Source organism: Candidatus Cryosericum terrychapinii, from assembly GCF_003570925.1.
Lineage (GTDB): Bacteria > Caldisericota > Caldisericia > Cryosericales > Cryosericaceae > Cryosericum > Cryosericum terrychapinii.
Genome location: NZ_QXIS01000020.1, coordinates 1 through 56,720 on the forward strand (window position 1 = coordinate 1; position 56,720 = coordinate 56,720).

Consider the following 56,720-nt stretch of genomic DNA (forward strand, 5'->3'; position numbering starts at 1 on the left):
CTATGGCAGATCACATAAACGGAGACGACTTGGACAATAGGAAGGTGAACCTTCGTTGGGCAACACACGAACAGAACATGCAAAACCGGCCAGGCTGGAACAAGTACAGCTCTTATCCGGGGATCTTTTTTAAGAAAGACACAGGGAAGTGGGACGTTTGCGTCCATCGGTCATTCGAATCCTTGGAGGAGGCAGAAGCATTTTCGGAGGCTGTCCACGATTCGGTGTTTGGGCAGTATGCTCGGAAACCAAAACACGTCGGTGTGGTTTCGAAATGAATACCTGGTTCTGGTTGGCCTGGATTTTCGAGACTATGGACTGATCAGAATCGTGGTATACAAATCAATCTTTGTGAACCAGGGATCCAACTGTGGATAACTTTGGGCCGATCTTCGAGAAGGGAAAGTCTAGGCAGATGGGTTTCGGCGGAGGACAATTCCGGGGACAAGACGCCGACCATTCAGGAGGTCGGCCGTCGACATGGGAGCCTTCCCCTGAAACTGGAGTTCCAAAAGTTCAAGCCATCCGTCGTCGCAGCGAACGGCGGCACGCTTGCGCAGAAATTGCGCAACCGTACCACAGAGGGCGTCTGCGGGGAGGTCGGTGTGTGCAGACAAAGGGATAGCCCTGAGGATCTTCACCCGGTCGGCTCCCTGGAAAGTGCACGCACATGGTTCAGGGGCAAGAGCTCGAACAAGATTGTATGCTTGCACGACCGAACCTGACCAGTCGATGAGCTCGTCGTCAGACTTGAGCTTGCGCGCGTAGGAACCCGCGCCGGTTTGTTGCAGCAGCGTTGTTGACCTGTGCAACAGTTGGTCGAGGACGTGCAGGGCAAGTGGTGCGCCTACCCGGACGATAGACGCCTCGACATCGGTGCGGTAATCCGAGTCGGCAATTGTGAACGGTTCCTGAGCCAGGAGGTCGCCTTGGTCCAGCAGGCCGTTCATGCGAATGATGCTCACCGCTGACTGTCTGCAGCCGTCCATGATCTGGCGTTCAATAGGAGCTGCTCCCCGGTACCAGGGCAACGGGGACGGGTGGAGGTTGATGGAGGCGAGACGCGGTGCATCCAGGAGAGCCTGCGGAAGGAGTCTTCCATACGAAAGCAGAAACAGAATGTCGACGGCATCGTCGACCAGTCGCTTTGTCAGTACCTCCCCAGGGGTTTCTGCGCCATTGAGCGCAGGGATGGAGTGGGACTGCGCCCACTCTTGTACGGGGTTGGCCAGGAGCTTGCCTCGGCGGACGCGCGGCTTCTCTGACACGACCGCAAGGACGACGTGGAACCGACATCTGATGGTCTCGAAAACCGGGACCGAAATCGATGACGAACCAAAGACAGCGATGCGGGGAGCGTCCAAGGCCATCGTCAGAGCTGCTGTCCCTTTCCCTCGACTGTTTGAGTGAGTGCGGCGGCAACAGGACTTCCTTCCTGCACGGAAATCGTGGACGGGTCAGTGATCCGATCGACGAACAGCATGCCCTGGAGGTGATCGAACTCGTGCTGGATCACGCGAGCCTCAAAATCGAGGAACTTGTGGACGCGTCTCTTGCCGGTATGGTCCAGGTATGACAGCGTGATTTCAGTAGCACGGTCGATTGGAGCATAAACACCCGGAACGCTGAGACAGCCTTCCTCAGCGCTTGCTGATCCCTTGCGCTCCAAGATCTGAGGGTTCGCCACGAGATGGAGTCCTTCTCCGACATTATAGATGAAGAACGCTTGGCTAAGGCCGATCTGAGGGGCAGCCAAGCCGACTCCTGTCGGTTTCATGACATCTTCCATCGATTTGGCCAGATGAACAAGCTCTCTCGTCATCTTCCGTATGGGTTGTGCCTTCTTGCGAAGGATGGGACTGCCAATCAGCACGATCTTCATGTGATCAGTATACCCGGATGGCAGCATTCTGAAAGTGTCTATTGCGAGCGAGTGCGGTGCCGACACGCAGTCCAAGGGCCGCCTGCAAGGAGTCGGCACGGAACTCGAGAGAGAGGACTCTTGCTCGAGCTGAGACTGTCAGCAGATCGGCGTGCAGTCCGCGGAAATCCACTCCTTCCGCAGCAAGGGCGGTCCCCAAGTCCCTGCTTATTGCGTCCACATCGGGGCTGGTGCCACGAGACGAGACTCGTACGACGAACTGGCGTGCGAAAGGTGGCATCAACAGCTCACGGCGCTGTTCCCTCTCGTTCTCAAGGAAGACTGCCATGGTCTCAGTACCGTCGAGAACGCTTCGCAGGCCTGTGGAGCGGCGGTCGAGCTGGATCAGAACAGTGCCTGGCGCGGTTTCTGCTACCGCGCCACGGACGACGACGGCCAGCTGCTCGATGTTGTCGAACACCGGGTGTCGGAGTCCGACGCTCACGTCGGGAAAGACAACGAGCGCAGGCTTCAGGACGGCGATGCGCTGGGCGTCGGCATATGTGCCTAGAAACAGCGACGGACCAGTGTTCTGTTGAATTACGGTGTCGTCGCTGGGTATCATCAGCTGGACGGCTGAGACCGGAAACGTACGCTGGAGCTCACGGGCGAGGCGGTCCAAGCCATACCCTCGTGACCGAAGTTGTGTCCCTTGGCAGTTGGGACAAAGATCGGGCGGAGCCTCCGAATGACCGCACTGTTTGCAGAAGAGCCTCTTCCTGTCCCCCCCCAGGGTCAGCGTCGCACCACAGTCAGGGCATGTTGCCGTATACCCACATTCCGCACACTCGATCAGCGTCGCGAAACCGCGGATGTTGAGGAGAAGCATGGAGTCCTTGCCCTGGTCGTAGGTTTGCCGGAGGAGGCGCATCGTGGGTGCGAGGAGAACCCCCGAAGGCCCAGTCTGTTTCTCCGAGGCAGCGTTCTGACTCCGAAGAACGAAGGTAGCAGACACGTGGGCAGGGTTCTCGACCTCTGACCCCAGTGCAGAGTCTGTCGGGACGCCACAGGCGTCAAGCACTGAGAGTGTGGGCGCACTCACGCCAGCCAGACACGGGATGCCGTGTACCTTGCTCATGTCAGCTGCAACACTGAGAAGACTTCTGAGCGAAAAGTGTTGCCAGAAAAAGGGCCACTCCCCGGGGATCCCTAGATCCACGGCAACAAGTGCGATTTCCGGGAGGATCAACGACGAGAACTGACGGGTGCTCAGCCAGACGGTCGAGTGGCGGTCGCCACGAAAGCGTCTGGCGCCGACTGAGGGCCAACGGACAACTGGGATGCTCCAGTCGCGGGACAGGAGCCCTTCGTACAGACTCGCGAGCACGTCTGAGCTGACGATCAGGGCAACGCTGCCACCGCCTGCGATCGCGGCTTCTATGGCAGGGCGAAAGCGAGTCGCCCTGTCCACGAATGATCCGACAATGAGCTGTGGATCATTGTGGTCGCTCCATGCGCCGGACACTCGTGGCTCGGTGCCGGCTAGTCCGCCGTCGACAACAAATCCCTGTTCATAGAGCTTGCGTCTTGCGGGGGTTGACAGTTTCCAGAGCGCGCTCTGTAGATGAGCAGTGGCTTCAGTATCTGCAAGCAGTTGGCGCACTGGAGCGGTGGTTGTGGAAAAGGAGGGGTCCTGCGCGGCCATCACCTGCAGATTGTGCAGAAGCAGTGCCGGTTCGGGTGCGGTCAGGCGAGCCTTGTTGCGGTCATGCGGTTGAGATGCCTGCAGGAAACGGACAATCGCGAGGGCATCTTCCCAACCAAGGACCTGTCTCTCGAGAGAATGCTGAAGCGCTGCCACATCAGGCCCCAGCGCCGGATAGATGCCAGGCGCTGAGCACACACTCAGGGCAGGGAGTGGGAGCGCCCCTGTCTCGGACCATGGACCCTCGAGAACAGATGTCGACACGAGCAGGGCAGGCGCGACATCGTGCACAAAAGGAACCAGAAACCACGTTCCTGGTTCCGGTTTGTCCTCAACCGAACCGAGATCGTACGCAAGGAGGTTCCGCGAAAACGGACCTCTCTGCGTCAGAACGGCGAAACTGCCGATCACGGGCTAGATCTTGAGCCAGTTCTTGAGTTCTCGAGCCAGGTCAAGTTCTTCCCAGCTGAATCCTGGACGTCCGAAGTGACCGTGCATGGACGTCTGGCGGTAGATGGGCTTGCGAAGGCCGAGATAGTCGATGATGGCAGCGGGAGTCATTTCGACATTCTTCGCTACGGCGTCTCGTACGATCGACTCGGGCAGCGCGCCAGTGCCTTCAAAGGAAAGCTCGAACGAAACGGGGTCCTTCTGACCGATGACATAAGCCGCCTGAGTAAGGCATCGATGGGCAATACCGGCTGCCACGATGTTCTTCGCGAGATACCGCATAAGATAGGTGGCCGATCGGTCCACCTTTGTGGGGTCCTTGCCAGAGAAAGCTCCTCCGCCATGCGGGATACGTCCCCCGTAGGTGTCGATGGTTAGCTTGCGGCCCGTCATGCCCGTGTCGCACTGTGGGCCGCCCACGACAAACTTGCCGGTTGGGTTCACAAAGATCCTGGTCTTGCTGTCGAGAAGGTCGGACGGCAACGATGGCCGTACGACCTTCTCGATGATCTCCTCACGAGCCTGATTCGACATTCGTGAGGGATTCTCGGGATCAAGAACGGTATCGAGGTGCTGAGACGAGAGGACGACAGAACGCAGGTACACGGGCTTGTCGCCATCGTATTCCAGCGTGACCTGGCTCTTGCCATCCGGCCCCAGATAGTCAAGGATATTCTGCTGCCGGACTTCCTCCTGACGCATCGTAAGCCTGCGCGCCAGTTCGTATGGTAGCGGCATATACTCGGGCGTCTCGTCCGTGGCATAGCCATACATGATGCCCTGGTCCCCGGCCCCACCTGCGTCGACACCCTGGGCAATGTCTGGAGACTGGCGGCCAATTGCGTTGACGACCGCACAGGTCTTGGCGTCAAACCCATATTTCGGGTCATTGTAACCAATGCTGTCGATAGTCGACCGGACGACGCCGTCGACGTCGACGAATGCCTCGGTGGTTATCTCTCCCCCGACCATTACCAGACCATGTGTGACAAATGTCTCACAGGCAACGCGGCTGTATCGGTCCTTCGCAAGCAGATCGTCCAGAATCGCGTCCGATATCTGATCCGCGACCTTGTCGGGATGCCCGATCGTCACAAACTCTACGGTCTGACTGGTGCGCGCATTCTTGTCCATAGGTCTCTCCTTTCGCAAGCTGTCGACACCCCGCACGCTTGTACGGGGTGGTTGGCGTTTCTTCGCAAGTGATCGGACTTCAGGATGCGCTACCGCTTCGTTTTGGCGTCCTCGATGACGGGGTTCACAACGTCGCGTTCTGCAGCAGCCACCATGCGGCCGGCGGACTTCCGAAGGATGTCGTCAACAGGCTCGCGAAGTGGGTCGGTCTTCTCTTCGAGCAACTGATGTGATGTATCGAGAAGCTGACGAATGAGCCGATACTTGTTCGTGTCAACTTTCGCAATCAACGTCTCCAGATAGAGGTTTGCCAGCTCTGGCTGTTGGGTAGGCTGTTCTTTCTGCTCGTCCATGCACAACTCCTATCTCCGCAGTACACTGCGGATTATGCTGTCGACAATGTCGACCGTGGTCTCAAGGTGGCGGTTCGTGACCATGTAATCGTAGTCCTTGGCAAACGTCATCTCGTAATGACCAAGCTCGATGCGTTCAGCCATCTCTTCGGGTGTTTCGGAGCCCCTGCACTCCAGACGACGTTCAAGTTCCATCACATCCGGGGGCTTGAGGAAAATCATAAGGGCTCCCGGGAATAGGCGCTTTATGCTGGGACCGCCATGAATATCAATGGTCAGGACGAGAATCTCCTGCGGTCTGACAGCCTCAAGCGAGGACTTCAGCGTCCCATAGCGATGACCACATACATTAGCATACTCTGCGAACAGCCCTTTGTCAATCCAATCTGTGAACTGTTCCTCGGTCACAAAGTGATAATCGATGCCGTCCACTTCCCCCGGTCGGGGGGCCCTCGTCGTCACTGAGATCGAGCGCTGCATATCTGGGTAGCGCCGCAACAGTTCCGCGACGACAGTGCTCTTGCCGACGCCTCCAGGACCAGATACTACGACAATCATGGGCGCTTTCCTTCCTCTACCGTCTGGACGGCGCGTGCGAGCTGGCCATCGCCCGGGAGCGTTCCAAAGAGTGCGGGGGCCGGATCTGCTACGACGACGTTGGGAGTCAGCCCTTTCTTCTGGATCGTGTTCTTGTTTGGCGTATAGTACTCCTCGACCGTTACTTTGAGTTCATATCCTTCTGTGAGGTCCCAGCTTCGCTGGATGAGTCCTTTGCCAAACGTTGTGGTTCCCACGACGAGAGCCGCCTTGTTTTCCTGCATTGCAGCCGAGAAGATCTCGGAAGCGCTCGCAGAGTTTTCGTTGACCAGGACGACGATCGGAAATGCGACACTGCCACCATTGACGGTCACGGGGTTTACTTCGCCTCCGGCCTCCCTCGTCCACAAAGCTGTCCCATGGGGAATGAAGTTCGACAGCATGTCGAGGCACTCGTTCAGATAGCCGCCTCCATTGTCCCGTATATCGATGACCAGTCCTGCAATCTTCTGGTCCTCGAGCGTGTGAAGCGTCTGGGCAAACTTCACAGCCACACCAGAGCTGAACGAGGAGACGGAGATATAGCCAACCTTGTTCCCGATGATGCGACTCTCGACAACCGGGAGTTCAACCTGGCGCCGCACAACAGTGTAGTCGAGAAGTGTCCCGGCACGTTCGATCTTCAATCCGACGGAGGTACCCACCTTGCCCTTGACACGAGAAGAGACGGTGTCGAGGTCCAGTTTCCGAGCTGTCGTGCCGTCTATGCTGTCGATAAGGTCTCCAGGTTTTAGCCCAGCCTCTTCTGCAGGCGTACCGGCAAACACCCTCACAATCTCGATAGCGTCAGCTTTCGCGCTCGGCGTGATGACGACGCCAATGCCTACGTATTCACCAGACAGCTGTTCGCGAAAGTCCGCCGCCTCAGCAGGCGTAAACAACTCCGTGTACGGGTCGCCGAGGCCGGCAACCTGCCCCTTGAGGAGCTTCTCCGCATCCACCTTCTGGTAGTACTGCAGGCTGAGCGTGTCATAGATGTCTCCAGACAGCTTGAGGTAGGTTTCGCGGTCAATGGTCGTCTGGACAGACGATGGCCGGGAAGAACCTGTCAGGCGTGGTGCAAGAAACGGATAGGCAACGAATCCTGCCCAGAACGTGATCACAACGACGAGAAGTGCAGCTACTACTATGAGAAGCGAGGATTTTCTGGATGGCATGGAAATCTCCTTTCGCAGTGAGCGCTACGGTTTTGGCCCAAGATAGAGCATCGGATTCTTTGGAGTGGCATCGATCCGGACCTCAAAGTGCAGATGAGGGCCTGTGCTCCAGCCTGTGTTGTCTGTAAGGGCTATCACCTGACCACGTTTCACGGACTGCCCCTTTTTGGCAATGAACGACTTGAGATGTCCAAAGACCAGGGTCATGTGCTGGCCACACTGAAGCATCAGCATGTTACCATACCCTGAGAATCTCCCTTCGTACTCAACAACGCCGTCAGCGGGAGCAAGCAGCGTCGTCGACATCGGACAGCCCATGTCGATGCCGTTGTGCATCTCCCAGACACCGTTGATCGGGTCGTGGCGCATCCCAAAAAGCTCGGTGATGTGAATGCTGCCGGGTATGGGCCAGAGAAGCTTGCCTGTCGGCTCATTGCCCGGATGCTGCTGCCGATCGATCTCAGCGACAATCTGGTCGATGAGCTTGTTTTCCCGCTTGATTTCGTCTTGAATGCGCTTGTCATCGGCGGAGAATTGAGTACTCTTGGCTGCCAGATAGTTCAGGGTCTGCTGTGTGGCTGCTTTCTGCTCTGCCAGAAGGCTTGCCTGTTGTTTCTTGAGCGCATACACCTGTTCCAGCTGGCTCTTCGTCTGTGCATAGGCGGCGCGGTCCGATTGCAGAGCGAGTTTCTGTGTAGACACCGCAGACAGAGACCCCGTGATCTGTTGAAGGACAGCTGATACCCCCTGCTGAGCTTCGACAGTGGCGTTAAGATCTCCACCTGTGAAAGGGAGACCTGCGACATCGAGGTTGGACACGTGGTAGAGGAGATCGATCGACGACTCGATACCTGCTGACAGCTCATTGCATTGCTTTTCTCTGATGACGATCTGAGCCGCTGTCTTGGTGAGGAGGGTCTCGAGCTGGGCGATGCTGCTATCGATCTCCCCTATGTCGCCTTCCAACTGATCCACTTGGTCATTGAGAGAGGTCAGCTGACTCAGGAGGTTGTACTTGGCCGACTTGTTCTCCTTGATCAGCTTCTGAATCGCCTGAAGCTGTGTCTTCAGCTGGTTCATCTTCTGCTGGGCGGCCTTAAGGTCGCTCGTGAGATCTCCTTCGACGCGAGGAGCGAAGACGGAGCCGCCCACAAAAAGGGAGAGAATCAGGACAAGGGCAGTGAGAACCTTCAGGGTTCTCATTCGAGAAGCGTCTCCTCTCGACGCTGTTCCTCGTCAATGCGGTACGCCAGTAGCGTCGCAATGACGCAGGCCAGAAGGAGGCAAGCCAGGGAGGCCAGGACAACAGCGGAGGCGGCCCCAGCATAGACGACTCCCGCAGGCTCGGGTGTCACCCACGAAAAGGACGCCTTGAGGCGTGTCGTGGAATACCTGATAACACTGGGGAGGACAACGGCGAAGAGGACTGACGCGAGCGCCCAGACAGCGACCAGGTGGGCGGGTGTTGAGAGAAGAACCTGGAGGCTGCTGGCACCGACCACGCTCAGCACTGCAGTCTCTTTTCGTTTGCCATTGATGATGCTGAATGCCATGAGGCAGAAACCCGCAATGAAGAGAAAACTGGCGAGAACCAGCATGTAGAGCAGGAGGCTGTGGACAAACACGTTCGCATTGGCCATCCCCTGCACCGAGCTTTCGTCATACTCCACGCTTTGAACGCCTGCAAGAGAACGAAGCTCCGCAGCCAAGCCGGTGATGCCTTGCATGGAGACTGGATAGACCCGGATGAGAGGTGGAATCGGATTGTGTGTCAGGTCGCTAAATACGCTTGCGAACTGGGGATACTGAGTCTCAAGCTTCTTGAGGCCGTCTGCGGGACTCACGTATTCCGCACGGGCAACGGCTTCGTCTTTCTGCATCTGCTCAAGAAGAGTCTGGATGGAAGTCTGGTCCAGGCCGGCCAGAAGGTATGCGTTGATGGAGTGTGTGCCCTCGATCTCCACAATGGTGTGGCGCACGTCCATGGACATTGCATAGATGCCGGCGCTAGCGACCATCAGTACAGCTATCAGGATTGAAACGAGGAGAGTGCGGAAAGGATGTCTCACAAGGTCTTGCAGTGTCTGCTTGAAGGTAAACATGTCAGAAGTTGCCCTCCTCGACCTTTCGTCCACCGCGGAGCCGCACGAACGGCAGCCGCGTTGATTGGACGAGGTATAGATCATGGGTAGCCATGAAGACGGTAGCACCCTGACGGTTGGCGTCATGGAGGACCTCGACGATCTTCTCTCCGTTGCTCAGATCGAGGTTCCCGGTCGGCTCGTCCGCGAGGATGATGTCAGGTTTTGCGATGAGCGCGCGAGCGAGGGCAACACGCTGCTTCTCCCCCCCGGACAGCGAACAGCACATGCGACGCTGGTATCCTGCGAGGCCGACTTGGTCCAGGTACTTGTCCACCTCCTGGCTGATGGTCCGCTTGCCCACGCCTCGGACAGCTAGTGGCAGCGCCACATTTTCGTACACGGAGCGGTCGAATAGCAGCATGTAGTCCTGGAATACCATACCGATTCTCCGTCGCAGAGACGTCAGGGAGCCGCCATGAGCTGCTGCCGTGTCCGCTCCATCTACCAGGATGGTACCGTTCGTCGGCCGTTCGACACGATAGATGAGCCGCAGAACCGTGCTCTTTCCTGCGCCCGACTCACCTGTCAGAAAGACGAACTTGCCAGGGCCTACCTTGAAGGTGATATCCCTTAGACCATAGTATCCATCGTCATATCTCTTTGAGACGCTCAACATCTGTATCATCGTGTACCCAGCTCCTTGAAGCCGAGACCCAGAGTCTCGGTGACGTCCATGATGGCCACGAAGGCATCAGGGTCAACCTCATGGACGATCTGCTTGAGATGCGATATCTGGCTTTGGGGCACGACGCAGAACACGACTTCCTTGCGTTCGCCCGTGAAGCCGCCAGCTGCAGTGAATTTCGTCACTCCGCGATCCAGTTCGACCATGACCTTGCCGGCAATGGCTTCCGGTTGGTTGCTGACCACCCAGGCTGCCTTGGAGAAAGAGATTCCTTCCTGCACGAGGTCGATGGCTTTTGCAGAGATATAGAGCGACACGATTGAGTAAAGCGGTATCGTAACGCTCCGGAATGCGATACCCGAGAAGGCAATGATGACTGTGTCGATGATCAGCAGAGTCGTTCCGAAACTCAGCCCTACGCGTTCGGACAACATCTGAGCAAGGAGATCGGTGCCGCCGGTGGAAGCGAAGAAGCGGAAGATGATGCCAATCCCGATGCCCATGACGACTCCGGCGTAGACCGCCGAGAGCAGCATGTCCACGTGGAAGCCATGCGTGTACGGCACGATCGCATCGATAAGGAGTGACGAGACGATGGTTGCGTACACAGAACGCCACAGGAATGCCTTTCCCAGCCTCTTGAGGCTCAGCAGGAAGAGTGGAGTATTGAGGATGATGATCGTCGCGCCGATGGGAACGACCTTGAAGAAGTGATTCACAATGATCGCAAGTCCCGAGACGCCTCCGGGAGCCAGATCATGAGGGATGACGAAGAGGGCAAACGAAAGGGCGTAGACGAAACACCCGATCGTTATGCCGACGACGTCACGAATCGCTCGAACGACGATCTTCCGCGTCATGTCGCACGCTGGCAAGGATGAAGTCCTGCAGGTCGCCGTCGAGAACTGCATCAACGTTTCCTTTTTCTAGTCCCGTGCGGTGATCTTTGGCCAGCTTGTACGGCTGCAGGACGTACGACCGGATCTCGTTGCCCCATTCAGCTGACTTGAAGACGCCGCGCACTTCCGAAATCTGGGCATCCCGCTGCAGCTCCCGTTGCACAAACAGTCTGGATTTGAGGACGGCCATTGCCATTCGCTTGTTTTGCAGCTGCGAGCGCTCGTTCTGGCAGCTGGCCGAAATGCCCGTCGGAATGTGTGTGATGCGAACAGCGGTAGAAACCTTCTGCACGTTCTGGCCTCCATGACCTGACGCATGATAGACGTCGATGCGCAGATCACCTTCGGGGATGTCGGCGTCCGCGCTGGTTTCTGGGATTTCGGGGATGACATCTGCCGCCGCAAACGACGTGTGGCGACGTTTGTTCGCATCGAAAGGACTGATGCGGACTAGGCGATGAACACCTTTTTCGTGCATCAGAAGACCATAGGCGTACTGTCCCTTGATAACCAGTGTGCAACCCTTGATGCCTGCCTCTTCACCCTGCATGTAGTCTGTCACGAGTACTTCGAAACCCTGTCGTTCGGCATAACGGATATACATACGCATGAGCATTTCGGTCCAATCCTGTGCATCCGTTCCACCCGCTCCGCTCGATAGTGACAAGATGGCATTGGACGCATCATAGGGACCGCTGAAGTAGGCCGTCGTCTCGAGAATCTGCAGGTCATGCTCGAGATGTTCAATGGTGCCGACAGCTTCCCGCTCCAGCTCGGGGTCCGGCATCCCGACAAGGAGCTCGATGGCAGTCCGAGCGTTGTCCAGCCCAGACAATGCTTTCTGCTGGGAAGCAATGTCTGCCTCGATGCGCGCGATGCCACCCATGATCTCTGCTGCGCTCGTTTGGTCATTCCAGAAGCCGGCAGCCGTGGTCTTGGTCCGCAGCTCTTCCAGCCGCGCCTGCCGGCTCGCCAGCCAGCCAGGCTGATAAAGTCCGGAGACGCGTGACTCACACTCTGAAACACGCCTGCGCAGCGGTTCAAGATCGATCATGTTTCTTCTCTGGTTGTGCGGGTTGCAGCTCGAAGGTGAACAATGCCCTTGTCACATCGTGCTTTATCTGGTCCATCAGCACATTGAAGAGATCGTATCCTTCCTTCTGATAGGCAATGACCGGGTCCTGCTGCCCATAAGCACGCAGGCCGATGCCATCCTTGAGGTCGTCCATCTGAAGAAGATGGTCCCTCCATGCACTATCGATAGTGTGTAAGAAGAAGTAGTGCTCGATCTGGTGCATGACATTCTCTCCGTACCTGTTGTACTTCTCGCGGTAAATAGCCTCGGCACGGTCCTGAATCGTGGCGGTGAGCGCCTGTTCAGCGTCACGGTGTTCAACAAGGTCGGTCAACTCTTCGAGCGTCATCTCCACGGGTCTGCCAAAGGCATCCAGGACCAGGTCATTGTAGACTTTGCCAAGATCCGCCTCATCGGCTCGTTGCGCTTGGACGACCTGCTGTGCAGTCGTTTCGGCCTGTTCGTTGATGAACTCGTGCACCTCGTCCGCAAGGTCGACTCCCGCAAGAACCTTGTCACGTTCCGCGTAGATGACCTCGCGCTGTTTGTTGAGCACGTTGTCGTAGTCAAGGAGGCTCTTGCGCGCATCGAAGTTGTAGGACTCGACCTTCTTCTGGGACATCTCGATTGTCTTCGAGAGGAGCGGATGATTCACGGGCATCGACTCCTCGACCTTCATCATTTCGAAGATGCGCTGGATGCGGTCGCCACCGAAGATGCGCAGGATGTCGTCTTCTGCCGAGAGGAAGAACTTCGACTCACCAGGATCCCCTTGCCGGGCCGAGCGCCCCCGGAGCTGGTTGTCGATGCGACGCGACTCATGGCGCTCGGTCCCCAGGATGAAGAGACCTCCCAGACCTACGACCTCGTCATGTTCCTTCGCCCATGACCCACTGTACTCTGCAAAGAGCTTGGCGTACTGTTCCGCATACTGTTCTGCGTATTGTTCCGGCTGCTTCTTGGGGTCAGCTTTGGTACGAACAATAGCAGCGGCGTGAGCAAGAGCAGCAGGATTGCCCCCGAGCAGAATATCGACACCTCTGCCCGCCATGTTGGTGGCAATAGTGACCGAGCCTTTGCGACCTGCCTGGGCGATGATCTCGGCTTCTTTTTCGTGATACTTGGCATTGAGGACCTGATGCTTGATGCCAAGCTTCTTCAGCTCATGGCTCAGCCCTTCGGATTTCTCGACGGAACGTGTACCTACGAGGACGGGCTGCCCTTTTTCATGCCGTGCCTGGATCTCGCGGAGAATCGCGTCCAGTTTGCCACGCTCAGACCGATACACTTCATCGTCGGCATCCTGGCGGTCCACTGGACGGTGCGTGGGAATCTCGAGGACATCAAGTCCGTAGATTTCCTTGAACTCGTCTGCCTCTGTGAGCGCCGTTCCTGTCATCCCAGACAGCTTGTGGTACATCTTGAAGAAGTTCTGAATCGTGATGGTCGCCAGCGTCTGGCTCTCCTCGCGGACCTTGAGCCCTTCCTTTGCCTCGATGGCTTGGTGCAGCCCTTCGGAGTAACGGCGCCCATACATGAGCCGACCCGTGAATTCATCGACAATGATGACTTCTGTGTCCTTGATGATGTACTCACTGTCCTTCCTGAAGAAGATCTGAGCTCTGATGGCGTTGCGAAGGATCTTGCCATACGTGGCCTGCTCCTTCAGCAGCTTGTCCTCGGGAATCCTGGCAGCATGGGCAAAACGGGTCAGCAGATCCTCGGCTGGATCGATTGTCTTGTGCTTCTCGTCGTACACGTAGTCGGAGCCCTCTGGTGTCTCGTTGTCACCGGCGGCCATCTCCGAGCGAACCGTCCCCTTCAGTCGCTTGACGAATGCCGCAGCCTCGTAGTACGGTACGTCCGAGTCACCACCGGGGCCGGCGATGATAAGAGCTGTCCGAGCCTCATCGATGAAAATGTTGTCGACCTCGTCGACGATGCCAAAATCGAGAGCCCCCTTCTGCACCATGCCGTCTTCTGAGCCAGCCATATGGTCTCGCAGGTAGTCGAAGCCGAACTCGTTGTTTGTGCCATAGGTGATGTCGGCTGCGTAGGCAGCGTGGCGCTCTTCCGGAGAGCTGTCGTTCTGAAGGAGGCCGACCGATATGCCAAGGAACTCATAGACGGGCCCCATCCAAGCTCGGTCACGCTTGGCCAAGTAGTCGTTGACGGTGACAAGGTGGCCCCGGTGGCTCATGATGGCGTTGAGGTACAGAGGACACGTCGCTACAAGCGTCTTTCCTTCGCCCGTCTTCATTTCGGCGATGTTGCCGAAATAGAGCGCAATGCCTCCAAGGAGCTGTTCGGGGAAGTGCTCCAACCCTATGAGACGGCGGGAGGCCTCTCTCACCAGTGCGAAGGCTTCAGGTAACAGCTCGGTCTCGGTGGCGCCTGCAGCAGCCCTTGTTCTGAGCTCGGCTCCATACTTCTTCAAGCCCTCATCGTCGAGCTCGGCCAACGCCGGCTGGAGTTGAAGGATTCCTGGAACCATCGCGTCATATGTCTTGAGCTTGCGGGCAGCTGGGGAAAATGAGCTGAACAATCCCATCAGAGGGGTACCTCCACGAAATGAACTACCGGACTTTGCAACACAGACACTACACTGGCTTGATGGACTGTCACAGAGCTCGGCCTTCCAGCATGGGCGCTAGCAGAACACCGCTTTGGCATCGTTCGTCAGACCGCGGCGCCAAAGCTAAAGTGATAGTCGCCAGTGTCGTAGCAACAATCAGGGGTCTCGTCTGGTCAATCAATCTCGATCAGGCCGTAGCCCCCATAAGTACGTTTGTACAGAACACAGACCTTGTTGGACAAGGCGTTCCGATAGACGAAGAACTGGTGCCCCAGCATCTCGATCTGAAGGATCGCCTCTTCTTCAGACATCGGAAGCACCTCGAATTCCTTGCGCTTCACGATGCCTTCAGGAGATTCCTCAATATCTTCTACCGGTACTTCGGACTGGAACAGACCCTTGAGCTCAGCAACCGCCTTGAAGTCCCTCCGGAAGACCCGGGTGTGGAACTTGCGAATCTGCACATCGAGCCTGTCGCATGCAGCATCGATAGAACCTTCCATGTCCGGTCCCTGTCCTGAAGCCTTGATGATGCGGCCAGAGACCTCAAGTGTGAGTTCGCATGTATATTTACCTCGCAGGAGGTTCAGATTGGCACCGAGCGTGGGTTCCTTGCGAAAGAACTTGTCAAACCGACTGACCTTCTCGTTCAGATAGGCAAGAATGCGCGGAGGGATCTCAAGCGTCTTAGATTTATGCTCTACATTCATGTGTGCCTCCCTTTGCATCGGATTCGGCTCTTGCCTTCATAAGCCTGACCGTATTGTAGCCCGACTACGAGCGAGGGTCAAGTACAGACATTGATGGGGACATGCTTGCAGGATGACGTTCGTGGCGGCATAGACGGTAGCTCCTGTTGTCAGGACGTCGTCCACGATGACGACGGTCCTGCCGCGCAGCTGGTCGGGCGCGTTTGATGAAAGTTCGAACACGCTATCGACATTTTTCAGGCGTTCCCTATCCGACAACTGTGTCTGAAGAGGCGTGCGACGGGTCTTCAGCAGAAGGCCACTACCGGAGTCGCCGGTGAAACCGAGGGAGAGTATTCTGCATGCAACGTGGGGGAAGTGACGAGGGTCTCTTTCATCCCGGGCGCCGAACCGCGGAATGGGGACAAAAACCGGCCGGTCTCCCAGTGGAAGGGTTCTTGCGAGGCTCGCCAGCATGCCAGAAAGCTGTCCGGCCAATTGATACTCACCTTGTACCTTCATCTGCAGTATAGCCTGTCGCAATGTTCCTTCATACCAGTACGCGGAGAAACCCGACGCCGGACCGGCGGCGAGATGGCTATCGCTCCATCCCGGGTCGCATCGTCGAAATGAAGAGGCGCAGCGGGGGCAGACAGGGAGGTCCGATTCCTCGCCACAGAGAAAACAGGCCTTGTCAGCGAGGACTTGGCGAAGAACCGAGAGAACGCTCACGGGTTCCGACGTTCCAGAACGGCCTTCAGCCGGGCGATGCGGTCCGTTCTGGTCTGGCCGATTCGCGCGATGGACTCTTCGGCCACAGGCGAGACGCTTCCGGTGCGAACACGCCGAGCGGCCTGCTGCGGCGAGTTTCCTGGTAGGAAGGCATCGAAGCCACAACAGTCGGCCAGCTGGGAGACCTTAGGGTCGTACGCTAGCGCTACCAGGGGAGACCGTGCAGCGACCGCTGCGGTAGCCATATGGTATCGGCCCGCAACCGTCAATGTGGCGGAACTGCAGAGGTCCAGCAGCGCCAGTGGCTGAGGCGAGACGATGAGTTCTGACGGCGTTAGTAGTCGGTCCCGGACCGCGCGTGTGAATGCCAGGTCTGCCGATGGAAAGAGCACGACCAGATCCAGCTGGGTAGATGACTGGGACCCCAGGCAGTCCAGAAACGAGGCTGTTTCCTCGGGCGTCCACCCGAACCGTTGGTTGACACAGGCAACGATCCCGGACGTGCGACGAGTCGCCACGAGAGCTGTACCGCGTAGCGCGACGAGATAAGCAAGCCCAACGTCGGATGACACGCAGATATCCTGCGTTCGAATCCCGCTAGCGAGCAGGAAGTCTCGCGAAGCGTCGTCGCGCACATCTATCAGGGACATACGGCCAAACACGGTCCTCGCAAGACGCCGGATCCATGACCGCCTGACAGGACCGACACCCTGTGCGTAGGAGAGGATCCCCTTCTTGTTCAGCGCAGCCAGCAGGGGAATTCCCAGATAGTACAGGCTGCTTCGCCAGCTGGTAACATCTTGGATCAGCCCTCCCCCACCCAGCATCACATAGTCGCACGTCCTGAGGGCTGCTCTCATTGCTGCCAGGTTATGTCGGTCGATGAGCGTGTGTCGCGGGCAGACGGGGCTGGTATACTGACCCGGTTTATTGACCGCGAACACGGCTTCGCACTCGATACTCGTCAATTCGTCCTGTACAGCTGAGAGAATGAGCTCGTCGCCGAAATTGCCAAAGCCATAGTAGCCGAGGACAAGGATTCGGGTCATCTAGCTCCTGGATGGTGTCCGACGATGTGCAAGCACGCGGAACATGAAGTAGAAGATACTCCCTACGCGCCGTACACGGCTTGGTTGGACAACCAGCCTGTACAACCACTCCGTGCCGGTCTTCTGAACGAATCGCGGCGCTCGGCGGACAAGTCCGCTCCAGACATCAAATGTGCCGCCTACGCCAATGGCGATAGAGATACCCATGTCGCGGTGGTGCCAGATCCACTTCTCCTGGGCTCCTCCACCCATGCCGACCAGGAGAATATCGACGTGTGCCGCCATAATTTCCTGGATCAGGTGCGCTTCTTCTGCTGCGTCAAAGTAGCCGGAATGGAAACCGACGACATGAAGACCAGGATAACGGGTCATGACGTTGGAGGCGGCCCGCTCGACGATATCCGGCTTTGCACCGAGGAAGTACACGCGGTAACCCTTGCGCTCGGCGAGTGCCAACAGAGAACCCGAGAACTCGATGCCGGGTATGCGGTTCTCAATGCGCGGGCCCAGCATACGCGCTCCCCATACGATACCAACGCCGTCGGCAATGACAAGATTCGCCTGCTGGACAATCTCGAGAAACTCAGCGTCTCTGAACGCACGAGCTGCCATCTCGCCATTGAGCGTCACGACGAGATGAGGCACTCCGCTTCTGACGAAACCGTCGGCTATCTCGAGAAGCTCGTCAATATCCCTGTTGCTGATAGAAATGCCAAAGAAGTCGATGGTGTCGACATGTTCCCGAGGTGACCGGAGCACAATACCGACGAACCGCGGAAGCGAAAGGATGCGAGGCAGCCGCTTGGGATCAAGCACAAACCGGTACAGCCACTCAAGGCCGAGTCTCTGGACGCGGGCAGGTGCGCGCTTGAACTCGCCCGACAGGACGTTGTAGCTTCCTCCCACACCCATGGCAAACGGAACGCCCATCGCGCTAAAGTTGCTGGCAAGAAACTTCTCCTGCTTGGGACTGCCCATGCCGACGAATATGATATCCGCCTTGGCAGCGGCGATCTCTGCAACCAGGCCGGGTTCGTCTGCAACAGTAAAGTATCCGTCGTGTGAACCGGCCACGACGAGGCCAGGGTATCTCTCCTCCACGATTGTCACGACACTGGAGAGTACTTCCGGGCGTGATCCAAGAAGAAAGAGCCGCCATCCATGAGCATCTGCCAGCTCAAGCAGCCGCAAGAATAGGTCGACACCGGTGACCCGGGTCTTGATACGCTTGTGGTAGAACACGCGCGAAGCCCACATGATCCCTATGCCATCGCAGAAATTCAGGTCGCTCTTGCGCAGGACCTTCTCAAGAGCTTTGTCCCGTTTGGCCTTGATAACCTTCTCAGGATTGATGGCTACACCCATATGGGGGGTGCCAGACGCGACGAAGCCCTCGACAGCAGCGAGAGCTTCGTCCATGTCCAGGTTGTCGACCGGAATACCGGCGACGTGGATTCGTTCAGCCATTGTCCGGAGGGCGCGTCTGCGTTCTACAGACGAACGTACCAGGGTTGCTGGAGGACGTCGGCGTCATGTTCGAACACTCCCCTGAAGTCACATAGAATCAGGCGGCCAGCTGCTACCACAACGAGCTTCTTTACGCGCTCATAGTCCACATTGCCCTGTCGGATGGGCAGGACGAGTGCGTTTGCCCACAACGAGCCCGCATCGATGTCCGTCTCGCGTCCGAATTCCCTGGGCACCTCAGCAACACTGTCGAGAACACGCACCTCGGCTCCCGCCTTCGCAAGCGCCGTGGCAAGGTCGACGGCTGGACTCCCAGTTACATCGTCCGAGTAGTCCTTCATGGCGATACCGACGAACAGTACATGCTTGCCCGCGAGCCCACCCATCCTCCTCGACATGCGCCCGGCAATGTAACCAGGCTGAGCGGCGTTCGCCTGACGCGCAGAGATGAAGGTCGGCAGCAGGTCGTCGCATTCGTCTTGACTTGAGAGCGAACCGAACAGATAGGGCGAGGCATAGGGGATGCAGTGCCCCCCGACGCCGATGCCAGGCATGAGAATCTTGACTCTTGAGTGGGTATTGCAGGCCTCAACCAGTTCCCACGTGGGAATGTCGAAGTGATTCGCGAAGCGCGCCAGTTGGTCGGCAACTGCAATGTTGACGTCCCGCTGAGCATTCTCGAACATCTTCGCCGCTTCCACAAGTTCGATGGAGGACGCTTTGAAGACGGGTTCACGGTTGACGGCTCCGAGCACCTGGATCGCGCGGTCGAGACTTCTTCCGTTAATTCCCCCGACGACCAGTGGCATATTGCGGAACTCATCATAGGCGTGCCCTTCAGCTATCCGCTCCGACGAATATGCGAGATCAAAGTCGGTGCCGGCTACGAGGCCGCTTGTGCGCTCCAAGGTCGAGAGCACGAGGCCGCGAGTCGTGCCAACAGGTACGGTGGACCGGCAGATGACGAGATCCCCTCTCTTAAGCAGCTTGCCGAGCTCGGTACAGGCACCCGTGAGCATGCCCATGTCCAGGGACCATGCATGGTCGATGGGGATGCCAACTGTGATAATGAAGGTCGCCACGTCCTTCGGGAGTTCGTCGAACTTGCTGGTGACGTTCAGGCTGCCATTTGCAAGACACGTTCGGAGGACGTCGTTAACCGGTATGCCGTCGAAGTCCTCGTGCATTCCGAGCGAAGATGTCTTGATCGACTCGATACGACGCGGGTCAATATCGACTCCGGAGACTTGAAATCCATCCAGCGCATACGTGAGCGCAAGAGGCAAGCCAACATAGCCAAGACCGACCATTGCAAGCTTCCTTTCCATCTTTTCCTCCATATTCAGGACTGGTGGTGTGCCAACGTGTCAAGCACGCGGTCGAATTCGGCAATCCGGAACGACCAGTCAAACCGTCGGGATGACTGCACGCGGTAGCGGCGCAGCTCGAGTGAATCTGTATCGATGGTGTCTTGCACCGCGGCAACAAACTCCTGAGGGGTGGACGAGAGCCGCACCATGTCTTCGCCGAATGCTCCAAGGGCGTGGATTGTCGACGAGACCACCGGCAGTCCGGCCGCAACATATTCGTAGAACTTCAGCGGGTCGACGCCTAACGTCAGCGGCGATTCAAGGAAGGGGATCAGTGCGACGTCGTAGTGGGGAGCTTCCTGTGCGATCGCAGCCTGTGAGAGCGTCCCCTTGAAGACGATGTTGGCATGGACGGCCAGTTCATTACGGACAGCCGGCAGAGCCTCGCCGAAGCAGTCGATCTCGCAGTCTGGATACGCGGCAGCAACGGCGCCAAGTGCCTGCACGTCGAACCATTCGCGCATTGCTCCGACGTACAGGAATCTGCGCTGCCTCGGCAGTGTGGTCAACGTGTCAAGCCAAGTCATGGCGGGCGCGGCGAACAGCTCGTGGTCCACGCCATTCTGGATCAGGCTGACCTTGTCCTCGTGCGACGAAAACTTGCCGGCAATGGTTTCATTGGTCGCGATCACAGCAGATGCAATGTCGGCAGTCTGTCCCTCGAGGCGGTCGACGGTAGCCTTGTCCAAGAGTCCAGGATAGGCGCTGTGGTCGTCCACGCAGTCGTACACGACCGGAGCGCCAAGCAGCCGTAGTGCTCTCGGGACAAACGGCAGATAGGTCAGGATGATGCCGGCTTCGGTCGTCCAGTTACCAGCGAGACTCTGCAGGTAGCGGTAGTAGGTGAGCGAGTCGTGATCTGCCACGCGCTCGTACTTCTTGAAGCACGGAAGCCACGGCGTGGGCGACGCGGTCCACATGTGGTCTCCCTGCTCGTGCGTGCCCGACCGCCAAGCATTTAACTTCCACCACTGCTTCGGACGGGCTAGCGCGAGCCAGGTTATCGGGGCCTCGACGTAGAGAACGTCATAGCCTCGTTCGGTCAATCGGCGTGCAAAACGCTGTTTTCGGCTCGGGAACGAATGATAGTTGTTGGTGCTGAGAACAAGTGCCTTCACTCGTCTGCCTCGGGAACAGCGCCGAGGGCGAAAAGGCTCCACATAACAAGTGCTATTGCCCACGAGTCGAGAAGGTTGTCCGTGAACAGGTTGACCAGAAGCGCAAGAAGTCCCACCGACGCGAACAGCCAGAGCTTGTCCTTCGAGCGGAAGAAGCGTGTGGCGACGCAGGCGAAGGCGCTCGACAACCATGAGACATACAAAGCGAAGCCGATCATACCCGTCTCGGTAAGCACGCGAATCCACACCGAATCCATGGAGATGCCCGTGAAGTAGCCATACTTCTGAGCGGCGGAACCTCCAAACGTGCCAAGACCACTTCCAAGAAGAGGGTGATCAATGAGATTCACAAAGGCCTGCCTCCAACGGAACAGGCGACCGAGGTTGTTGCTCTTGTCGACATAGGTTGAACTGAGCAGGTTGGTCATACGGAGTCGGAACGTTGGGACAGCGATGAGGATACCTGCGCCGGCAGCGGCAAACACCACCGCAAGTGCGGGGTTCAGTATGAAGAGTCCGACGAAGAAGGACCCCGCGGCCGACAACCAGGCGGCTCGCGTCAGGGTGAGAAGGAATCCGCTGCCCATAACCAGGACGCATCCTACTGCAATCCCTCGCTCGTACCACCTTGTCCGCACGACGGCCATGTACACACCCAGGGGGATGATGGTCTCGAGGTAGCCAGCAAGAACATTGGGGCTGCCGAACAGCGAGAACGCCCGACTACTGATAACCCCCGTCTCGGTGGCGTCAAGCCACTGAGCAGGTATCGGAACCTTCCGGACATACTGATAAACACCGATGAAGGCCACAATAGTGGCACTCGCCACAAGGTGCGGCAGCGTCTCGCGCAGGAGACCACCGGCATCCCCGTCGACGAGGAGCCAAAGGATGACAAAAGCCATGAATGGTTCAAACGCCAGGCGGGCTTCTTGAATGTACGCGCCAATGTAATACGTGTTCGCTGCGTAGCTCAGAAGCGTCACAGAAAGAAACAGCAGCGCCGTCAGAACGACGGGTGAAGTCACGAGACGCCCGATCTTCCGCCAGCTCGTCGTGACGGCGAAGACAAGGAAAACCAGGAGCATGATCTCTTCCCACAGGTTGGCAAGAGGCAGATTGGCCTTCCGGATCATCCAGTTGACAAGAGGGTAATAGGCGACCAGCAGGAGAAAAGCTTTCGCTGCCAACCGCCTCCTGGTGCAGTTGAGGTTCATTTGGTCCCTATGGGAGATCCTGCACCGTCAGGATACGTGTCCACACCTTCCAGGTGTCTCCATACACGGCAACGTTCGCTCCGGCGAGGATCTTGTCACGGGCGTACATGTATGCCCACGCAACCTTCGCGTCGACGGATTGTGCCGTGATAACGACGTCCTTGAGGATCGGGTGCTTGTCGACGTGAAGCTCCCCTTTGCTGTCAAACGCGTCCACCTCGGCTGGTGATGTCGTGATATTTGTAATCGTAAAACACTTCTTGCCCGTCTCGTCATAGATGGGGGCACCGGTCTTGATCTCTGCGGCGGTCTCCGGCTCGATTCCGTACGCGAGGAACGTGGCCTCGATCCGCTTGCCGCTGAGACCCTTCGCTCCGGTAGAGGGGTGCGTAAGCTTATAAGCTGCGACGACACCCGCGACGACGACGAGTGCAAGAACGAGTCCAACAATCCATTTGTTTCTCATATGGTACGACCCCCTTGTATGAGTTCGCCCTTTTGGCCGCGGAGGCCGTCTGAGACGCCCCTCGCGAAGCAGTACAGAAAGGCACGACGATTACTGTAGAGAAGCACAATCGAAATGAAACGCCGAACTGCGAAGAGAGGAAGGAACAGTGCCAGAAAACGGGATCGCGCGAGGAGCCGGCGCTGCGTTAGAATGCAGTTCCGGGTCCCATAGTACAAGCGCCATGGCTGGTCGACCAGGACGGCAAGGGACCTTCCGAGAAACCGTATCTGCCTGCGGTTGGCCGAAGGATGCAGCAGCCGGCTCGCGGGGATGCCGTAGCCATGGAATCCAGCCAACGTTGCTCTCAGAGTGAACTCCGTGTCGTCGTACCATCCATACAGCGACGCGTCGAAGATACCGGCTTCAAGGAGCAGGGAAGACGGAACGAACAGACCTGCCATGGCACAGGCGTCAAAGGAAAATTCAGCATCCTGATAGCGTTCCCGGGGCACAGGCTTGAGCATCCCAATCCGGCGACTGTAAGTGAACGAGTTGAAGAAAGGGAGTTCCGGCTGTGGCTTATTGTAGCATACAGAGCGGAAGTACGTTCGCACGCCGTGCGTTTCAGCAACTTGTATGAGGCGCTTCAGGGCGTCTGGGTCGGCGACGACATCGTCGTCGAGCATCCATACCCAGTCGGCTTGGAGCTCGAGTGCCTTCTGCTGAGCGATGGCTGCACCTCCTGCCGGCCCACTGTTGTGCTCCAGGCGAACGATATCAACGTCCTGCTGGTATTCCTGCGGAGGCGTGTACGGGAAGGCGGATCCATTGTCGACGACGACGACCCGGTCGGGTCGCTGGGTGCCGTGCAGGATCGACGCCAGACAGCACGATGCCATTTCGGGGCGGTCCAAGGTGATGACAACAGCAATAACGCTCATGAAGCACCGTTGCACGGTTGTTGCCAACTCCAGGCGGAGGCCCCGTTCGTCTGGGCTCCTAGTTGGACGGAACGAGCGGACTGAACTGTGGAGCAATCTTCGATTGCAAGGCATCCAGGTCCGGGATAACGTACGACGTTCCCCCGATAGTCCCCGGCACTCCGGGGAATGGGATCGTGGTTACTTCCTTGTCGGTCGTATTCTTGAAAGCAAGGGCGATGCGAAGCATGTCGTTCGGGAGAAGGTCTGTCACAACAGCATTCTCGACGGCACGGATGACAGTGGGCAATTTCCAGACGTTGCGAAGCGAGGTGGTCTGGGCTACGATAGCTTTGAGAAGAGCCTTCTGACGAACAACACGTCCCAATTCCTCTCCGTTCGAGGAGCCAAAGTCACCGATTGCATCATGACGAAAGCGGGCGTACTCCAGAGCCGTCTTGCCGTCCATGTGCTGTACTCCCGGTTTCAGGTTGATAAGAGTGTCCGCTGCTTTGTAGTACATCGCCTTTTCGACGTTGATGGTCACGCCTCCCAGGGCATCGATGACCTTCTCAAACCCGGCGAAGTCAGCCTTTGCATAGTAGTTGACCTTGATGCCGGGGATCATCGCCTCGACCGTCTTCTCGAGAAGTTCGATTCCGCCATCGGAAAAGTAGTCGGAGTTTACTGTAGCATTGATCTTGTCATAGCCGTGTCCCGGAATGTTGACACGGGAATCCCTGGGGATCGACATGACCGACATGGTGCGGGAGACTGGATCGAGGCCGATGAGCATGATGCTGTCAGCGCGACCTGGATCGTTCGTGGCCCGTGAGTCAACGCCGACGACCAGGATGTTGACTCGTCCCTGCAGGTTAAGAGCCGATTTCGTGGCATCTGCATTGGGGTTGATCGAGCGGAGAGAACTGTAGAGAGAGATGACACTGTAGCCGGCAAAACAGACCACAATGGTCAAAATCGAGATAACAGCTATGAGAAGCGTCTTGCGGACCTTTGTCCACCGAGCAGAGCCCATCAGTCCTTTGGTTTTCATGTTCATTGGCACATTCCTTCACCTGGAAGTCCAGATCTACGCATCTGGGTACTCAAAGAGTACGCAGTTGGACTGACTGCGCAAGACGCGAACACTGAAGGAATGCGTCGGTTTCGATGCACTGTCCTGCCTACTTCATGAACAGTGGAAGAAAACTAAGCGAAACCACCGACAAGAGTTTGATAAGGATGTTCAGTGAAGGTCCTGCAGTGTCCTTCAGTGGGTCGCCAACGAGGAGCCATGAACGAGAATGAGAGGATAGCGAACTGATGCTTGCGAAGGAATATTCATTACGAGGGTCCTCGAGCGCTGGGCGTCGCGAGTAGGAGCGAAAAACAGTGGAGCCGGCGATCTGATTTGAACAGACGACCTGCTGATTACGGATCAGCTGCTCTACCAACTGAGCTACGCCGGCACACAACTAGGCAACTGGCCAGAACAAAAAAATGGAGCGGAAGACGGGATTCGGACCCGCGACAACTGCCTTGGCAAGGCAGAGCTCTACCCCTGAGCTACTCCCGCTCTGGCGGGATCGACGGGATTTGAACCCGTGGTCTCCGGCGTGACAGGCCAGCGTGTTAGACCAGCTACACCACGACCCCGTACCATACTTAGTATAGATTGTTCCACAAAAAGTCAAGTGAGCATCCGGTGTCTCAGTCTCACCAGGCGCGCAAAGCTGTCACCATATGCGACACAAGAAACGTGGTGGGCGGAACAGGGTTCGAACCTGCGACCCCCTCCGTGTGAGGGAGGTGCTCTACCGCTGAGCCATCCGCCCATACCTGGTGCCCTCGAGGAGAATCGGACTCCTATCGCAGCCTTGAAAGGACCGTGTCCTGACCATTAGACTACGAGGGCTTTGGTGAGCCGTACAGGACTCGGACCTGTGACCCTCTGCTTAAAAGGCAGATGCTCTGCCAGCTGAGCTAACGGCCCGCGCACGAGTTCATTCTACTGAGAATCGGCTCCTCGTCAATAGTTGCGACGGTCGAGTGGCTGTCCTCAGTCCTCTGCAGTCGTGTCGAGAGACTCGAATCGGGTGTATCTCTTGTCGAACATCAGCTTCACGTTGCCCTGCTTGCCATTGCGGTGCTTGGCGACCAGAGCATTGGTGGGCGTCCGGGTGTTCATCTCGGAAGTGTCTGTCGCTTCATCCGTGTACAGGAAAATGACAATGTCGGCATCTTGCTCGATTGCTCCACTCTCGCGAAGATCGGACAACTGAGGCTTCTTGCGGTCTCTCTTCTCGATGTCTCGTGACAGCTGAGAAACGACGATAATCGGTACATTGAGTTCGCGGGCCAGGTTCTTGAGCATACGAGTGATCTGCGCCACTTCAAGGACGCGGCTCTCGGCCTTCTCGCCAGAGGCAGCAAGCTGGAGGTAGTCGACAATGAGAAGTTCCACTTTGGCCGTAACCGCAAGACGCTTTGCCTTCGCTCGTATCTCGAGGGCCGTCAGCCCCGCCGCGTCGTCGATATACAGGGGTGCCTCCGATAGTCTGTTGCTGACCTGTGTCAGCGCCTGCCAGTCTTCCTGCGACAGATAGCCCGACCGAAGCTTGTCCGCCTCGATCATCGCTTCTGACGATATGACACGTTCGGCCAGCTGCTCTCTGGACATCTCCAGACTGAAGATGCCCACGGGCTTCTTCAGGCGGACCGCGTTGTACGCTGCAATGTTCAATGCAAGCGACGTTTTTCCGACGCTTGGCCGAGCGGCCAGGACGACTAGTTCCTGAGGCTGAAACCCGCCGATCTGAAGATCCAGATTCTTGATGCCAGTGGCAATCCCGCGAATGGAACCTCTATGGTCATACCGCTCCTCCAGCAACTGCAACGTCCTCGGGAGGATGCGTTCCAGCGGCTGGAAGTCGCCGCGCACCATACCCTGGGACGCCTCGTAGATGAGCTTCTCGGTCCGGTCGATGAGCTCCATGGCCGAGACGGTAGGAGAAAACCCAAGCTCGTACATGTCTCGGCCTGCGCGGATGATACCGCGCTTGACCGACGACTCCTTGATGATCTCGGCGTAGTACTTGACATTCTGGGTTGTCGGGACAAGCTCCGTTAGCTTGACGAGGTATGCCACACCGCCGATGCGATCCAGGTTGCCATGACTCTTGATGTCGTTGCTCAGAACGACGACGTCGACAGGCTTGCTGGACGCTCGGAGGCGGAAAATGGAGTCGCAGATGGCAACGTGTTCATCGAAGTAGAAGTCCTCAGGCTTGAGATAGTCCATGACCTCGTCGACGGTGAGATTTGAGACGATGAAGGAGCCGAGCAAGGACTGCTCGGCCCCCATATCATACGGCGGGACGACGTTCCCCGGATTCGAACCGGCTTCGTTCTGCCCGGCTCGCGGACGAGCTTCGCCTATCTGGGCATCACTTCGGTCGGCCATCCTCAGACAGCTTCCGCGACGGTGACGGAGACGAGGGCAGTGACCTGAGGATTCAACTTCAGAGCAATTGCATAGACGCCAAGTGCCTTGATGGGTTCATCGGTACTCACGGCTCTCTTCTCCACGGCGACACCGAGTTGACTGCCAATGGCCGCAGCGATTTCGTCCGGAGTGATGGCGCCATAGAGTCTTCCTTGTGGAGTCGCTTTGGCGTTAATGGTAACCGACTGACCTGTGAGTTTCGCCGCCAAGTCCTGGGCCCGCGCAAGCACAATATCCTTTTCCTGAGACACTGCCATCTTGTGTTTGCTGAGGGCGGCAACTCTCTCGGATGTTGCATCGATGGCCAGATGCTGGGGAAGGAGGTAATTGGCGGCATAGCCCACAGAAACGCTGACCACGTCACTCTTGTGGCCCACGCCCTTGACGTCGGCGAGCAGAATTACCTTCCTGTCCATAGTTGGTATTAAACTACCGATTCACAAACGGCAGGAGAGCCATGACGCGAGCTCTCTTGACGGCACCCGCAAGGGCACGCTGGTGCTTCGCACACACGCCTGTTGCCCGGCGCGGAAGGATCTTGCCTTTGTCGCTTACGAAACGGCGCAGCCGCGAAGCATCCTTGTAGTCGATATCATCAGTCTTGTCAGCGCAGAATGGGCAAAACTTCTTACGCGCGCGAAAGTAAAACGATTTCTTCTTGCCGGTCTTGCTTGGTTTCTTGAATGGTGCGTTTGGCATGATAGGTTACTCCTTCATCTCAGTTGAATGGCACGTCGTGGTCTTCAGAACCGGAGCCCTGCTGCAACGATCCTTCGGGGACTTCAAAGTCCTTGAGAAGGTCATCTTCGCCGGGCGCTTCGCCGGGCTCGCCGGTACTCTGACGGTTCTGGGGAGCACCGATGACCTCGAATGTCGTAGCCACGATCTCGGTGGCACGCTTCTTGGTTCCGTCGTTGGCCGTATATTCCCGAATGGACAGGCGTCCTGTCACGAGAACGCGCAGGCCCTTCTCAGCCGACTTCTCGATCTTGTCCGCGACGTAGGTCCATGCGTTGATGTCAACAAAAAAGACTTCTTCCTTCCAGTCACGAACAGACGGGTCCTTGGACGCATTCCAGCTCCGGTTCACGGCAATTGAAACACGAGCCGTCTTCTTGCCCGACGGCGTGTACCGGATATCCGGATCCCTGGTAATTCTGCCTGTAAGGACAACCTGGTTGAGGTCGTTCATCTTTACACCTCAGATGCAGGTGTCGGCTCAGACATCGACACAGCCACTGGAACGGGTTCAGGTGCAGGGGTGGCTTCAGATACCGGTGCAGCTACTGGAACAGGTTCAGGCGCAGGGGTAGGTTCCTGAGGGACAACTGTCTCGAATGGAACGATAGTCTTCTTGTGCTCGGGTCGCGTAACCATCCACCGGATGACGTTTTCGTTCACTCTCAGCTGCTGCTTGAGAGCGTCGACCTCACCAGGCTCGCACTCAAACGCGATCACCCAGTAGTAGCCATCCTGCTTCTTATTGATCGGATACGCCATGCGACGACGGCCCCATGGGTCAGCCTTCAGAATCGTGCCCTTCGATGAGATGAAGGACTGAACGGTACTGGCGACAGCCGTAGCTTCTTCCTCCGGCATTGTCCCGTCCACAATAAACATCAATTCAAACTCTCTCAACAGTTCCTCCCTTTGGACTTAGATTTCGGCCGTCTTCACGACGGCAGAGAGCAAAAATAGTATATGCAGGAGCTACAGCGATGCAACCAGAGAGACCCTTCACGGGAGCATCCGGCTGCATCGCTCTGAAATGAGATGAGCTAGCGAGCCTTCTCCAGGAACGTCTTGTAGGCCAGATAGCAGGCATAGAGGTCCGCCTTGCTCGCTAGTTCCTGTGGGGCATGCATCGAAAGAAGCGCGGGGCCGGCGTCGAGCGTTTCGATACCACGCTTCGACAGGAACTTGGCTACAGTGCCACCACCACCGACATCCACTTTGCCCATCTCAGCCACCTGCCATGGGACCTTGGCCTCATCCAGCAATCCGAGCACTTTGTGGAGAGTCTCGGCGGAGGCGTCATGGGCTGAGGACTTGCCTCGAGAGCCGGTGAACTTCGTAATCACAATGCCGTTGCCGACTGTGGCAGCGTTTGTCGGTTCGAACACATCCAGATAGTTGGGGTCCATACCTGCACCGACGTCGGCACTGAGTGCCATGGAACTCCAGAAGACCTGTCTGGCCGTAGTCTTCTCTCCAGTTTCCAGGATAAGCCGCTCAATGACCAGTTCAAGGAACTCGCTCTGCATGCCCGTGTCCCCCTCACTACCAATCTCTTCCTTGTCAACGAGGAAAACGACCTGTGTGCGCTCAGGTTCCTTCTTCTGGTCCAGCAGGCCACGCAGGGCCGTGTAGCCACAGATCCTGTCGTCGTGTCCATAGGCGAGGATGAGTCCGCGGTCAAAACCGACTTCCCGCGGCTTCATTGCGGGCACGAGTTCCAGTTCAGACGCGGCGAAAGCTCGCTCTTCGACGTTGAGCTGCTTGGCAAGCATCTTCAGGATATTCGAACGAATGGGCGTTTTGTCGTTCTTGTCATCAGTGGGCACGTGGCCGACGATTGCGTCGAGCGCTTCGCCCGAAACGCCTTCGGTCAGCTTCTTCTCTCCCTGAGCCTGCCCCAGATGTGGGAGGATGTCGGAAATGTTGAACACAGGATCATTGTCTTCCTCACCGATGCGCAACTGAAGCTTCTTCCCTGCCTTATCATAGATCACGCCGTGCAGGGCAAGGGGGATCGTCACCCACTGGTACTTCTTGATTCCACCATAGTAGTGGGTTTGGAAAAGGCCCAGGCCAGTGCTCTCGAAAAGTGGGTTCTGCTTCACGTCGATGCGCGGAGCGTCAACGTGCGCAGCTATGATGTTGGCGCCCTCGCCTAGAGGACGCTTGCCAAGCCTCACGATCACGGCGTTCTTGCCCCGATTGATGAAAAGCAGTTTGCCACCCTTGGGCAATGTTTTGGCCGAGAGAGCGTCGGCAATCCTGTAGCCGCCGGCTTGGGCAACGACCGTCGCTGCCTCGACGAACTCACGTTCGGTCTTGGCATCCTTGATGAGCGACATATACTCCGCAGCCAGCTTGTCTGTTGCCTTGCGATCGATGCTCCTCCAGGCGGACGTCTTGTTCAACCCGATTTCCTTGGACTTCATCATTGTTGACCTCCAGTATGTGACAAATTCAGCATACCTTGAAATTGGACCGAAATCAAATAGCATGCTAAGTCAGAGGAATGGAGGAGTTCTATGGAATTGCGCGGTGACTTGGAGAGTTTTCCGCTTGCCCAGCTTATTCAGACTCTGGACAATGCTCAAAGAACTGGAAAGTTGGGCATAGAAGGACATCTGGGCAGCTTTGCCATCTTTTTCCAGAAAGGCAGGGTCATCCATGCGCAGTCACCATATAGCAATGGGCTACCCGCTTTCTTTGATGCCTTTCTTGAACGTGACGGTACGTTCAATTTTGTATCCAACGTCATCATGCCGCCTGGAAGGATCACCCAGAGCAACACGAGTCTCCTCATAGAGGCAACGGGACTTGCTGACGAATATACACGGTCAGGAATCCACACGGAACCGTCCGAGCTCCAGGTAAGCCTGGCCGAGAACGACTCGGATGCAGCTGTTACGCTGACCGCCGATGAGTTTCTACTCCTGCGGAAGGCTGGCGAGCCGGAGTCGTTCGATAGGATCCTGAAGGAAGCCGAGTTTGGGTTCTTTCGCGCATGGACAGCTCTCAACGGTCTTGCGGACAAGAAGATGGTTACGTTGTCGAAATCGGAGGCATAGATGGAAGGTCAACTGTCTTCACTGGTGATTACGAAGGAAGATATCGAAACCATCGATGAACTGTTCTCACAGTATCTCGTGGATTCGCAGGCGAAGGACATTATCCTCCTCAACAAGAGCGGCGAGCTCCTTGCGAAGAGTGGTGCAGTGACGCGGGAGTCGGCAATCGCTGTGTCCGCCTTGGCGGCCGGTGTCTTCTCGGCCACGAATGAGTTGGCGAAACTCCTCGGAGAACGTGAGTTTACCCTGACGTTTCACCAGGGCAAAGAGACCAACATCCACATTTCCCTCGTAGACCCATTGATCCTGCTTGCCGTCATATTCGACAACAAGGCGCCCATCGGCGCCATCAGGTTCTGGGCCAAGAAGATCTCGGGTTCGATCAAGCCGGTACTCGAGAAGATGGCCGCGGGCCCGCGTCAAGAGCCTTCCCAGGACTTCAGGAAGGGATTGCAGGATGAGATCGACAACCTCTTCTAGCAAATTGATGCGAGCCACCACATGTCTCTGATCGACTTCTCCAAGTCTGAGATCACGTTCAAAGTCGTCTACTATGGCCCGGCAATGAGCGGCAAGACGACTAACCTGAGCTGGATCTTCCGGACGATCCCGGAAAAGGTGAAGGGTCAGTTCACCTCCATCGCGACCGAGACAGAGAGGACACTCTTCTTCGACTTCCTGCCAGTGGAACTGGGGACCGTCAAGGGCTTCAAGATCCGCCTGAGCCTCTATACCGTGCCGGGCCAGGAACTGTACAAACTGACGCGCAAGTCCGTGCTCAAATCTGTCGACGGCATCGTCTTCGTCGCGGACTCGAATCGCGACCGGCGAGAGGACAACATCAAGAACCTTGCGGATATGTTCAAGAATCTCGAAGACTACGAGTTGCCGGATACGCCCATCATCTATCAGCTGAACAAACGGGACACGCCCGCCATCATGTCGGTCGGTGAGCTTGTCGATGACCTGCAGCTCAAGGGGAAGGCCGTCTACCTTGGCATAGCCAGCAGCGGAGTCTCTGTCATGGAGTGCCTCAAGGGAATCACTCACCAGGTTGTCAGCAAGATCTGATCTGTCGCTCACGGACAAGTGATGGCGGGATGCCAGGGCTTGCGCTCTTGCTATTCTGCGTTCGCTCAGGCTCCCCCGTCGTCGCCTATGTCCTGCACCCATCCATGGACCAGCCCTGATCGGGACCACGTTCTCATGACCCGGTCGCACTCAGCGTCAGTGAGTTTCCGCGAGATGCCCAGTGCACGGTCAAATGCTTTGTAGGCAGGGAAGTACTGAGTCATGACGCTCACGTATGTCTGAAGTGACAGCTGGTGGGACACGAAGCGAAAGACCTCTTGAGCCATGCCAGTATGGTGTGGGAGAATAAGGTACCGCACGATGAGTCCTCGCGGGATATATCTGCCCAGGTCGTCTACACTGATGTCTCCAACCTGGCGATGCATCTCAATAAGCGCACGTTCAGCGACCTGAACGTAATCGGGGACGCCCGAGAGTTGCATGGCGACAGCTTCGTCCGTGTATCGAAGGTCGCCGAGGTAAATGTCCACGATTCCATCCAGAAGGGCCAGTGTCGACGGCTCGTCGTAGCTGCTCGTGTTGTACACGATGGGAATGCGCAGCCCTTGTTTCCGCGCAGCAAATACTGCCGCTAGTAACTGCGGCACCTGGTGGGAGGGAGTGACAAAGTTGATATTGTGGGCTCCCTTCCCCTGGAGCTCGATGAGCGCAGCTGCGAGCTGTCCAACCAGCATCTGCGTTCCATGGTGCAGTTGACTTAGCGGATAGTTCTGGCAGTAGCAGCAATTCAGGTTGCAGCCGCTGAAGAAGACTGTACCTGATCCTCGTGTCCCACTGACGGGAGGTTCCTCGCCACGATGCAGATTCCAGACAAAGACTTTGGGTTTGAGAGCGGCGCCACAATAGCCGGTATCTCCAGCAAGCCGATGGGCCCCGCAACGTCGAGGACAAAGGTCACAGGTGGCCAAGTGGCGGTACGCTGACCGGATCCGGGCTCGGAACTCCGCATCCGACAAGTGGACATACGACCCATGAGCTTCGGCTACCACTTCCGAACTTGTCGCGACGACCGCGCCTGAGTCTAGAGGCTCGTTTTCTGTGCGGTCCATGCTCCAACCTGGTCGGCAATCTGCTGGATGTGTTGTAGAGCCGCAACAGCGAATGCTTCACGGTCTACAGCCTTCTGTTTGGGGCCAGCCTCGAGCGGGAGAAGCCCGTAGTTGGCATTCGTGGGCTGGAAGTCCTCTCTGTCACGCGTAACGTAGTCGACCAGAAGGCCAGTTATTGTCTGGACAGAAAAGACAGGCCGCGGGAAGCCGCGAAGTGATGCGGCAGCGTTCAGTGCCGCAACGAGCCCCAATGTGGTCGACTCCATGTATCCATCGACGCCACACAACTGTCCTGCTGCCCATACGCGTGGAAACGCTCTCAATTCGAGGTCTTGAGACAGCACTGAAGGACCGCGGAGAAACGCGTTTCGATGAATGAGGCCATACCGCACAAATTCAGCGCTGCGGAGGGCTGGTACCATGCCAAGCACTCTCTGTTGTTCGGCGATGGCCAGGGACGTCTGAAATCCCACCAGGCCGAGCACGGTTCCTTCACGGTTTTCCTTGCGAAGCTGAATGACCGCGAAGCAGTTTTCGGGTCTCTCCCGGAGACCGACCGGGCGCATCGGACCAAATCTGAGAGTATCGTCACCCCTTCGCGCAATTTCCTCGACCGGCAGACACCCCTCAAAGTACTTCTGTTCATCAAGAGTCTCGGGGAGGTGTTGTCTGGCAGACTGGAGCGCATGGACAAACGCATAGTATTCCTCCCTCGTGAGGGGACAGTTCACATAGTCGGCGGCATCTCCCCCACGCGAGCTCAGGAACGAAGAATTGGGGTCGACAGAATAGGCCCAGATGGACGGAGCGACGGCATCGTAGAAAAAGAGATTCTCGCACCCGAGGCGCTCCCGCAGCTCACAGAGAAAATCCGGACTGGTAAGAGGGCCCGTGGCAAGGATGGTTGGGACCGAGGAGTCGAGCCGTCTGTATTCCTTCCTGCGAATGGAAATGAGCGGGTCGCTCTGGATGCTCTGAGTCACCAAGCCGCTGAACTGGTCCTTGTCAACCGCGAAAGCCTTGCCTGCAGGAAGACGGCTCGCATCAGCGCACCGCACGATGGCGGAACCGAGGAGTCGAAGCTCGGCTTTAAGAAGGCCTCTCGCGTCCCGCAAGGCGTCAGAGCCAAGGGAATTGCTGCAGACTAGTTCTCCGAATCGGTCGGTTTCGTGGATGTCGGTCTGGTGCGAGGGCCGCATTTCCCATAGCTCCACCGACAGACCGAGACGAGCCAGAGTCAGCGCAGCCTCACTGCCAGCCAGGCCGCCCCCAACAACGCGCACGTCCATGTCCATGCTACAGTGGCTGGACGATAGCAAAGCTGTCCGGTCCCCGGCGCACCAGGAGACCCCGGAGTTCAAGACTGGTCAAGACGCTGAGGACCTGGGGTGCGGCGCAGGCAAGGCGTTCGCAGAGCAGATCGACGGAGGTACACCCTGCCTGTATGCAGCCGACGATCGACTGTTCCTGCTGTGACAGTACCTCGGACGGGAGTTCCTCGGGAGCGGCCTTGAACCCCGGGAGTTCATCGAGAACATCGCGTACAGATTGCACCAGTTTGGCACCGGACTTGATCAACGCGTTCGTTCCGACGTGCTGAAGAGCGTAGATAGAACCCGGAATCGCAAAGACCTCACGATTCTGTTCCAGGGCGAAATTGGCTGTAAGAAGAGACCCGCTCTCCTTCGCAGCTTCTACCACGAGGACACCCAGCGACAGACCAGAAATGACGCGGTTGCGCTGCGGGAATGTATAAACCGTTGGCTGCATATGAAGATGAAACTCGGAAATGACGGCTCCTCCGCCGTTCCGCGCGATGCTCCGCGCGATTGGAACATGAATGGTCGGATAAATCTCGTCAATGCTGGATCCCAGGACTGCGATCGTTTGACCCCCTGCATCAAGACATCCGACGTGGGCTGCCTTGTCAATTCCATAGGCAAGGCCGCTGACCACTACGAGACCTGCTGCTGCCAGCTGCCCAGCAAAGTCGGAGGCTGCTCTGATACCTTCAGGCGTCGGTTTGCGGCTGCCCACGATGGCTATGCAATCCCTGAGCAGAACTGTTGCGTCACCCAGAATCTGAAGGAAGATCGGTGGACGGTAGCATTCGAGGAGGCGACCCGGATAGGTCTCCGGCCCGTCGAACATCGTAATAAGAGAAGCCCCGAGGCTGTTGAGTTCGGCAATCTCCGTGTCGGCTTTTTCCAGGACACAGTCCCGTTCAGCCAATGACACGTGCTTCCCTCGCGCCGAAGGCGACGCATAAAGCAATTGATCGAGCCTCTCCTGTGACACGACCTCCAATTCATCCGGCGCCTCAAGCAGGGCCACGAGGTCCCACTTGCAGACGCCGAGAGGCAGGAGGTCGAGAGCAAGAGCCGCTCGACCAAATTGCGAGATCATGAAAGGACTAGGCAGTCAGCTGCTTCTTCGCCTCAGCGACGAGGGTGGCAAACGTTTCCTTGTCATGGACAGCCATGTCAGCCAGCACTTTGCGGTCGAGCTTCACACCGGCCTTTTTCAGACTTCCCACAAACTTGGAATACGTGATGCCATTAGAGCGACACAGTGCATTGATACGCACAATCCAGAGTGCTCTGTACTCGCGCTTCTTTTCCTTGCGGTTGAAATACGCATGACGCTCAGCCTGCTGAACAGCTTCCCGTGCAGCCCTGTACCGGATAGAACGTGCGCCGACATAGCCCTTGCTGAGCTTCAGTATCTTCTTGTGCCTTCTGCGGATCGAGCTTCCACCCTTAACTCTCGACATCGTGAGCCTCCATTAACCCTTGAGATACGGCACAAGTCTCTTCATGTTGCGAGCGTCTGCGCCATGAAGAACACGCTTCTTCAGCATCAGTTTCTTCTTCGCCATGGACTTCTTGCCAAGCTTGTGGCCATGGTTGGCGCCATACGCCATGATCTTGCCGGTACCGGTTATCTTGAACCTCTTGGCGGCTCCCCTGCATGTCCTGATCTTGGTCACTTTGTTTTTGATAGCCATGTCCTACTCCTTTCCGGGTCCTTTCATCTTGGCGAGCACTACTTTGGATGGCTCCATCATCATTGACATATTGCGGCCCTGCATCTTGGGTTCCTGAGTGACCGTGCCGTACTCGGCAAGATCAGCAGCAACCCTCTTGAGCAGCGCACGCCCCTGATCGGGGAACGCCATCTCACGACCGCGGAACATGATCGTCACACGAACGCGGTTTCCAGCCGACAGGAACTCCTTGAGGTGCTGATTCTTCACGGTCAGATCGCCAACGTCGATGCGCAGTCGGTATTTCATCTCTTTCATCTCGACTGTGACCTGTTTCTTCCTGGCTTCCTTCTGCCGCTTCATCTGCTCGTACTGGTACTTTCCCAGATCCATGATCTTGCAAACGGGTGGAGTGGCGTTGGGCGCCACGACGATCAGGTCGAGCCCCTTCGAGTACGCAAGTTCAAGAGCCGCTTCGGACGTCAGCAAGCCCAACTGACCATTGTCCTCGTCAATGACGCGGACTTCCTTCCAGCGCACTCTCTCGTTGTAAATCAGATCTGAATCCCTATTGATTCCACACCTCCAAAAAGAAAAATGGCGACCGCTGTAAAACGGCCGCCATATAGTTGAAACACATTGGCGAACTCAAGGACCTCTTTGCCTAAAGCTGGAGGTAGAAGCCTTACCGGCTTCGTTTTACAGTGGCTCTGCTCTTTCGAGCCTCCATGAGTATAGCAACGTTCCCGTGCAAAACAACTAGGGGAAGATGACCTTGCTCTTGATCTCCTCGAGCACGCGCTCGATGAACTGGTCGACGGTCACCACGCCCTGATCGCCTTCGTGCCGCATCCGCACAGCCACGGAGTCCACTGCTGCTTCCTTGGCGCCTATGACGGCAATGTACGGGACCTTCTGCATCTCGGCATCGCGGATCTTCGCCTGCATCTTCTCTCGGCGGATATCGATCTTGGCGCGGATGCCACGTTCGACCAGCCTGGCGGTGATTGCCTTGGCATACTCTTCCTGCACGTCCGTGATGGGAACCACCTCGACCTGAACGGGAGCAAGCCAGAGAGGGAATGCGCCAGCATACTGTTCAATGAGCGTCCCGAAGAACCGTTCCATGGAACCCAGCACAACGCGGTGCAGCATGATCGGGCGGTGTTCCTTGCCGTCTTCGCCGATATAGGTGACGTCGAAGCGCTCAGGCAGATTGAAGTCGACCTGGACCGTCGGCCCCTGCCACTCGCGGCCAATGGCGTCCACAAGCTTCACATCGATCTTTGGCCCATAGAAGACACCTTCGCCTGGGTCGACCTTATAGTCGAGACGCATTTCCTCAAGAGCCACCCTCAGAGCCTCGGTCGCCATCTGCCAGCCTTCGTCGGTTCCTACAGAGTGCTCCGGGCGCGTGCTGAGGTAGATGTTGTACTTCGTGAACCCGAACGTCTCGATCATGTGACGGGTGAAGTCGAGCACTCCCTTGACCTCATCATTAAGCTGGTCCGGACGGACGAAGAGGTGAGCGTCGTCTTGAGTGAACCCACGCACGCGCAGAAGACCATGAAGGACACCGGACTTCTCGTAGCGATACACGGTGCCCAGTTCAGCCCACCGAAGCGGAAGATCACGATAGCTGCGAACCTGCGACTTGTAGATGAGAATATGGAAAGGGCAGTTCATCGGCTTGAGCATGTACTGGTCCTCATCGACCTGGATCGGCGAGTACATGTTTTGCTGGTAGAAACCCCAGTGGCCAGAGGTTTTCCAGAGCTCAAGATTCGCTATGTGGGGCGTGTAGACGAATTCATACCCACGCTTGATATGCTCAGCACGCCAGAAATCCTCGATCTCCTTCCGAACAATGGCCCCCTTGGGATGCCAGAAAATCAGTCCAGCACCAGCCTGCTCCTGTATACTGAAGAGGTCCAGCTGCTGTCCCAGCTTCCGATGGTCGCGCTTGGCAGCCTCTTCCCGGGCCGTGACAAAACCGACCAGCTCTTCCTTCGATGGGAAGGCCGTGCCATAGATGCGCTGGAGCATCTTGTTTTTCTCGTCTCCTCGCCAATACGCGCCTGCGACCGACAGAAGCTTGAAGTGCTTGAGGTAGCTGGTGGAAGGGATATGCGGTCCACGGCAGAGGTCTGTGAAGGATCCCTGAGTGTAGAGCGAGACGGTCGTCGCGGGTATCTCCGAAAGGATCTCGACCTTGTACTGGTCGCCGCGTTCCTTGAAGAACTCGATGGCTTCGGCTATCGGCTTGTCCTGCCGGGTGAAATGTTCGCTGTGCTCGATGATCTCGTGCATCTTCTGTTCGATTGCATCGAGATCATCGGGGGACAGCGTCTTCGACATGTCGATATCGTAGTAGAAACCATTATCGATGGATGGTCCAATGGCAAGTTTGGCGTCCGGGTAGAGCTCCTTGATCGCCTCGGCCATGATGTGTGACGTACTGTGGCGAAGGATTTGCAGCCCGTCGCTGCTGGCGGTGCTCACAAGCTGGATGTCGTCGGCCGTGGATGGAATCGTCGTCATGTCCATGAGCAAGCCGCCAATCCTGGCAGCAACGATGGATCGCTTCTGCTGAGGAAAGAGCTTCTGAACAGCCATGAGGATGGACTCGCCATCATTGAAGGAGTATTGAAACGATGCGTCATCAAGAACAATTCTGATATCCATGTCCGCTCCCAGGAAACGCAGATGGTGGGCGATAGAGGAATCGAACCTCTGACCTCTTCGGTGTCAACGAAGCGTTCTACCCCTGAACTAACCGCCCACAAAACCGGACTTGCGATAGTATACGCAGAACACGTTCGGCTGCAAGCCCTCTGACTCGGGCCTGCCCGCTTGCCACAACCTAGGAGGCCCTGAACCTTCTGGTCGTTGTTCGAGCGGGCCAGAATAGCCATCTTGCTGCTGTGACATAGGAGTATACTGTCATTTGCATGCAAACGTCAAGTAAGGGGAGATGGAGATGCGATTCACAGCGCAGAAGCACGTTCGACAGGTGGTGACCACACTCGAGAAGACCTATCCCGACAGAGGCACCGCACTAGAGTTCAGGGACCCATGGCAGTTGCTTACGGCAACGATACTCAGCGCCCAGTGCACAGACGTCATGGTCAACAAGGTTACCCCACGTCTGTTTGCTGCCTATCCCGGGCCATGTGCTCTAGGTCACGCCGACATTTTTGCTGTCGAAGAGATCGTCAAGGCGACGGGCTTCTTCCACAACAAGGCGAAGGCGATCGTTGCCGCCTCCCTTGAACTCTGTGAGAAATGGGGAGGCACGGTCACTCCCGAGATGGATTTTCTGACGGGACTCCCTGGCGTCGGACGCAAGACCGCCAACGTCGTCCTTGCGCATGCATTCGGCAAGCAAGCTGTTGTTGTCGACACGCATGTAAAGCGTCTGGCCTATCGCATCGGACTGAGCGAGAGCCTTGTTCCGGAGAAGGTGGAACAGGACATCATGGCCGCCGTTGCCGAGAGCCACTGGAACTCACTCTGTGACGCACTCATCGCCCACGGGCGATCTGCCTGCAATGCTCGCAGACCGGATTGCGACGCTTGCACCATTACGCGGTTGTGTCCGAAGAACGGGGTGGCAAAGGCGAAGGCTCCACGCTGACAGGCACCATTCCCAGTTGCGTGAGCAGGTCAAGGAACCAGCCAGGTCCGACAAAATGCAACAGGCCACGGTCCCGACATCTTCTCCAGTGGCGGTCCGTGGCCTGATTGTGCCGAGGTTGCTTTTGCTCAGGGTCGCTCCCAATTGCCGAAGGGGTGCCTGAAAACACCACGTTCAGTGACGATACCCGAAAGCAGCTCGTTGGGGGTCACGTCGAACGACGGGTTGAAGGCATGTGCGCCTTCTGCGGCAACACGCTGGCCCGCGAACGACAGGACCTCGTTCTCGTCGCGCTGTTCTACGAGGATCTCGGCGCCCGAAGCAATCGAAAAATCGAAGGAGCTCAACGGTGCCGCCGCGTAGAACGGTAGCCCATGGTACTTAGCCAGGACGGCCAGCTGGTAGGTTCCAATCTTGTTGGCAAAGTCTCCGTTCGAGGCGATGCGGTCGGCACCTACGATGACCTTGGTGACCATCCCATGCGACATCATGAAGCCAGCCATTCCGTCAGTAATAAGATGGAACGGGATACCTGCGGTCACGAGTTCCAGAGCCGTCAATCGTGCTCCCTGAAGGTACGGCCGCGTCTCGAGGGCAATGACCTGAATCTTCCTGCCTTGCTTGAAGGCTTCGTTGATAGAACCAAACGCCGTGCCATATCGATAAGTCGCAAGAGCGCCGGTATTGCAGATAGTCAGGATGATGTCTCCGTCTTCGAACAGTTCGGCCCCGTGTTTCGACAGAGCGAGATTGTGGTCCTCGTCGTCCTGGGTCAGCTTGCCGGCGAACGTCGCAAGCTCATCGGCCGCTGCCTGTGGGCTCTTGCCGAGACTCGGCGCTCCCTCGGCGAGAGACCGGTCGACGGCCCAGGCAAGGTTCACGGCAGTGGGTCGGGCGCTCTTGAGATAGGCACCGGCGTCGAGGACAAACTGTGCAGGCTGCGGAGTCGTCAACGCCTCTCGGGCAGCCAGAGCCATGCCATAGGCGGCAGCGACGCCAATTGCAGGAGCCCCGCGAGTGTTCATATTCTTGATGACCGAATAGACATCTCTGTAGGACGTACACTCGATCCACTCAGTCTCGAAGGGGAGCCTGAGCTGGTCGAGCACACATAGACTGGAGCCTGTCCACAACAGGCTCCTGAGTTCTTCACTCATTCGTCGAAGCGTCGAGTCAGGCTGTGGCCTTCAGCTTCTTGAGACACTTGCCGCACACGCGAATCCTCTGAACCCTGCCGTTCATCTCTACCTGTACTGTGTGAAGATTCGGCAGGAAACGACGAGAACTGCGCTGAATGGAATGGCTGACCGTGTTGCCAACCATTGGACCCTTGCCACAAATAGTACATACTCTGCTCATTTCGATGAACCTCCATGAAAATGTAGACTAATTCTATGTCAAAGGCCAACGAATTCAAGTTTGGTGGTATAATCGAGTACCACATTTTGCCTGGAGAGTGGATATGACTGATATAAAAGGTAACGTCGTTCTCAGCAGGAACGCGATGGAAGAAATCCTCCGGCTGGCTACCCTGAATGTCTACGGCGTGACAGGACTGGCTCCCGTCACGTTCGCCGAACGCTTCACCCGCGCTCTTGCGCTTCCATCGAGACCGAAGGGTGTCGATGCTCAGATCAGAAAGGACGGCACAATCGTGGTGACCGTTCATGTTCGGCTCCAGTATGGTGTTCGCGTTTCCGAAGTCGCCCGTACCATTGCATCACAGGTTCGCTATGTCTTCTGCAGCATGACGGGGATTGCACAGGAGAGAGTCGAGCTGAATGTCGTGGTCTGGTCCATTCGCGTCGAACACGAAAACGAATAGCAGCACCCCCGGAGGATATCTTGAAGGAAATTGGTTACAGTGAGCTTGAGGCGCTGTTCACGGCTGCTCTCGCCAGCCTCGAATCCCGCAAAGCCTTTATCAACAGCCTGAACGTTTTTCCCGTGCCCGACGGAGACACCGGCACGAACATGTCCCTCACCCTCCGGACTGCTCTGGAAGAAGTCCAGAAGAGCCAGCCCAAATCCATGAAAGAGTTCGTCTCGACGTTGTCCGCCGGATCCCTTATCGGGGCGCGTGGAAACTCAGGCGTCATCCTGTCACAGATTATCCGCGGCATGGCAACAGCAGCTGACAGCAAGCCGCTGCTGACGACGACAGATTTCACGCAGATGCTCACCAAAGCGTCCGAGGTAGCATACAAGGCGGTGGTCACGCCTGTAGAAGGAACCATCCTGACCGTTGTCAGACGCATGGCCGAGAGTGCGGCCGGGCTGCACCAGGAAGACTACACAGATTACCTGGCCGAGGTCATCAGGACAGGAAGACAAGCGGTCAATGAGACGACGGGGCAGCTCGCCGCACTGGCAGAAGCCCATGTTGTGGATGCCGGGGCCGAGGGTCTCGTAACGCTCCTGGAAGGTATGTTGATGAGCCTCCGGGGTGAGTCGGTTGCCTCGGAGAAACTGACGCTGGAGGATGAGCCAGAGGAGCATGTCGGTCCTCGGGACCTGACGTACCGCTATGACACTGTGATCCTGGTGGCTTCCGACACGCTGCCGGAAAGCGAAGTCCGCGCAAAACTGACCGAACGTGGCGACAGCCTTGTCATGGCCTCGGCGGGCGGCCTGACCAAGATCCATGTCCACACTAACGAGCCATACGACGCCATCCAATACCTCATGAAGTTCGCCCCGATACGGGAGGGCCGCATCGAGGACATGCAATACCAGGCAAACGAGTATGCCAGCGGTCCGGCATCCGGAGCGGGTTCTTCCTCAAAGCCACTCGCTTCGACGGAGGGCTGCGCTGACGACAACGTGCAGCGTGCATACGTCGTCGTTTCTCCGGGACCTGGATTTGACGAGATTTTCCGCAAACTTGGAGCGCAGATCATTGTAGGCGGCGGCGACACGATGAATCCGCCGACTGAGGCTTTCCTGGGTCCCATCAAGGCGTGCAAGGCCAAATCCTTCATCATTTTCCCTAACAACAAGAATATCACCATGGCCGCACAACAGGCCGCCGGCCTCATCGACAAGGACGTGCAAGTGTTGAACGCTCGCCACCCGGTGCAGGCTATCAGTGCGCTGGTCCAGCTGGCTTCCTGTGGTCCCGACGACGACTATATGGCAGTCGCAAACCAAGCTATTGATGCGACAGACTTCTTTGCGGTCACGCGTGCAACCAGGAATGCTACGGTCTCTGGAATGTTAGTACACGAGGGCGACTGCATGCTGCTCGTGGATGACAAGCTTGTGGGCCTTGGACAGTCGGTCGAGGGAGCGCTGGTGCACCTCAGCGAGTCCCCCATCGCCTGGCACGACAAGTCTCTGATATCAGTTTACCGGGGCGTCGACTTTGCTGAGGCATCGTTCGACGCGGTCGTTGCGACGTTGACCCAGCAATTCCCTGACCTTGAGATTCAGTCTTACTATGGAGGGCAGGCTTTCTACGGCGTCGTGGGGTCGGTCGAGTAATGGACAGCGCTCAGCTGAGACAACAGGTGGCCATCGCCGTCGAGAGCCTGATATGGCGTATCGGTCAGTCGTACGAGTTTACTGTCGTCCTCGGATCTGGTCTGTCGAGCTTCGTGGACCGGATGGATGGGCAGATGATCGTTCCCTACGCCGAGATTCCGGGGTTCCCCGTGTCAACGGTCAAGGGACATACCAGCGAGCTTGTTGCGGGGAGCATCGGTGGGCACAGAGTGTTGTGTTTTGCGGGTCGCTTTCACTACTACGAGGGCTACGACGCTGCCACGGTGACCATCCCTGTCCGGGTTGCCCAAGCTCTGGGTGTCCGTACCGCCCTCTTCACGAATGCAGCCGGCGGCATTGCGGATCGTCTGCGACTGGGGGACCTTATGGTCATCGAAGACCATCTCAACCTGCTTACCGCAGACAGCCCGCTTCGAGGTCTCGCAGATGAGGTCTTCGGCTCCAAATTCGTGAACATGTACGCTGCGTATGACCCCACGGTCACCCGAGCGCTCAAATCGGTAGGCGAACGTCGTTCTCTGCCGATTGCGTGCGGCGTCTATGCAGCGCTGTCCGGGCCTCAGTTCGAGACCCGTGCAGAGATTCGAATGCTGCGGATCCTGGGAGCTGATGCGGTCGGCATGTCCACGATTCCCGAGGTGATTGTGGCAAACCAGGCAGGCATGCGCGTTGGCGCCGTCTCGGTCATTACCGACCTTGCGACCGATACGGTCACCGAGCTGAGCCATGACCAGGTGCTCGCCACGGCGCGACGTGCCGATGAACACTTGGCAGAGTTGCTGACCGGTGTCATCGAGGGAGCCGATTGGTGAACAGGAACTTCGCAGAACTTATCCAGCAGAAGAAGTCCGCCGGCGAACTCTCGGAAGAAGATATCTCGTGGTGGATTGATGGTCTTGTGAGTGGCTCCATTCCCGACTACCAGACGTCGGCAATGCTCATGGCCATCTATTTCAAAGGGATGAATGCACATGAGACCTCCTGGCTCACGCATTGCGTCAGCACCAGCGGAGATGTCATCGACCTCTCTTCGCTGAAGGGAGTGAAGTGCGACAAGCACTCATCGGGGGGTGTCGCCGACACAGTGTCCATCCCCCTCATCGCTATTGCCGCAAGCTGTGGTGCCGTGATGCCCAAAATGTCTGGAAGGGGCCTTGGCCACTCCGGCGGGACAATTGACAAGCTTGAGTCGATTCCGGGTTTCGACGTGAACCTGACACCGCTGGCGTTCATGGAGATCGTCAACCGTCTAGGTGGAGCCATCATGGCTCAGACCGGCGATGTAGCCGTGGCCGACAAGAAGTTGTACGCCCTCCGTGACGTGACGGCAACGGTGGACTCTGTGCCTCTTATCGCGTCCAGCATCATGGGCAAGAAGCTGGCGTCTGGTGCCGACGTGATCGTCCTCGACGTGAAGTGGGGTTCCGGAGCTTTCATGACGGGCAAGGCGGAGGCCATCGAACTGGCGAAGACCATGGTTGGCATAGGAGAGGACAATGACAAGACGACAGTTGCCTATGTGACGGACATGAATGAGCCGCTGGGCAACGCCGTTGGAAATGCCCTCGAGATCGTCGAGGCCGTCCAGATCCTCAAGGGGGGTGGACCAGCCAAGCTTCTCGACGTCATTCTTACACTCTGCGACGAGATCCTCATGCAAAGCGGGATCGTTCAGAAGCGCGAAGACGCCCGAACAATGGCCCTGAACGCCATCGCGAGCGGGAATGCGCTACAACGCTTTGCCGATATCGTCAGGGCGCAGCGAGGTGACCCCGCATTCATCGACCGGCCCGAGGTTCTGCCACAAGCCGCGGTCAGGCTGCCGGTCTATGCTCCGCGCAGTGGATTCGTCACGAGCATCGATGCGAGAGGCATTGGGCTGGCCGCCATGCACCTCGGTGCAGGGCGTCGAACAAAGGAAGACGCCATCGATCTGGCCGTCGGCCTCGTGCTGGACGTCAAGACCGGCGATACAGTGAGTGCTGGACACCAGATTGCGACCGTTTACGCACGCACAGACGACGACGCACGCACGTGCGAACAGGAGATTCTGGGGACCATCGTCGTCGGGGAAGCGTCCGTCGCCCCGTGGCAGACCGTCGTGGCAAAGATCAGCCGCGCGGACGGTGTGGTGACGTACGAGCATTCGTGAAAACGGTTATTCTCGGCCATGCAGGTGCTGACTTTGACTGTGTAGCCTCGATGGCTGGACTGTCCCGGTTGTATGCCGGGGCCGTCCCAGTGTTGCCCGGGTCCCTCGAGCCAAACGTGGAGGAGTTCCTTCGGCTCTATGAGGGACGTTTTCGTTTTGTACGCATACCTGCACCGGTCTTGCTGAAAGAAGACATTGGGACAGTCATCCTGGCCGACACAATTGTCGCAGCCCGTCTCGGTGAGTACAAACAGGTCCTCTCGCTCCCGGGGTTGAGGCTGGTCGCGTATGACCATCATGAACCAAACTCCGCGAGCCTGGCACATATTGACGAGGGACATATCCGGAAGTGTGGAGCGACCGCATCGCTTGTGACTGCAGCGCTCCGCGGGCAGCTGGTTCCCGTGAACCCGGACGAGGCCACACTTCTTGCACTTGGCATCTATGAGGATACGGGCTCGCTGTTGTTCCCCGAGACGACAGCATTCGACGTCGAACAGGCAGCCTATCTGCTCAAGGCGGGGGCGAGTCTTTCCATGGTCGCCCGCTATGGCATTACCTACCTGGCTCCGGAGCAGCAAACGGCTCTCGAGAACGCGCTGAACAGTGCACAGGTCAGGACAGTGGCTGGAGCACAGATAGTTTTTGCCATCGTGCATGCAGAGCGGAACGTTGGCAACCTCTCAGTCATCGTGCACCGGCTGGCTCAGATCATCAAGGCAGAAGCGTTGTTTCTCATCTACCAGACTCCCCAGGCACTCTACGTTCTGGGGCGCAGTGATCGCCTGCTCAACGTCGCAGAGTTGCTCGCTCCTCTGGGGGGAGCAGGTCGGATTCATGCGGCAGCATCCATTCTGCGAGACGGAACATCCGCTGAAACTGCACAGGAGCACATTGTATCCGCGATAGCCGCGAGGCATACTCAGTGGCACCAGGTCGTTCGCGATATCTTGACGCCCCATCCCGCAACAGTCTCTCAGGACCTGTCTGCCGAAGAAGCCCTGCACATGATGGTGAATCTTGGGTTCTCCGTGTTGCCGGTCGAACGTGATGGTCGAATTGTCGGCGTCGTGTCCAAGAAAGCTCTCGAGAAGACTTCCCTCATGCGACTCCAGCAGAAGCCTGTGCATTACTTCCTGAATACGCGCATTCCAGCCGTCCCCCTCAGCGCAACCGTCGAAGAGCTCATACAGGCCTTCGGTACGTACAACACAGGCCTCCTGCTGGTCATGGAACAGGACCGTCTTCTTGGCGTGGTGTCGAGATCCGACGTCCTGCGCTATCTCAACAGCACGGCACATCCACAGAGCGTCGTCGGTACACCAGGCGTGCGGGTCATCGCGCGTTCCGATCTCGATCGCCTAGGCGGAACCGACACGGCAGCAACACTGGGCAGAATCGGCCAGATTGGGGATGCCGAGGAAAACCGCGCCTATCTGGTCGGTGGCTCAGTACGCGACGTCCTCCTCGGCAGGCCTCCCAACGACCTGGACATCGTCACGGAGAAAGATGTCTCGGGCGTTGCCGCGGCAGTCGCCACGTCCTTCGACACCCACGTGGTCTCCTATGGACGCTTCATGACGCACAAGGTCCGTATCCGAGAGCGGGAGTACGATTTTGCTGCTGCTCGCCTCGAGTACTACGACTTTCCAGGCTCGTTGCCCACCGTCGCCCCTGCATCATTGATGAAGGATCTGCTGAGGAGAGACTTCACTGTGAATGCTCTTGCCATGTCCCTCTCAGAGAGCGATTTCGGCACCATCGTCGACGCCACCGGAGGGCTGAAGGACCTCGAAGCTCGAACCATCCGGATGACATATTCCGACAGCTTCATCGAGGACCCCGCGCGAATACTTCGTGCCGTGGCAGCCCAGACACGTCTGGGCTTTATCCTCGAGGACGGCACCCGTGAGAAGGCAAGGGAGGCCCTTAAGCTCGGGCTCCTGAACGTCCGCCGCAACAAACGTGCGCAGGACGAGTTCAAGGAGCTGCTGTCGGGAGGCAGGGGCGTCTCATGCATCAACACGCTTTGCCAACTCGGATGCGGACTCATTGGTCTTCCACTGGTTCCGCCGCGGGCTGCGAAACTCCGACTCCTGTCCGCCCTCGAGCAGGGTTTCCACCCGGCCGCGAACGGCCTGGACGCTCCTCCGTGGGTTGCGCCGCTTCTCGTGTGGCTCGGTAACATTCCTTCTGGGGAATTGCAGGAGGTCCTCAAGGACTTCGGATTGAGCGACCGGCTGGCAACGGCATGCCGGTCATGGCAGCGAAAGGAACGGGCACTGCGCCGCCTTCTCGAGCAAGGTTCATGTAAAGTGAGCGCTGCAGCCGGGCAGCTCGAGGGGATTCCCTTGCCCATTCTCTCGATCCTGGAGGCCCATCTTTCCACAACGGAGACCTCCGGGGCCCGGAACTTCCTCATGACAGTCCTTTCACGCATGGGCGAGTCGCCACTGGTCTCAGGTGAGGACGTCGTGAGCCTTGGCATTCCAGAGGGACGACAGGTCGGACTGTCTCTCGACCAGGTCCGATGCCTCCAGCTGGACGGTATGATCAACTCCAGGGAGGATGCTGTCGCGTATCTGTGCGCGTCGAAAGGTTGACGCACGGCCGTCCCCTCCTATAATGACACTGGCGCAGGCCCTTTCATGACGTGCGCACAGCGCAGGGGCCCATAGCTCAACGGTAGAGCAGGTGGCTCATAACCACTTGGTTCTTGGTTCGAATCCAGGTGGGCCCACCATGATGTCATAATTGTCGATGAGGTGTATTCATGCTAATAGACAAGCTTTGGGAGCTTCAAGAACTTCAGTTGGACTATCGACGGAAGGAACGCCTTCTGGAGGAGTCGAACCTTTCTTCATTGCTGAGTCACAAGATCGACGAGACGGAGCAGCAACTGGCCGGGTTACGTGAGCAGCTGGAAACGTTCAGAGCCGATGAGGTCAGGATCGGTGAGAAGCTGGATGATCTTTCGGCGAAGGTTCACGAGGCCGGAGCCAAGCTCGGGAAAGAAGAAATGTCCGAGGACAAGGTCCAGAAACTCGAGGAGAAGATGAAGAAGCTGACCCTCGAGAAAGAAAAGGTCGAGGATGCGCAGGGGAGGAATTTCCACGACCGGCAAGACGTCGAGGATCAGACCAGAGCCTCGGAATTGCTGGCAGAAAAACTTCGCAAGGAGCTCGAAAGCATTCCACAGTTGAACGCAACCTCGAGAGCAGCGGTGAAGAAGTCCCTTCCGACCTTGCGCAAGGAGATCGAAAATCGCAAGGCGAAGTTGCCGCTCAAAGCCAAGCTTATTTTCGAAAGCCTTTCGGAGAAGTTCAGTGGAGCTCCTGTCGCAAGAGTGGCCAGTTCGACCTGTGACTACTGTCACGTGAGACTTCCCCAGAAGACATTGTTTAGTCTTCGCAATGTAGAGGGCAGGAGCGGTGATGCTGAAGAGCTTATCCGCTGCGAGATCTGCGGCAAGATCCTATACGCCGGCATCAAAGACCGCGAATGAGTCAGTCGCAGGCAGGAGATTTTCCTGCTTGAGGAAAGTCCGGGCTCCAAGAAGCGAGTTGCTCGGGAAACCCGAGTGGGGGTAACCCCAAGGAAAGCGCAACAGAAAATATACCGCCCCGCAAGGGGTAAGGGTGAAATGGCGGTGTAAGAGACCACCGGCAGACCAGCGATGGGCTGCGCATTGCAAACCCCAACTGGAGCAAGACAAAATAGGAAGGCAAACAGGGCTGCTTCTCCCTGCCTTCGGGTATGTCGCTTAGATAAATGACTGACCACGACAGAACCTGGCTTATCATTCGCGGTAAATGAAGAGACCCCGACCGTACTTCGGAAGGGGTCTCTGCGTTTGCAAGAACATGAAGAGACCCCGACCGTACTTCGGAAGGGGTCTCTGCGTTTGCAGGAACATGAAGAGACCCCGACCGTACTTCGGAAGGGGTCTCTTCATTTACCTCACGGACAGCGTGTGGCAGAGGGCTACACCTGCTCTGCTATCGCAATCAGCTCGGCGAAGGCGGACGGCTTGAGGCTGGCTCCTCCGATCAATCCACCATCTACTGAAGGAAGGCCTGCGATGGATGCGAAGTTAGCCGGCTTGACGCTGCCGCCGTACAGAATGGCGACAGAACCACCAATTGCCGTTCCGAGAAGCTGCTTGAGGTGCTGCCGGATGAGGTGGTGTGCTTCCTCAATTTGCTCATTTGTGGCATTCACCCCCGTTCCAATGGCCCATACCGGCTCATAGGCGACAACCAGCTGGGCGCCATCGCAGAGCTGGACGTCACTGAGGGCGGTATCCAGCTGCCCGAACACGACCTCCTCGATCTTCCCCGCATTGCGCTCCTCGAGTGTTTCTCCAACACACAATACGGGAATGAGGGACGCCTGCAGGGAGTTGATCAGCTTGCGATGAAGCAGATCGGCTGACTCACCGATGATGTGTCTGCGCTCCGAATGTCCTATGAGCACATGGGTCGCCCCTGTCGAGCGGATCATGGCCGGCGACACTTCTCCAGTGAACGCGCCTTCTACCTCGGCCGCGACATCTTGAGCGCCCAGCAGTACCCAGGCCGGGACCGAACCGGTTGTTGCCAAGGCTCCCAATGCGATGTAGTTGGGGAAGACGATAACCCGCACCTTGTCCCCCTGCGGGGGCGTGGCGGTAGCCAGCTCGACAAAGTACGCCCTTGCCTCCTCAACGGTCTTGAACATCTTCCAGTTTCCTGCGACCATTTTCATGTTGTTCTCCTTTTGACGCGACACATGAGACACACGCCCACTATCACTCTTCATCCTCGGTAGAGTGTGGCGGAGCCGTGGGCAATCGCTCTGCACGCACTCTGGAGATTCTCTTCCCGACAACGTTCACCACTGTGAAAACGACGCCGGCACGCTCTACCCTGTCTCCAACACGAGGAAGGCGTCCGATTTCAGACAGCATGAGCCCTGCGACGGTATCGTAGTCTTCACCCGACAACTCTGCCCGAAAGAGCTCCGAAACCTTGTCGGTCGACACGGAACCCTTGATGAGGTACGCATCGGCTCCCACATTCTCGATTTCCGCGGCCTCCTTGTCATACTCGTCCTGGATCTCACCGAAAACCTCTTCCAGGATGTCCTCGACGGTAATGAGGCCTGAAACGGCACCATACTCGTCGAAGAGAACAGCTGTCTGGATGCGCTGCCGCTGCATCTCCTGGAGAAGGCTGCTGATCTTCTTGGTGTCGGGAGCAAAGAATGGCTGGCGGAGGATACCACTTGACTTGACGTTGGGCCCGGCACCGCCCGCCATGGCTCTGAGCGCATCTTTAGCATAAACGACTCCTACAACGTTGTCGTCGTCCATGACCGGCAGACGGGAGTGACCGGTTTCGTTGATTGCCTTGATTACCTCACTGATCGGCGCGTCCTTCTCAACTGTTGTCACGTCCACAAACGGCGTCATGATCTCATACGCCAGCGTGCTGGTATAGTCGAAGATGTTGTAGATGAGTCGCTCTTCCTCTTTGTTGATCACGCCGTCCTCCTGCCCCATCTTCAGCAAGTAACGGAAGTCCTCGGAATCGTTGAGGTAGCCGGTGTGCTTGGCATGCCGCAGCAGTGGCCCCGTGAAGACCCCCGAGATCGCCGCAAGTGCACGTGCGCCCGGGTAGAGCAGCAGGTAGAGCGGGTACAGAACAACAGCTGTGGTGCGTGTGGCCTGTTCGGGAAACGCCTTGCCGATCGATTTCGGGATACTCTCAGCGAAGATAACGACAACGACCGTCAAGGCGAGTGTGGAGATCACCGCAAGCAGGTCCGGGTTCATACGCGTGAACACAGTGAGAACGACCCGAGCGAAGATAAAGGACGCCCCAAGATTGGCCATGTTGTTACCCAGGACCACCACGGTGATGAGCATCGAATGGCTAGCCGCCATTCTAGCTCTCAGCCGATCAGCGAGAGCAGATGATTCTCCGCTCTTGTCCAGAGCCATCGGTGTGATGGTTACGTAGCCGTATTCCACCATGGAGAAGAGGAACGAGAGAACCAGGAGGACCAGCAATCCGACGATCTGTCCAGTCATGCAGGCCTTCTCGCCACGTGGGAGCAGTGCCCCTGCGCTATTGTTGCGAACACCACTTCCTCGCGGTGCTCCATCAGAGCGCGGTCATGTTCCAGAGTGTGGTCGAAGCCCACCAGGTGGAGCAGAGAGTGAACGAGCGAGAAGGCGAGCTGGTCATCAAGCTCGTTCCCACTGGAGATGGCTTTGCCCTCCACCGCATCCATACAGATGACGATGTCCCCTAGCACCCAGCCCGTGCCGGGCGCGGCATAGCCCAGCGGAAACGACAGCATGTCGGTGATCGAGTCGCTGCCTCTGTGGTCACGGTTCAACTCCCGCATCTGAGACCCAGGGACGAAGTAGCATGAGATAGCGACGGCGTGCCGAACGCCAGGAATTGCCATGATTTCCGGCTGTATCAGACGAGCGATGCGGGCGACAAGCACCACCAGAGCCTTGCTGTCCACCTGCCATCCGGGATCCGACAGTTCTACACGACAGTGTACAGATAGGTCAGGTTCTTTCATTTGCCTCCTCGGGCGTCAGATAGGCATCGCGAACATGATAGAACGAGATGAGGGACGTGAGAAAATAGTCCTTGGCGGAGGCAATCTCCCCCAGCGTGAGCTGTGACTCGGCAAGTTGACCGTCGGCAATGCGAGCGTTGACAACCGCATCGATGAGCCCTTCCAGAGCTAATTTGTCCACCCTAGCAAGCGAGCGCGCCGCGGCTTCAACGCCGTCGGCCAGGAAGACGAGGGAGGACTCCCTCGTGTGTGGCTTGGGCCCCTGGTACCGAAACGTGTCAGGCGAGAGGTTTGTCTGCTCGGCGGACGCCTTGTCGTAGAAGAATTGGACGACAGTCGTGCCATGGTGCTCGGCAATGATATCAACCACCTCGGGCGGCAGGTGATTGCTTTCTGCAATCGTAACGCCTGCCTGAACGTGCTCAAGGATCACCTTGGTGCTCAGTTCAGGCGAGATATCCTCATGGATGTTCGGCAGTTCTCCGCGGTTTTCGCCGAAAAACTGTGGATGCAGCAGTTTGCCGATGTCATGGTAGTAACCGCCAACACGGGCCATCAGCCAGTTTGCACCGATACGCTGAGCGGCACCTCCTGCAAGATTGGCCACGTTGAGGCTGTGATGGTACGTCCCTGGGGCGCTTTCGAAGAGGTGCGCCAGAAGCTTGCTTCCCGTATCCAAAAGCTCGCGCAGCCTCATGACCGTGGCGACGTTGAACAGTCGCTCGAAAATCAGGGTCAACCCCAATGCAAACACAGCTGCAATGACCCCTCCTGCGACCAAGTATCCAGCGTTGGCAGCAATCACGGATAGCCGCTGTTCAGTGAGCCCGGCAAGGGCGCCGTAGACAAGACCGGCTGATACGCCGGCAATCGGCCCGGCGATGAGAAGGGCGCTCATCTTGTTCGCCTTCCGCATGACGATGAATACGGAAATGGCCCCCACGACGAGCCCCGAGAGTACTTCCACGCGCATCGGAGCCATGATCCACGTCATGACCATGAGGGCAAGGCCAAAGACCGTGGCAAGGGCACCCTCGAAGAAAACGAACCCGAGCAGTAGGCAGAGAAAGAACGGGGTCATCGTGGTCGCCACGCTACCCGCGAGCCACCCTATCGCGATGCAGGAGCCGCCGATGACCCCTGTCTCCATCAACAGATGTTCGGTCCGGCCTTTCGCTGAACCCACGAGCATGACTGCCAGCGCGACCATTGCCCACGCCAGCAAGGTGACCAGTATCTGAGACACAATGTTTCGGCGAGCGCGGGGTCCCCAGACCAGGCCCATACTCAAGAGCAGATCGACGGTATTCTGGTCCAGTACGCTCCCTTTCTTCACGACGGGGGTGCCGGCGAGGATGGTCGAGACGACCGGCGATATGGAGGATGCGGCCTTGTCACGGGCAAGCATAGTTGCCTCTTGGTCGTACATGAGATTCGAAGACACGAAACGGGCAGCCAGGAGGTACGCCGAGCCTACCTGATTATCGGAGATACCGTAGTTTTTGAGTTCCGTGTTGATGCTCTCGCGGGCGGCAGGGAGGCTTCCCTCGAGTACGCCGCGACCCATGACTGTCGTCAGCGCCTGACGCGCCGCCGTCTTCGACGATTGAACCTCCGACTCCGAACACGTCGCGAGGTACTTCGTCGTTGCGCTTGCCGAGGTCATGAGCAATGCCGCGATCCGCTGAGACTGCTGGTCCACGGTGACATCCTGCACGCGTATGCTGATGACCCTTGTCATGATGTCTTCAAAGGCTGTGATCGCCGCCGGCAGCTGCGAGCTGTCGAACTTATAGATAGGAGCGACTTCGTCCCTTGCACGCTTGCGAAGGTCCTCAGTTCCGGCACCATCGACATAAACGATGTCTCGTCTGGAGACTATGTCGGCGTCGACAACGGTGCCTTCAGACACACTTCTGTGCACGGGCATGAACGGAAGAGCACACAACACGGCAGAGAGAAGCGCTACCAGGACGAACACCAGGGTACCGGTCCGTCTGAACCGTTTGAGCCGGAGAACGAGGCTATGACGAGCACTTCGGAGGAAGTGAGCTATTCTATTCTGTCTGGTCATGGGTGCCGCCGCCGTCCGCCTCGTTTCTGTGCCTTGTTGCACGGAAGAATGTCATGCTAACGTCTCCGTAGCGCCTTTCTTTGTAGCTCTCCAAGTCTATCGCTGGCCCGTCATACCGTTCATGCACGGGTTGCCTTGATGCATGCTCCATGATTATAATACAGCTCTCTGCTGCGTCGCGCAAATGTTCGGACAAGGTGACGAGGAGCCCTTCCTGCAATCCGGAGTCAAAGGGCGGGTCTGCAAAGAGGACGTCGAACTCCGTTCCCTGCAATCCGCTCACGTATCCATCAGCATCGCCCTTGACGACAGAAGCCTGCTCCTGAAGCGCAAGCATTCGCAGGTTGTCATGGATGAGACGCACTGAGCGATTGTCCACATCGACAAAGGTTGTATGTGCCGCTCCGTTGCTGAGCGCTTCTATGCCGACTGCACCAGTGCCGCTGCAGACGTCGATGAACCGCGCTCCTGCAAGAACCGGTCGCAGCATGTCCATGACGGCCTCTCGCGCTTTGTCGGATGTAGGGCGCAGCCATGGTTCCTTCCCGAGTGTCTTGAGTGAACGGCCCTTCAGTGTGCCTGATCCAATGATCATGTCAGTTGTCCTCCATGCCAGGTTTTGAAGCGGGGTACCGGAGAGACAGCATGCGGACCAGATCCGCATGTTCCGGAGCACCAAGTGCCGGGTCGCGTTCCAGGAGCTCCGAGGCAGCCTTTCGGATTCCCGGAAGAGTGGAAAGATCGCGGTAGCTCAGGAGGGCTGTCGATCCGAACAGTGGAACGTCATAGCCATGCTGGACCGTCCCAAGGATGTCGCCGGGCCCTCGCAGTTTCAGGTCTTCCTCTGCGATCTGGAACCCATCGTCAGAGTTAACCAGGACCTGCAGGCGTTCGGTACCGTCGGCGGTCACGTTGCCCTGGATGAGGATGCAATGGGAGACGGAGGATCCTCGGCCGACTCTCCCACGAAGCTGATGGAGCGTAGCAAGGCCAAATCTCTCCGCATCCTCGATGACCATGACGCTTGCGTTCGGCACATCAATACCGACCTCGACGACCGTCGTCGCAACCACGGCGTCCAGATTCCTCGACCGGAAGGCATTCATGGTAGACTCTTTCTCGCTGCTCTTCATGCGCCCATGCAACGACGCAACGCGCAGGCCCTTCAGGCTGCCTTCGCTCAGCTCCCGCATCGTCTCCTCGACTGACGCGGTGCCATCACCCTCGTCCGAAGCGGGGTCGATGGCGGGCACCACGATAAATGCCTGCCTGCCTTGACCTACCTGTTCACGCACCATGGCATAGGCGCTGTCGCGTGTCGCGGCCGTCAGGAGATGCGTCTGGATCGGAAACCGCCCCGGAGGTCTCTCTAGCAGTTCGGAGATGTCGAGATCACCGTATATGGTCAGAGCCAGTGTTCTCGGAATCGGGGTCGCGCTCATGACAAGTGAGTGTGGCACGTTGCCCTTCGTTCCCAGAGCCACGCGCTGAGCAACTCCGAAACGATGCTGCTCGTCGACCACGCTCAGGCCGAGACGCTCGAATGCCACGCCCTCCTCGAGGATGGCATGCGTGCCGACGAGACAGTCGACTTCCCCGGTCGCGACTGCGCCCAGGATGCTCTTGCGCTGAGATTTGGTCATCCCTCCGGTCAGCGTAGCAACTCGCAGCCCGAGAGGAGCAAGCAGCTCCTGGAGGACACGTCCCGTTTGCTCCGCGAGAATCTCAGTGGGACTAAGGACCGCGCTCTGGTATCCGGCCACCTTGGCCGCGTATGCCGCGTACCCGGCCACCGCCGTCTTTCCTGAACCAACGTCCCCATGGAGCAGCCGGTGCATCTGCCTCGGTCTGCGCACGTCTCCCTCGATGTCTCGCATGGCTGCTGCCTGAGAAGCGGTGGGAACGAACGGCAGCACCCCGACATAGCGCTCGACCGTTCCCTTGGGCAAGTCGAATGGGTTTCCCGGGACATCCTGTTCGGCATGCCGGCGCATCAGAACTCTCAGTTCAAAGAGAAACAGGCTATCGAACGCGAACCGGCTCCGCGCCTTTTCTGCCTCGTGTTCATCGGTCGGAAAGTGCAGAGAGCGGTAGCTCCATGCCAGGTCAGGCAGCTTGAAATACGACGCAAGGTCCGGTGGCAGATACTCGGCGGTCGCTGAGGGAATCCGGCCTATGGCACGCCACACATGAGCCCGCAGTCCCTTCTGAGTAATGCCCGAGGTGAGGTGATAGAGCGGTACGATCCGGTTCATATGCAGTTGAGCCGGCGGCGTTCCCGACTCCTCGAACACCGGCTGCATCAGCTGAGCCCCTTCGAACGAGTTCTCCAGTCTCCCGTAGAAATCGTAGTCATGTCCAGCCTGAAGCCTGCTCCTCACGAACTTGTTGTTGAACCAGACGAGATGAAACACACGCCCGCCCGGATCCCTAGCTGTCGCCTTGACCAGTAGAACCTTTCGTCGGATCTCAGTAACCGCCAGCAGACGTGCCTTGATGAGGACCATCTGCCCAAGCGACTCGCGCGACAGCTCCGTGGGATAGCGCAGGTCGAGGTAGCCTTTGGGCGCCTGCTGGAGCAGGTCGGCAATGCTGGCCACACCGAGTTTCCCCACGATCTCTTGAACACGGGGCCCCACTCCCCATAGTGTGGACACCGGTTCTTCGAGTACCTGCAGCAAGGCTTTCATGTTATCGACAGGAGGCTTCGACACCGGCGTTGCATGTGCCGGAGGCGCACCTGCAGGCACTGGC

At 57.5% G+C, this 56,720-nt stretch carries 55 protein-coding genes, 8 tRNA genes, 1 other RNA gene and 1 pseudogene (1 of these 65 running past the window's edge); 14 read left to right on the forward strand and 51 right to left on the reverse strand.

The genetic code is table 11. The annotated features are described in order from the left end of the window. The coding region (locus tag SMC7_RS03350; RefSeq protein WP_119088959.1) for an HNH endonuclease at nt 1-278 on the forward strand (278 nt) is incomplete at its 5' end. Nucleotides 279-407: 129 nt separating this feature from the next. Here SMC7_RS03350 and SMC7_RS03355 read toward each other — a convergent pair. From SMC7_RS03355 to SMC7_RS03530, 35 genes and pseudogenes are all read right to left on the reverse strand, one after another. Next, nucleotides 408-1,370 carry a methionyl-tRNA formyltransferase gene (locus SMC7_RS03355; RefSeq protein ID WP_119088960.1) on the reverse strand — a complete coding sequence of 321 codons (963 nt, stop codon included), beginning with the start codon at nt 1,368-1,370 and terminating at the stop codon, nt 408-410. 2 nt (nt 1,371-1,372) lie between these two features. Further along, on the reverse strand, nt 1,373-1,882 hold the full coding sequence (gene def / locus SMC7_RS03360; protein WP_165845107.1) for a peptide deformylase: 510 nt from the start codon (nt 1,880-1,882) through the stop codon (nt 1,373-1,375). A 4-nt stretch (nt 1,883-1,886) separates the two neighbouring features. Next, nucleotides 1,887-3,977, reverse strand: a complete 2,091-nt coding sequence (locus tag SMC7_RS03365) for a hypothetical protein (RefSeq protein ID WP_119088962.1) — start codon at nt 3,975-3,977, stop codon at nt 1,887-1,889. A 3-nt stretch (nt 3,978-3,980) separates the two neighbouring features. Next, on the reverse strand, nt 3,981-5,150 hold the full coding sequence (metK, locus tag SMC7_RS03370) for a methionine adenosyltransferase (RefSeq protein WP_119088963.1): 1,170 nt from the start codon (nt 5,148-5,150) through the stop codon (nt 3,981-3,983). A gap of 89 nt (nt 5,151-5,239) precedes the next feature. Continuing rightward, nucleotides 5,240-5,503, reverse strand: coding sequence for a hypothetical protein (locus SMC7_RS03375; protein ID WP_119088964.1), 264 nt, complete (start codon nt 5,501-5,503; stop codon nt 5,240-5,242). A gap of 9 nt (nt 5,504-5,512) precedes the next feature. Then, entirely contained in the window at nt 5,513-6,061 is a 549-nt protein-coding gene (gmk, locus tag SMC7_RS03380; RefSeq protein ID WP_119088965.1) for a guanylate kinase, read from the reverse strand. Then, a complete protein-coding gene (locus SMC7_RS03385; protein ID WP_119088966.1) occupies nt 6,058-7,257 on the reverse strand; it encodes a S41 family peptidase in 1,200 nt (399 codons plus the stop codon). The genes gmk and SMC7_RS03385 overlap by 4 nt, the downstream gene beginning before the upstream one ends. A 24-nt stretch (nt 7,258-7,281) precedes the next feature. Further along, nucleotides 7,282-8,460: a murein hydrolase activator EnvC family protein gene (locus tag SMC7_RS07530; protein ID WP_119088967.1), complete on the reverse strand. Its 1,179-nt coding sequence runs from the start codon at nt 8,458-8,460 to the stop codon at nt 7,282-7,284. Further along, nucleotides 8,457-9,359, reverse strand: coding sequence for a cell division protein FtsX (locus SMC7_RS03395; RefSeq protein WP_119088968.1), 903 nt, complete (start codon nt 9,357-9,359; stop codon nt 8,457-8,459). Before SMC7_RS03395 ends, SMC7_RS07530 begins: the two co-directional genes overlap by 4 nt. 1 nt (nt 9,360) lies before the next feature. Beyond that, on the reverse strand, nt 9,361-10,026 hold the full coding sequence (locus SMC7_RS03400; RefSeq protein WP_119088969.1) for a cell division ATP-binding protein FtsE: 666 nt from the start codon (nt 10,024-10,026) through the stop codon (nt 9,361-9,363). After that, a complete protein-coding gene (locus SMC7_RS03405; protein WP_165845108.1) occupies nt 10,023-10,886 on the reverse strand; it encodes a YitT family protein in 864 nt (287 codons plus the stop codon). Before SMC7_RS03405 ends, SMC7_RS03400 begins: the two co-directional genes overlap by 4 nt. Then, nucleotides 10,852-11,979, reverse strand: coding sequence for a peptide chain release factor 2 (gene prfB / locus SMC7_RS03410; protein ID WP_119088971.1), 1,128 nt, complete (start codon nt 11,977-11,979; stop codon nt 10,852-10,854). The genes SMC7_RS03405 and prfB overlap by 35 nt, the downstream gene beginning before the upstream one ends. Continuing rightward, complete coding sequence (gene secA, locus SMC7_RS03415) at nt 11,966-14,551, reverse strand: preprotein translocase subunit SecA (RefSeq protein ID WP_119088972.1); 2,586 nt, start codon at nt 14,549-14,551, stop codon at nt 11,966-11,968. Before secA ends, prfB begins: the two co-directional genes overlap by 14 nt. Nucleotides 14,552-14,748: 197 nt before the next feature. After that, nucleotides 14,749-15,285, reverse strand: coding sequence for a ribosome hibernation-promoting factor, HPF/YfiA family (hpf, locus tag SMC7_RS03420; protein WP_165845109.1), 537 nt, complete (start codon nt 15,283-15,285; stop codon nt 14,749-14,751). 707 nt (nt 15,286-15,992) lie between these two features. Then, entirely contained in the window at nt 15,993-17,045 is a 1,053-nt protein-coding gene (locus SMC7_RS03430; RefSeq protein WP_119088975.1) for a polysaccharide pyruvyl transferase family protein, read from the reverse strand. After that, nucleotides 17,046-18,512 carry a WecB/TagA/CpsF family glycosyltransferase gene (locus tag SMC7_RS03435; protein ID WP_119088976.1) on the reverse strand — a complete coding sequence of 489 codons (1,467 nt, stop codon included), beginning with the start codon at nt 18,510-18,512 and terminating at the stop codon, nt 17,046-17,048. A 23-nt stretch (nt 18,513-18,535) separates the two neighbouring features. Then, complete coding sequence (locus SMC7_RS03440) at nt 18,536-19,840, reverse strand: nucleotide sugar dehydrogenase (RefSeq protein ID WP_165845110.1); 1,305 nt, start codon at nt 19,838-19,840, stop codon at nt 18,536-18,538. A gap of 14 nt (nt 19,841-19,854) precedes the next feature. Continuing rightward, complete coding sequence (locus tag SMC7_RS03445) at nt 19,855-21,000, reverse strand: glycosyltransferase (RefSeq protein ID WP_165845111.1); 1,146 nt, start codon at nt 20,998-21,000, stop codon at nt 19,855-19,857. Further along, complete coding sequence (locus tag SMC7_RS03450) at nt 20,997-22,190, reverse strand: O-antigen ligase family protein (RefSeq protein WP_165845112.1); 1,194 nt, start codon at nt 22,188-22,190, stop codon at nt 20,997-20,999. Before SMC7_RS03450 ends, SMC7_RS03445 begins: the two co-directional genes overlap by 4 nt. Before the next feature lie 34 nt (nt 22,191-22,224). After that, on the reverse strand, nt 22,225-22,683 hold the full coding sequence (locus SMC7_RS03455) for a DUF4330 family protein (protein WP_119088980.1): 459 nt from the start codon (nt 22,681-22,683) through the stop codon (nt 22,225-22,227). Further along, nucleotides 22,680-23,606: a glycosyltransferase gene (locus SMC7_RS03460; protein ID WP_165845113.1), complete on the reverse strand. Its 927-nt coding sequence runs from the start codon at nt 23,604-23,606 to the stop codon at nt 22,680-22,682. The genes SMC7_RS03455 and SMC7_RS03460 overlap by 4 nt, the downstream gene beginning before the upstream one ends. A 58-nt stretch (nt 23,607-23,664) precedes the next feature. Continuing rightward, a complete protein-coding gene (locus SMC7_RS03465) occupies nt 23,665-24,645 on the reverse strand; it encodes an LCP family protein (RefSeq protein ID WP_119088982.1) in 981 nt (326 codons plus the stop codon). Nucleotides 24,646-24,769: 124 nt separating this feature from the next. After that, nucleotides 24,770-24,871: pseudogene (locus SMC7_RS07615) on the reverse strand (sodium/proton-translocating pyrophosphatase); the annotation flags it as partial. A gap of 107 nt (nt 24,872-24,978) precedes the next feature. After that, nucleotides 24,979-25,054, reverse strand: a tRNA-Thr gene (locus SMC7_RS03475). 32 nt (nt 25,055-25,086) lie between these two features. Beyond that, a tRNA-Gly gene (locus tag SMC7_RS03480) sits at nt 25,087-25,161 on the reverse strand. Between the two features lie 2 nt (nt 25,162-25,163). Beyond that, nucleotides 25,164-25,241 (reverse strand) — tRNA-Asp (locus SMC7_RS03485). Nucleotides 25,242-25,345: 104 nt separating this feature from the next. Further along, nucleotides 25,346-25,420: transfer RNA gene (locus SMC7_RS03490), tRNA-Val, on the reverse strand. Nucleotides 25,421-25,425: 5 nt separating this feature from the next. Continuing rightward, nucleotides 25,426-25,500: transfer RNA gene (locus SMC7_RS03495), tRNA-Glu, on the reverse strand. Nucleotides 25,501-25,502: 2 nt separating this feature from the next. Beyond that, nucleotides 25,503-25,578 (reverse strand) — tRNA-Lys (locus SMC7_RS03500). A gap of 66 nt (nt 25,579-25,644) precedes the next feature. Further along, a complete protein-coding gene (dnaB, locus tag SMC7_RS03505; protein WP_119088983.1) occupies nt 25,645-27,048 on the reverse strand; it encodes a replicative DNA helicase in 1,404 nt (467 codons plus the stop codon). A gap of 2 nt (nt 27,049-27,050) precedes the next feature. Beyond that, nucleotides 27,051-27,506, reverse strand: coding sequence for a 50S ribosomal protein L9 (gene rplI, locus SMC7_RS03510; RefSeq protein WP_119088984.1), 456 nt, complete (start codon nt 27,504-27,506; stop codon nt 27,051-27,053). A 13-nt stretch (nt 27,507-27,519) separates the two neighbouring features. After that, on the reverse strand, nt 27,520-27,789 hold the full coding sequence (gene rpsR, locus SMC7_RS03515) for a 30S ribosomal protein S18 (RefSeq protein ID WP_119088985.1): 270 nt from the start codon (nt 27,787-27,789) through the stop codon (nt 27,520-27,522). A 19-nt stretch (nt 27,790-27,808) separates the two neighbouring features. Further along, nucleotides 27,809-28,282 (reverse strand): single-stranded DNA-binding protein, encoded by a 474-nt coding sequence (locus tag SMC7_RS03520; protein WP_119088986.1) that lies wholly within the window; start codon nt 28,280-28,282, stop codon nt 27,809-27,811. Nucleotides 28,283-28,284: 2 nt separating this feature from the next. Then, nucleotides 28,285-28,728 carry a 30S ribosomal protein S6 gene (gene rpsF, locus SMC7_RS03525; protein WP_119088987.1) on the reverse strand — a complete coding sequence of 148 codons (444 nt, stop codon included), beginning with the start codon at nt 28,726-28,728 and terminating at the stop codon, nt 28,285-28,287. Nucleotides 28,729-28,868: 140 nt separating this feature from the next. Beyond that, nucleotides 28,869-30,260 (reverse strand): aminopeptidase, encoded by a 1,392-nt coding sequence (locus tag SMC7_RS03530; RefSeq protein WP_165845114.1) that lies wholly within the window; start codon nt 30,258-30,260, stop codon nt 28,869-28,871. A 90-nt stretch (nt 30,261-30,350) separates the two neighbouring features. On the opposite strand from SMC7_RS03530, the gene SMC7_RS03535 reads away from it, so the two are divergent. From SMC7_RS03535 to SMC7_RS03545, 3 genes are read left to right on the forward strand one after another with little or no spacing between them, the layout of a single operon-like run. Then, complete coding sequence (locus tag SMC7_RS03535) at nt 30,351-30,893, forward strand: DUF4388 domain-containing protein (protein WP_119088989.1); 543 nt, start codon at nt 30,351-30,353, stop codon at nt 30,891-30,893. Next, nucleotides 30,894-31,373, forward strand: coding sequence for a roadblock/LC7 domain-containing protein (locus SMC7_RS03540; RefSeq protein WP_119088990.1), 480 nt, complete (start codon nt 30,894-30,896; stop codon nt 31,371-31,373). It begins immediately after the preceding gene. A gap of 21 nt (nt 31,374-31,394) precedes the next feature. Next, on the forward strand, nt 31,395-31,964 hold the full coding sequence (locus SMC7_RS03545) for a GTP-binding protein (protein ID WP_119088991.1): 570 nt from the start codon (nt 31,395-31,397) through the stop codon (nt 31,962-31,964). Between the two features lie 65 nt (nt 31,965-32,029). On the opposite strand, the gene SMC7_RS03550 is transcribed toward SMC7_RS03545, so the two are convergent. Beyond that, nucleotides 32,030-32,659: a hypothetical protein gene (locus tag SMC7_RS03550; protein WP_119088992.1), complete on the reverse strand. Its 630-nt coding sequence runs from the start codon at nt 32,657-32,659 to the stop codon at nt 32,030-32,032. A gap of 123 nt (nt 32,660-32,782) precedes the next feature. Here SMC7_RS03550 and SMC7_RS07535 point away from each other — a divergent pair, with 123 nt between their 5' ends. Continuing rightward, entirely contained in the window at nt 32,783-32,908 is a 126-nt protein-coding gene (locus SMC7_RS07535; protein WP_279386260.1) for a hypothetical protein, read from the forward strand. Nucleotides 32,909-33,006: 98 nt separating this feature from the next. Here SMC7_RS07535 and trmFO read toward each other — a convergent pair whose 3' ends face one another. The 7 genes from trmFO to SMC7_RS03585 form a co-directional block, all read right to left on the reverse strand. Beyond that, complete coding sequence (trmFO, locus tag SMC7_RS03555; protein ID WP_165845115.1) at nt 33,007-34,323, reverse strand: methylenetetrahydrofolate--tRNA-(uracil(54)-C(5))-methyltransferase (FADH(2)-oxidizing) TrmFO; 1,317 nt, start codon at nt 34,321-34,323, stop codon at nt 33,007-33,009. Between the two features lie 7 nt (nt 34,324-34,330). After that, nucleotides 34,331-35,440, reverse strand: coding sequence for a DNA-processing protein DprA (dprA, locus tag SMC7_RS03560; RefSeq protein ID WP_119088994.1), 1,110 nt, complete (start codon nt 35,438-35,440; stop codon nt 34,331-34,333). A gap of 7 nt (nt 35,441-35,447) precedes the next feature. Next, nucleotides 35,448-35,807 carry a 50S ribosomal protein L20 gene (rplT, locus tag SMC7_RS03565; RefSeq protein ID WP_119085720.1) on the reverse strand — a complete coding sequence of 120 codons (360 nt, stop codon included), beginning with the start codon at nt 35,805-35,807 and terminating at the stop codon, nt 35,448-35,450. 12 nt (nt 35,808-35,819) lie between these two features. Continuing rightward, on the reverse strand, nt 35,820-36,041 hold the full coding sequence (gene rpmI / locus SMC7_RS03570) for a 50S ribosomal protein L35 (RefSeq protein WP_207798707.1): 222 nt from the start codon (nt 36,039-36,041) through the stop codon (nt 35,820-35,822). A 3-nt stretch (nt 36,042-36,044) separates the two neighbouring features. Next, nucleotides 36,045-36,560, reverse strand: coding sequence for a translation initiation factor IF-3 (infC, locus tag SMC7_RS03575; RefSeq protein WP_207798708.1), 516 nt, complete (start codon nt 36,558-36,560; stop codon nt 36,045-36,047). Between the two features lie 219 nt (nt 36,561-36,779). Further along, nucleotides 36,780-38,705 carry a threonine--tRNA ligase gene (gene thrS, locus SMC7_RS03580; RefSeq protein WP_119088996.1) on the reverse strand — a complete coding sequence of 642 codons (1,926 nt, stop codon included), beginning with the start codon at nt 38,703-38,705 and terminating at the stop codon, nt 36,780-36,782. A gap of 22 nt (nt 38,706-38,727) precedes the next feature. Beyond that, nucleotides 38,728-38,802 (reverse strand) — tRNA-Val (locus SMC7_RS03585). A gap of 198 nt (nt 38,803-39,000) precedes the next feature. Between SMC7_RS03585 and nth the strand changes: the two genes are divergently transcribed. Continuing rightward, complete coding sequence (gene nth, locus SMC7_RS03590) at nt 39,001-39,657, forward strand: endonuclease III (RefSeq protein ID WP_119088997.1); 657 nt, start codon at nt 39,001-39,003, stop codon at nt 39,655-39,657. Between the two features lie 128 nt (nt 39,658-39,785). On the opposite strand, the gene mtnA is transcribed toward nth, so the two are convergent. Further along, nucleotides 39,786-40,814, reverse strand: coding sequence for an S-methyl-5-thioribose-1-phosphate isomerase (mtnA, locus tag SMC7_RS03595; protein ID WP_119088998.1), 1,029 nt, complete (start codon nt 40,812-40,814; stop codon nt 39,786-39,788). 16 nt (nt 40,815-40,830) lie between these two features. Beyond that, nucleotides 40,831-41,016: a 50S ribosomal protein L28 gene (gene rpmB, locus SMC7_RS03600; RefSeq protein WP_119088999.1), complete on the reverse strand. Its 186-nt coding sequence runs from the start codon at nt 41,014-41,016 to the stop codon at nt 40,831-40,833. A 103-nt stretch (nt 41,017-41,119) separates the two neighbouring features. Here rpmB and SMC7_RS03605 point away from each other — a divergent pair, with 103 nt between their 5' ends. The 8 genes from SMC7_RS03605 to rnpB all read left to right on the forward strand — a co-directional run bounded on the left by SMC7_RS03605 (nt 41,120) and on the right by rnpB (nt 49,127). Further along, nucleotides 41,120-41,482, forward strand: coding sequence for an Asp23/Gls24 family envelope stress response protein (locus tag SMC7_RS03605; protein ID WP_119089000.1), 363 nt, complete (start codon nt 41,120-41,122; stop codon nt 41,480-41,482). A gap of 20 nt (nt 41,483-41,502) precedes the next feature. After that, nucleotides 41,503-43,140, forward strand: coding sequence for a DAK2 domain-containing protein (locus SMC7_RS03610; RefSeq protein ID WP_165845116.1), 1,638 nt, complete (start codon nt 41,503-41,505; stop codon nt 43,138-43,140). Further along, on the forward strand, nt 43,140-43,973 hold the full coding sequence (locus SMC7_RS03615; RefSeq protein WP_119089002.1) for a purine-nucleoside phosphorylase: 834 nt from the start codon (nt 43,140-43,142) through the stop codon (nt 43,971-43,973). The genes SMC7_RS03610 and SMC7_RS03615 overlap by 1 nt, the downstream gene beginning before the upstream one ends. Continuing rightward, nucleotides 43,970-45,313, forward strand: coding sequence for a thymidine phosphorylase (locus tag SMC7_RS03620; RefSeq protein ID WP_165845117.1), 1,344 nt, complete (start codon nt 43,970-43,972; stop codon nt 45,311-45,313). Before SMC7_RS03615 ends, SMC7_RS03620 begins: the two co-directional genes overlap by 4 nt. Next, complete coding sequence (locus SMC7_RS03625; RefSeq protein ID WP_165845118.1) at nt 45,310-47,916, forward strand: CBS domain-containing protein; 2,607 nt, start codon at nt 45,310-45,312, stop codon at nt 47,914-47,916. The genes SMC7_RS03620 and SMC7_RS03625 overlap by 4 nt, the downstream gene beginning before the upstream one ends. A gap of 65 nt (nt 47,917-47,981) precedes the next feature. Continuing rightward, nucleotides 47,982-48,056: transfer RNA gene (locus SMC7_RS03630), tRNA-Ile, on the forward strand. Between the two features lie 30 nt (nt 48,057-48,086). Further along, complete coding sequence (locus tag SMC7_RS03635) at nt 48,087-48,818, forward strand: hypothetical protein (protein ID WP_119089004.1); 732 nt, start codon at nt 48,087-48,089, stop codon at nt 48,816-48,818. Continuing rightward, nucleotides 48,808-49,127: RNase P RNA component class A (gene rnpB, locus SMC7_RS03640), an RNA gene on the forward strand. Before SMC7_RS03635 ends, rnpB begins: the two co-directional genes overlap by 11 nt. Before the next feature lie 170 nt (nt 49,128-49,297). Here rnpB and tpiA read toward each other — a convergent pair. The 6 genes in view from tpiA to recG are tightly spaced (at most 43 nt apart) and all read right to left on the reverse strand, a layout consistent with a single transcriptional unit that may run on beyond the window. Continuing rightward, a complete protein-coding gene (gene tpiA / locus SMC7_RS03645; protein ID WP_165845119.1) occupies nt 49,298-50,059 on the reverse strand; it encodes a triose-phosphate isomerase in 762 nt (253 codons plus the stop codon). Nucleotides 50,060-50,102: 43 nt separating this feature from the next. Beyond that, entirely contained in the window at nt 50,103-51,386 is a 1,284-nt protein-coding gene (locus SMC7_RS03650; protein WP_119089006.1) for a hemolysin family protein, read from the reverse strand. Continuing rightward, nucleotides 51,383-51,892, reverse strand: a complete 510-nt coding sequence (gene ybeY / locus SMC7_RS03655) for an rRNA maturation RNase YbeY (RefSeq protein ID WP_119089007.1) — start codon at nt 51,890-51,892, stop codon at nt 51,383-51,385. Before ybeY ends, SMC7_RS03650 begins: the two co-directional genes overlap by 4 nt. After that, entirely contained in the window at nt 51,879-53,966 is a 2,088-nt protein-coding gene (locus tag SMC7_RS03660; RefSeq protein WP_119089008.1) for an HD family phosphohydrolase, read from the reverse strand. The genes ybeY and SMC7_RS03660 overlap by 14 nt, the downstream gene beginning before the upstream one ends. Next, nucleotides 53,950-54,561 (reverse strand): 16S rRNA (guanine(966)-N(2))-methyltransferase RsmD, encoded by a 612-nt coding sequence (gene rsmD, locus SMC7_RS03665; protein ID WP_165845120.1) that lies wholly within the window; start codon nt 54,559-54,561, stop codon nt 53,950-53,952. Before rsmD ends, SMC7_RS03660 begins: the two co-directional genes overlap by 17 nt. 1 nt (nt 54,562) lies before the next feature. Then, on the reverse strand, nt 54,563-56,720 hold the 3' portion of the coding sequence (recG, locus tag SMC7_RS03670) for an ATP-dependent DNA helicase RecG (RefSeq protein ID WP_165845121.1). The gene runs 302 nt beyond the window's last position; 2,158 of the gene's 2,460 nt are visible here — the last part of the coding sequence; its start codon lies off the right edge, out of view; its stop codon occupies nt 54,563-54,565.

Bases quoted from the DNA above. Each gene is read 5' to 3' on its own strand.
- SMC7_RS03355 (WP_119088960.1), bottom strand. From the start codon at position 1,370: ATGGCCTTGGACGCTCCCCGCATCGCTGTCTTTGGTTCGTCATCGATT.
- def (WP_165845107.1), bottom strand. From the start codon at position 1,882: ATGAAGATCGTGCTGATTGGCAGTCCCATCCTTCGCAAGAAGGCACAA.
- metK (WP_119088963.1), bottom strand. From the start codon at position 5,150: ATGGACAAGAATGCGCGCACCAGTCAGACCGTAGAGTTTGTGACGATC.
- SMC7_RS03375 (WP_119088964.1), bottom strand. From the start codon at position 5,503: ATGGACGAGCAGAAAGAACAGCCTACCCAACAGCCAGAGCTGGCAAAC.
- gmk (WP_119088965.1), bottom strand. From the start codon at position 6,061: ATGATTGTCGTAGTATCTGGTCCTGGAGGCGTCGGCAAGAGCACTGTC.
- SMC7_RS03385 (WP_119088966.1), bottom strand. From the start codon at position 7,257: ATGCCATCCAGAAAATCCTCGCTTCTCATAGTAGTAGCTGCACTTCTC.
- SMC7_RS07530 (WP_119088967.1), bottom strand. From the start codon at position 8,460: ATGAGAACCCTGAAGGTTCTCACTGCCCTTGTCCTGATTCTCTCCCTT.
- SMC7_RS03395 (WP_119088968.1), bottom strand. From the start codon at position 9,359: ATGTTTACCTTCAAGCAGACACTGCAAGACCTTGTGAGACATCCTTTC.
- SMC7_RS03400 (WP_119088969.1), bottom strand. From the start codon at position 10,026: ATGATACAGATGTTGAGCGTCTCAAAGAGATATGACGATGGATACTAT.
- SMC7_RS03405 (WP_165845108.1), bottom strand. From the start codon at position 10,886: ATGACGCGGAAGATCGTCGTTCGAGCGATTCGTGACGTCGTCGGCATA.
- prfB (WP_119088971.1), bottom strand. From the start codon at position 11,979: ATGATCGATCTTGAACCGCTGCGCAGGCGTGTTTCAGAGTGTGAGTCA.
- secA (WP_119088972.1), bottom strand. From the start codon at position 14,551: ATGGGATTGTTCAGCTCATTTTCCCCAGCTGCCCGCAAGCTCAAGACA.
- hpf (WP_165845109.1), bottom strand. From the start codon at position 15,285: ATGAATGTAGAGCATAAATCTAAGACGCTTGAGATCCCTCCGCGCATT.
- SMC7_RS03430 (WP_119088975.1), bottom strand. From the start codon at position 17,045: ATGACCCGAATCCTTGTCCTCGGCTACTATGGCTTTGGCAATTTCGGC.
- SMC7_RS03435 (WP_119088976.1), bottom strand. From the start codon at position 18,512: ATGGCTGAACGAATCCACGTCGCCGGTATTCCGGTCGACAACCTGGAC.
- SMC7_RS03440 (WP_165845110.1), bottom strand. From the start codon at position 19,840: ATGGAAAGGAAGCTTGCAATGGTCGGTCTTGGCTATGTTGGCTTGCCT.
- SMC7_RS03455 (WP_119088980.1), bottom strand. From the start codon at position 22,683: ATGAGAAACAAATGGATTGTTGGACTCGTTCTTGCACTCGTCGTCGTC.
- SMC7_RS03460 (WP_165845113.1), bottom strand. From the start codon at position 23,606: ATGAGCGTTATTGCTGTTGTCATCACCTTGGACCGCCCCGAAATGGCA.
- SMC7_RS03465 (WP_119088982.1), bottom strand. From the start codon at position 24,645: ATGAACATGAAAACCAAAGGACTGATGGGCTCTGCTCGGTGGACAAAG.
- dnaB (WP_119088983.1), bottom strand. From the start codon at position 27,048: ATGGCCGACCGAAGTGATGCCCAGATAGGCGAAGCTCGTCCGCGAGCC.
- rplI (WP_119088984.1), bottom strand. From the start codon at position 27,506: ATGGACAGGAAGGTAATTCTGCTCGCCGACGTCAAGGGCGTGGGCCAC.
- rpsR (WP_119088985.1), bottom strand. From the start codon at position 27,789: ATGCCAAACGCACCATTCAAGAAACCAAGCAAGACCGGCAAGAAGAAA.
- SMC7_RS03520 (WP_119088986.1), bottom strand. From the start codon at position 28,282: ATGAACGACCTCAACCAGGTTGTCCTTACAGGCAGAATTACCAGGGAT.
- SMC7_RS03530 (WP_165845114.1), bottom strand. From the start codon at position 30,260: ATGATGAAGTCCAAGGAAATCGGGTTGAACAAGACGTCCGCCTGGAGG.
- SMC7_RS03535 (WP_119088989.1), top strand. From the start codon at position 30,351: ATGGAATTGCGCGGTGACTTGGAGAGTTTTCCGCTTGCCCAGCTTATT.
- SMC7_RS03540 (WP_119088990.1), top strand. From the start codon at position 30,894: ATGGAAGGTCAACTGTCTTCACTGGTGATTACGAAGGAAGATATCGAA.
- SMC7_RS03545 (WP_119088991.1), top strand. From the start codon at position 31,395: ATGTCTCTGATCGACTTCTCCAAGTCTGAGATCACGTTCAAAGTCGTC.
- SMC7_RS03550 (WP_119088992.1), bottom strand. From the start codon at position 32,659: ATGCTGGTTGGACAGCTCGCAGCTGCGCTCATCGAGCTCCAGGGGAAG.
- SMC7_RS07535 (WP_279386260.1), top strand. From the start codon at position 32,783: ATGCAGATTCCAGACAAAGACTTTGGGTTTGAGAGCGGCGCCACAATA.
- trmFO (WP_165845115.1), bottom strand. From the start codon at position 34,323: ATGGACGTGCGCGTTGTTGGGGGCGGCCTGGCTGGCAGTGAGGCTGCG.
- dprA (WP_119088994.1), bottom strand. From the start codon at position 35,440: ATGATCTCGCAATTTGGTCGAGCGGCTCTTGCTCTCGACCTCCTGCCT.
- rplT (WP_119085720.1), bottom strand. From the start codon at position 35,807: ATGTCGAGAGTTAAGGGTGGAAGCTCGATCCGCAGAAGGCACAAGAAG.
- rpmI (WP_207798707.1), bottom strand. From the start codon at position 36,041: ATGGCTATCAAAAACAAAGTGACCAAGATCAGGACATGCAGGGGAGCC.
- thrS (WP_119088996.1), bottom strand. From the start codon at position 38,705: ATGGATATCAGAATTGTTCTTGATGACGCATCGTTTCAATACTCCTTC.
- nth (WP_119088997.1), top strand. From the start codon at position 39,001: ATGCGATTCACAGCGCAGAAGCACGTTCGACAGGTGGTGACCACACTC.
- mtnA (WP_119088998.1), bottom strand. From the start codon at position 40,814: ATGAGTGAAGAACTCAGGAGCCTGTTGTGGACAGGCTCCAGTCTATGT.
- rpmB (WP_119088999.1), bottom strand. From the start codon at position 41,016: ATGAGCAGAGTATGTACTATTTGTGGCAAGGGTCCAATGGTTGGCAAC.
- SMC7_RS03605 (WP_119089000.1), top strand. From the start codon at position 41,120: ATGACTGATATAAAAGGTAACGTCGTTCTCAGCAGGAACGCGATGGAA.
- SMC7_RS03615 (WP_119089002.1), top strand. From the start codon at position 43,140: ATGGACAGCGCTCAGCTGAGACAACAGGTGGCCATCGCCGTCGAGAGC.
- SMC7_RS03635 (WP_119089004.1), top strand. From the start codon at position 48,087: ATGCTAATAGACAAGCTTTGGGAGCTTCAAGAACTTCAGTTGGACTAT.
- tpiA (WP_165845119.1), bottom strand. From the start codon at position 50,059: ATGAAAATGGTCGCAGGAAACTGGAAGATGTTCAAGACCGTTGAGGAG.
- SMC7_RS03650 (WP_119089006.1), bottom strand. From the start codon at position 51,386: ATGACTGGACAGATCGTCGGATTGCTGGTCCTCCTGGTTCTCTCGTTC.
- ybeY (WP_119089007.1), bottom strand. From the start codon at position 51,892: ATGAAAGAACCTGACCTATCTGTACACTGTCGTGTAGAACTGTCGGAT.
- SMC7_RS03660 (WP_119089008.1), bottom strand. From the start codon at position 53,966: ATGACCAGACAGAATAGAATAGCTCACTTCCTCCGAAGTGCTCGTCAT.
- rsmD (WP_165845120.1), bottom strand. From the start codon at position 54,561: ATGATCATTGGATCAGGCACACTGAAGGGCCGTTCACTCAAGACACTC.